49 protein-coding genes and 1 riboswitch (2 of these 50 only partly in view) are annotated in these 57,671 nt (G+C 60.1%); of the genes, 32 read left to right on the forward strand and 17 right to left on the reverse strand.

Features of this window, described 5'->3' with window-relative positions:
• Together pncB and L1075_RS02885 are read right to left on the reverse strand one after the other, a co-directional pair.
• Positions 1-1,022 carry the 5' portion of a nicotinate phosphoribosyltransferase gene (pncB, locus tag L1075_RS02880; RefSeq protein WP_040244435.1) on the reverse strand. It extends 151 nt beyond the left edge of the window, so only the first 1,022 of its 1,173 coding nucleotides appear in the window; the start codon lies at positions 1,020-1,022; its stop codon lies beyond the left edge, outside the window.
• 102 nt (positions 1,023-1,124) lie between these two features.
• Entirely contained in the window at positions 1,125-1,421 is a 297-nt protein-coding gene (locus tag L1075_RS02885) for a DUF4190 domain-containing protein (RefSeq protein WP_040244432.1), read from the reverse strand.
• Positions 1,422-1,498: 77 nt separating this feature from the next.
• Between L1075_RS02885 and L1075_RS02890 the strand changes: the two genes are divergently transcribed.
• From L1075_RS02890 to L1075_RS02900, 3 genes are all read left to right on the forward strand, one after another.
• Positions 1,499-2,641 carry a GNAT family N-acetyltransferase gene (locus tag L1075_RS02890; RefSeq protein ID WP_246939937.1) on the forward strand — a complete coding sequence of 381 codons (1,143 nt, stop codon included), beginning with the start codon at positions 1,499-1,501 and terminating at the stop codon, positions 2,639-2,641.
• 68 nt (positions 2,642-2,709) lie between these two features.
• Positions 2,710-4,539 carry a monovalent cation:proton antiporter-2 (CPA2) family protein gene (locus L1075_RS02895; RefSeq protein ID WP_246939728.1) on the forward strand — a complete coding sequence of 610 codons (1,830 nt, stop codon included), beginning with the start codon at positions 2,710-2,712 and terminating at the stop codon, positions 4,537-4,539.
• 79 nt (positions 4,540-4,618) lie between these two features.
• Positions 4,619-5,452 carry a fructosamine kinase family protein gene (locus tag L1075_RS02900; protein ID WP_246939731.1) on the forward strand — a complete coding sequence of 278 codons (834 nt, stop codon included), beginning with the start codon at positions 4,619-4,621 and terminating at the stop codon, positions 5,450-5,452.
• Here the strand turns inward: L1075_RS02900 and L1075_RS02905 are convergent.
• Both L1075_RS02905 and L1075_RS02910 read right to left on the reverse strand, forming a co-directional pair.
• A complete protein-coding gene (locus L1075_RS02905) occupies positions 5,449-6,351 on the reverse strand; it encodes an alpha/beta fold hydrolase (RefSeq protein WP_246894300.1) in 903 nt (300 codons plus the stop codon). The genes L1075_RS02900 and L1075_RS02905 overlap by 4 nt on opposite strands.
• Before the next feature lie 62 nt (positions 6,352-6,413).
• Entirely contained in the window at positions 6,414-7,031 is a 618-nt protein-coding gene (locus L1075_RS02910) for a TetR family transcriptional regulator (RefSeq protein ID WP_040244422.1), read from the reverse strand.
• Positions 7,032-7,191: 160 nt separating this feature from the next.
• Between L1075_RS02910 and L1075_RS02915 the strand changes: the two genes are divergently transcribed.
• The 10 genes from L1075_RS02915 to cyoE all read left to right on the forward strand — a co-directional run bounded on the left by L1075_RS02915 (position 7,192) and on the right by cyoE (position 20,926).
• The gene (locus tag L1075_RS02915) at positions 7,192-8,442 is read left to right on the forward strand and encodes an efflux RND transporter periplasmic adaptor subunit (protein WP_075370175.1); all 1,251 of its coding nucleotides are present in this window, start codon (positions 7,192-7,194) and stop codon (positions 8,440-8,442) included.
• A 3-nt stretch (positions 8,443-8,445) separates the two neighbouring features.
• Positions 8,446-11,649 carry an efflux RND transporter permease subunit gene (locus L1075_RS02920; RefSeq protein WP_246939734.1) on the forward strand — a complete coding sequence of 1,068 codons (3,204 nt, stop codon included), beginning with the start codon at positions 8,446-8,448 and terminating at the stop codon, positions 11,647-11,649.
• Between the two features lie 114 nt (positions 11,650-11,763).
• Positions 11,764-14,058: a mechanosensitive ion channel family protein gene (locus L1075_RS02925; RefSeq protein ID WP_246939736.1), complete on the forward strand. Its 2,295-nt coding sequence runs from the start codon at positions 11,764-11,766 to the stop codon at positions 14,056-14,058.
• Between the two features lie 155 nt (positions 14,059-14,213).
• Positions 14,214-15,224, forward strand: coding sequence for a J domain-containing protein (locus tag L1075_RS15700; RefSeq protein WP_281504059.1), 1,011 nt, complete (start codon positions 14,214-14,216; stop codon positions 15,222-15,224).
• 25 nt (positions 15,225-15,249) lie between these two features.
• Entirely contained in the window at positions 15,250-15,639 is a 390-nt protein-coding gene (locus L1075_RS02935; RefSeq protein WP_246939738.1) for a hypothetical protein, read from the forward strand.
• 538 nt (positions 15,640-16,177) lie between these two features.
• On the forward strand, positions 16,178-17,086 hold the full coding sequence (cyoA, locus tag L1075_RS02940) for a ubiquinol oxidase subunit II (protein ID WP_246939740.1): 909 nt from the start codon (positions 16,178-16,180) through the stop codon (positions 17,084-17,086).
• A 4-nt stretch (positions 17,087-17,090) separates the two neighbouring features.
• A complete protein-coding gene (cyoB, locus tag L1075_RS02945) occupies positions 17,091-19,070 on the forward strand; it encodes a cytochrome o ubiquinol oxidase subunit I (protein WP_246939742.1) in 1,980 nt (659 codons plus the stop codon).
• Positions 19,071-19,072: 2 nt separating this feature from the next.
• Positions 19,073-19,690, forward strand: a complete 618-nt coding sequence (locus L1075_RS02950; protein ID WP_040244407.1) for a cytochrome o ubiquinol oxidase subunit III — start codon at positions 19,073-19,075, stop codon at positions 19,688-19,690.
• Positions 19,690-20,025 (forward strand): cytochrome o ubiquinol oxidase subunit IV, encoded by a 336-nt coding sequence (gene cyoD / locus L1075_RS02955; RefSeq protein WP_040244404.1) that lies wholly within the window; start codon positions 19,690-19,692, stop codon positions 20,023-20,025. The genes L1075_RS02950 and cyoD overlap by 1 nt, the downstream gene beginning before the upstream one ends.
• Positions 20,026-20,038: 13 nt before the next feature.
• Positions 20,039-20,926: a heme o synthase gene (gene cyoE, locus L1075_RS02960; protein ID WP_040244926.1), complete on the forward strand. Its 888-nt coding sequence runs from the start codon at positions 20,039-20,041 to the stop codon at positions 20,924-20,926.
• A 70-nt stretch (positions 20,927-20,996) separates the two neighbouring features.
• Here cyoE and thiC read toward each other — a convergent pair whose 3' ends face one another.
• Positions 20,997-22,913, reverse strand: a complete 1,917-nt coding sequence (thiC, locus tag L1075_RS02965; RefSeq protein WP_246939744.1) for a phosphomethylpyrimidine synthase ThiC — start codon at positions 22,911-22,913, stop codon at positions 20,997-20,999.
• A 79-nt stretch (positions 22,914-22,992) separates the two neighbouring features.
• Positions 22,993-23,122: riboswitch (TPP riboswitch) on the reverse strand.
• A 123-nt stretch (positions 23,123-23,245) separates the two neighbouring features.
• On the opposite strand from thiC, the gene L1075_RS02970 reads away from it, so the two are divergent.
• A complete protein-coding gene (locus L1075_RS02970) occupies positions 23,246-24,127 on the forward strand; it encodes an NAD(P)-dependent oxidoreductase (protein WP_040244400.1) in 882 nt (293 codons plus the stop codon).
• 7 nt (positions 24,128-24,134) lie between these two features.
• On the opposite strand, the gene L1075_RS02975 is transcribed toward L1075_RS02970, so the two are convergent.
• The 3 genes from L1075_RS02975 to L1075_RS02985 form a co-directional block, all read right to left on the reverse strand.
• Positions 24,135-25,313, reverse strand: a complete 1,179-nt coding sequence (locus L1075_RS02975; RefSeq protein WP_246939746.1) for a PQQ-dependent sugar dehydrogenase — start codon at positions 25,311-25,313, stop codon at positions 24,135-24,137.
• 62 nt (positions 25,314-25,375) lie between these two features.
• The gene (locus L1075_RS02980) at positions 25,376-26,302 is read right to left on the reverse strand and encodes a lysophospholipid acyltransferase family protein (protein WP_246939748.1); all 927 of its coding nucleotides are present in this window, start codon (positions 26,300-26,302) and stop codon (positions 25,376-25,378) included.
• 95 nt (positions 26,303-26,397) lie between these two features.
• Entirely contained in the window at positions 26,398-26,766 is a 369-nt protein-coding gene (locus L1075_RS02985; RefSeq protein ID WP_040244392.1) for a VOC family protein, read from the reverse strand.
• 165 nt (positions 26,767-26,931) lie between these two features.
• Here L1075_RS02985 and L1075_RS02990 point away from each other — a divergent pair, with 165 nt between their 5' ends.
• The gene (locus tag L1075_RS02990; RefSeq protein ID WP_246939751.1) at positions 26,932-27,636 is read left to right on the forward strand and encodes a class I SAM-dependent methyltransferase; all 705 of its coding nucleotides are present in this window, start codon (positions 26,932-26,934) and stop codon (positions 27,634-27,636) included.
• Between the two features lie 219 nt (positions 27,637-27,855).
• Positions 27,856-28,143 carry a hypothetical protein gene (locus L1075_RS02995; protein ID WP_040244390.1) on the forward strand — a complete coding sequence of 96 codons (288 nt, stop codon included), beginning with the start codon at positions 27,856-27,858 and terminating at the stop codon, positions 28,141-28,143.
• Between the two features lie 102 nt (positions 28,144-28,245).
• On the opposite strand, the gene L1075_RS03000 is transcribed toward L1075_RS02995, so the two are convergent.
• From L1075_RS03000 to folB, 4 genes are all read right to left on the reverse strand, one after another.
• On the reverse strand, positions 28,246-28,929 hold the full coding sequence (locus L1075_RS03000; RefSeq protein WP_246939754.1) for a response regulator: 684 nt from the start codon (positions 28,927-28,929) through the stop codon (positions 28,246-28,248).
• Complete coding sequence (locus L1075_RS03005; RefSeq protein WP_246939757.1) at positions 28,926-30,413, reverse strand: ATP-binding protein; 1,488 nt, start codon at positions 30,411-30,413, stop codon at positions 28,926-28,928. The genes L1075_RS03000 and L1075_RS03005 overlap by 4 nt, the downstream gene beginning before the upstream one ends.
• Before the next feature lie 137 nt (positions 30,414-30,550).
• Positions 30,551-31,069 carry a 2-amino-4-hydroxy-6-hydroxymethyldihydropteridine diphosphokinase gene (folK, locus tag L1075_RS03010; RefSeq protein WP_246939760.1) on the reverse strand — a complete coding sequence of 173 codons (519 nt, stop codon included), beginning with the start codon at positions 31,067-31,069 and terminating at the stop codon, positions 30,551-30,553.
• Positions 31,066-31,419: a dihydroneopterin aldolase gene (gene folB / locus L1075_RS03015; protein ID WP_040244380.1), complete on the reverse strand. Its 354-nt coding sequence runs from the start codon at positions 31,417-31,419 to the stop codon at positions 31,066-31,068. The genes folK and folB overlap by 4 nt, the downstream gene beginning before the upstream one ends.
• Before the next feature lie 150 nt (positions 31,420-31,569).
• Here folB and L1075_RS03020 point away from each other — a divergent pair, with 150 nt between their 5' ends.
• Positions 31,570-32,199 (forward strand): glycerol-3-phosphate acyltransferase, encoded by a 630-nt coding sequence (locus tag L1075_RS03020; RefSeq protein ID WP_040244378.1) that lies wholly within the window; start codon positions 31,570-31,572, stop codon positions 32,197-32,199.
• Here the strand turns inward: L1075_RS03020 and tsaD are convergent.
• Entirely contained in the window at positions 32,180-33,211 is a 1,032-nt protein-coding gene (gene tsaD / locus L1075_RS03025) for a tRNA (adenosine(37)-N6)-threonylcarbamoyltransferase complex transferase subunit TsaD (protein WP_040244376.1), read from the reverse strand. The genes L1075_RS03020 and tsaD overlap by 20 nt on opposite strands.
• A gap of 261 nt (positions 33,212-33,472) precedes the next feature.
• On the opposite strand from tsaD, the gene rpsU reads away from it, so the two are divergent.
• From rpsU to rpoD, 3 genes are all read left to right on the forward strand, one after another.
• Complete coding sequence (gene rpsU, locus L1075_RS03030) at positions 33,473-33,688, forward strand: 30S ribosomal protein S21 (RefSeq protein ID WP_040244373.1); 216 nt, start codon at positions 33,473-33,475, stop codon at positions 33,686-33,688.
• Positions 33,689-33,840: 152 nt separating this feature from the next.
• Entirely contained in the window at positions 33,841-35,685 is a 1,845-nt protein-coding gene (gene dnaG, locus L1075_RS03035; RefSeq protein WP_246939763.1) for a DNA primase, read from the forward strand.
• 219 nt (positions 35,686-35,904) lie between these two features.
• Complete coding sequence (gene rpoD / locus L1075_RS03040) at positions 35,905-37,749, forward strand: RNA polymerase sigma factor RpoD (protein ID WP_246939766.1); 1,845 nt, start codon at positions 35,905-35,907, stop codon at positions 37,747-37,749.
• Between the two features lie 72 nt (positions 37,750-37,821).
• Here the strand turns inward: rpoD and L1075_RS03045 are convergent, their stop codons facing one another.
• Positions 37,822-38,466 (reverse strand): hypothetical protein, encoded by a 645-nt coding sequence (locus L1075_RS03045; RefSeq protein ID WP_246939769.1) that lies wholly within the window; start codon positions 38,464-38,466, stop codon positions 37,822-37,824.
• Positions 38,467-38,643: 177 nt separating this feature from the next.
• Between L1075_RS03045 and L1075_RS03050 the strand changes: the two genes are divergently transcribed.
• Both L1075_RS03050 and L1075_RS03055 read left to right on the forward strand, forming a co-directional pair.
• Positions 38,644-40,551, forward strand: coding sequence for a DUF294 nucleotidyltransferase-like domain-containing protein (locus L1075_RS03050; RefSeq protein WP_246939772.1), 1,908 nt, complete (start codon positions 38,644-38,646; stop codon positions 40,549-40,551).
• A 7-nt stretch (positions 40,552-40,558) separates the two neighbouring features.
• Positions 40,559-41,284: a 3'-5' exonuclease gene (locus L1075_RS03055; protein WP_281504061.1), complete on the forward strand. Its 726-nt coding sequence runs from the start codon at positions 40,559-40,561 to the stop codon at positions 41,282-41,284.
• 80 nt (positions 41,285-41,364) lie between these two features.
• Here the strand turns inward: L1075_RS03055 and L1075_RS03060 are convergent, their stop codons facing one another.
• Both L1075_RS03060 and L1075_RS03065 read right to left on the reverse strand, forming a co-directional pair.
• A complete protein-coding gene (locus tag L1075_RS03060; protein WP_246939774.1) occupies positions 41,365-43,011 on the reverse strand; it encodes a BCCT family transporter in 1,647 nt (548 codons plus the stop codon).
• Positions 43,012-43,205: 194 nt separating this feature from the next.
• On the reverse strand, positions 43,206-44,129 hold the full coding sequence (locus L1075_RS03065; protein WP_246921655.1) for a LysR substrate-binding domain-containing protein: 924 nt from the start codon (positions 44,127-44,129) through the stop codon (positions 43,206-43,208).
• 138 nt (positions 44,130-44,267) lie between these two features.
• Between L1075_RS03065 and L1075_RS03070 the strand changes: the two genes are divergently transcribed.
• Complete coding sequence (locus L1075_RS03070; RefSeq protein WP_246939777.1) at positions 44,268-45,647, forward strand: L-serine ammonia-lyase; 1,380 nt, start codon at positions 44,268-44,270, stop codon at positions 45,645-45,647.
• Between the two features lie 178 nt (positions 45,648-45,825).
• Positions 45,826-46,563: a Crp/Fnr family transcriptional regulator gene (locus L1075_RS03075; RefSeq protein WP_246939780.1), complete on the forward strand. Its 738-nt coding sequence runs from the start codon at positions 45,826-45,828 to the stop codon at positions 46,561-46,563.
• A 27-nt stretch (positions 46,564-46,590) separates the two neighbouring features.
• On the opposite strand, the gene L1075_RS03080 is transcribed toward L1075_RS03075, so the two are convergent.
• Positions 46,591-47,475: a LysR substrate-binding domain-containing protein gene (locus tag L1075_RS03080; RefSeq protein ID WP_246939783.1), complete on the reverse strand. Its 885-nt coding sequence runs from the start codon at positions 47,473-47,475 to the stop codon at positions 46,591-46,593.
• Between the two features lie 146 nt (positions 47,476-47,621).
• Between L1075_RS03080 and L1075_RS03085 the strand changes: the two genes are divergently transcribed.
• From L1075_RS03085 to etfA, 8 genes are all read left to right on the forward strand, one after another.
• Positions 47,622-48,731, forward strand: coding sequence for an S-(hydroxymethyl)glutathione dehydrogenase/class III alcohol dehydrogenase (locus L1075_RS03085; RefSeq protein WP_246894284.1), 1,110 nt, complete (start codon positions 47,622-47,624; stop codon positions 48,729-48,731).
• A gap of 161 nt (positions 48,732-48,892) precedes the next feature.
• Positions 48,893-49,750, forward strand: coding sequence for an S-formylglutathione hydrolase (gene fghA / locus L1075_RS03090; RefSeq protein ID WP_075370144.1), 858 nt, complete (start codon positions 48,893-48,895; stop codon positions 49,748-49,750).
• A gap of 251 nt (positions 49,751-50,001) precedes the next feature.
• Positions 50,002-51,135: a choline metabolism transcriptional regulator GbdR gene (gene gbdR / locus L1075_RS03095; RefSeq protein ID WP_378111950.1), complete on the forward strand. Its 1,134-nt coding sequence runs from the start codon at positions 50,002-50,004 to the stop codon at positions 51,133-51,135.
• A 192-nt stretch (positions 51,136-51,327) separates the two neighbouring features.
• Complete coding sequence (locus tag L1075_RS03100; RefSeq protein ID WP_246921663.1) at positions 51,328-52,305, forward strand: dipeptidase; 978 nt, start codon at positions 51,328-51,330, stop codon at positions 52,303-52,305.
• Positions 52,306-52,477: 172 nt separating this feature from the next.
• Positions 52,478-53,023, forward strand: coding sequence for a DUF5943 domain-containing protein (locus L1075_RS03105; protein WP_246939787.1), 546 nt, complete (start codon positions 52,478-52,480; stop codon positions 53,021-53,023).
• Positions 53,024-53,033: 10 nt separating this feature from the next.
• Complete coding sequence (gene dgcA / locus L1075_RS03110) at positions 53,034-55,118, forward strand: dimethylglycine demethylation protein DgcA (protein ID WP_246939790.1); 2,085 nt, start codon at positions 53,034-53,036, stop codon at positions 55,116-55,118.
• A 109-nt stretch (positions 55,119-55,227) separates the two neighbouring features.
• Positions 55,228-57,270: a (Fe-S)-binding protein gene (locus L1075_RS03115; protein WP_246939792.1), complete on the forward strand. Its 2,043-nt coding sequence runs from the start codon at positions 55,228-55,230 to the stop codon at positions 57,268-57,270.
• A protein-coding gene (gene etfA / locus L1075_RS03120; protein ID WP_246939794.1) for an electron transfer flavoprotein subunit alpha crosses the window boundary here: on the forward strand, positions 57,267-57,671 show its 5' end (the start). The gene runs 864 nt beyond the window's last position; the window shows 405 of its 1,269 coding nt (coding positions 1-405); it begins with the start codon at positions 57,267-57,269; its stop codon lies off the right edge, out of view. The genes L1075_RS03115 and etfA overlap by 4 nt, the downstream gene beginning before the upstream one ends.

Consider the following 57,671-nt stretch of genomic DNA (forward strand, 5'->3'; position numbering starts at 1 on the left):
ATGGGCGTAACGCCGACATCGTTGGTGAAGTTGGTACCGATACCGAACGCGGTGGTAATGCGCCCACGACAGAAATTGTCGATACGCTCCACGCGCTCGGGGGTCAAGGCATCGGAGAAGATGATGGTCTTAGTGCGTGGGTCGATGCCCATGCGCTCGTAATGCGCGATGGTGGCGGCCGCGAAGTCAAGTGGGTCGCCGCTATCGTGACGCACGCCATCGAAGAGCTTGGCGAACTTCTTGTCGAAGCTGTCGAAGAAGGTGGCTGAGGTGAAGGTGTCGGTAAGCGCGATGCCCAGGTCACCGCGATAGACATCTACCCAATGCTCCAAGGCCAGGCTATTGGCCATCTTGAAGCCGAAGCGCGCACCGTGAAACATGAACCATTCGTGGGCATGCGTACCGATCGGTTTGACGCCATGTCGCATGGCTAGATGAACGTTGCTCGAACCGGAAAAGGTACCGCTCCCGTGATGGCATAGCGAAGCCACGACACGGTCGTGGACGTCATAAGAGTAGCGCCGACGGGTGCCGAACTCGGCGATCTTCAGGCCCATGCGCTTGTAGTGCTCGATCTTGTCGCGGGTGCGAGTATCGATGAGCGCATCCGAGTCGCGCTGACCGTCGCCCATCTGATACCAGATTTCGCTGATCAGCGCCATCAGCGGTACTTCCCAGAGGATGGTGCGATACCAGAGCCCCTCGATGCGCAACGTGAAGTGTCCGCCCTGTTGTACGATTTCGACTTCCTCGGGGTTGTAATGAAACCCCGACAGGAAGTCGAGATACGTCGGGTCGAGATAAGGGCAGGTGCGTTCCAGGTAACGCTTTTCCTCGAGGGTCAGCGACAGATTCGCCATGGCGTCCACTGCCTCGCGTAGTCGCTCGGCGAAGCCAGGGGGAAAGGTATGGTCACCCCGGTTGATAAAGGCATAGCGAGCTCGCGCATAAGGAAAGCGCTTGATGACCGCGCTTTGCATGGTGAACTTGTAAAAGTCGTTGTCGAGGAGCGAATCCAGCATCGTGCATCCTATACGGCGAGGTTCCGAAACGGGGACGCCAGCTTAGCGCAGCTATACGATAGGCACCACTGCCACCGGGCTTTGCGTCGGCTGGTGAAGTGCTTACATGAAGGCCATGACACCGAACATGGTGATCATGAAGCCGCCGAACAATAACAAGCCCGCGATCGATAGCAGGAGTAGTAGGTAACCGAGGATGAGTGCCGCCAGTGCCCAAGCATCGCCTTGTTCATTCGTACGACGGATCTGTCGGCGTGCCAGATGGCCGCAGACGACGCCACCCAGCGCGCTAGGCAACACGAAGATGCCCAGCACACTCAGCGCAAAAGCGACGATGGCCATGGTGTTGAGCTGCGGCGTTGGTGGTGGTGTGGATGGCGCGGGCGTGACGCGGGGCATCGCTTGCTCCAGAAATGGGTTGGCCTCACCCTAGCATGAGCCGTGATATTCGGGAATCCGCTTCGGGAGGCGTGGCGATGGGCGTGAAGATACGGGAACTGACGCGCGTAGCCGATGTCCCGCTCGAAACATGGAATGCGTTGGTAGGCAGGAGTTACCCCTTCCTGCGGCACGAATTTCTGGATGCCCTGGAAAGCACCGGCTGTGTAGACGCCGAGAGTGGCTGGGTGCCGCGCCACCTCTCGCTGTGGCAGGGCGAGCGCCTGGTGGGCGTGCTGCCGCACTATCTCAAGACGCATTCCTTTGGCGAGTACGTCTTCGACTGGAGCTGGGCCGAGGCCTGGGAGCGTGCCGGTGGGCGCTATTATCCCAAGCAGTTGAGCGCCATTCCCTTCACTCCTGCCGTCGGGCCGCGCCTGGCCGTGGCGTCCGACATCTCGTCCGCCCAGGCCATACAGACGGTAGCGGCTTTTCTTGAGGCGCGGGGCGACGACTTGTCGAGTTGGCATTTGTTGTTCGCCGATGAGCAAGAGATTACGCAGTGGCAAGCGCAGTGGCCCGCCCTGTTGAGACGTGAGGCGGTGCGTTTCGAGTGGCGCGATGCCGGTTACGGCGATTTCAAGGGCTTCCTGGCGTCAATGGTGGGAAGACGGCGCAAGGAGATTCGCCGTGAACGTCGCAAGGTCGCCGAACAAGGGGTGAGTCTGCATCGCCTGAGTGGGGACGACATCGATGCAGCCGCATTGGCCCATTTCTATCGCTGCTACCGCATCACCTATCTCGAGCGCGGGCAGATGCCTTATCTCAGCGAAGCATTCTTCAAGCGGCTGCGCGCGACGATGGGCGAGGCGCTCATGCTTGTGCAGGTGCGTCAGGGCGATACGCCGGTCGCTGCGGCGCTCTATCTACGCGGCGGTGATACGTTGTATGGACGCTATTGGGGCAGTGAAGTCGTTGCCGACTGCCTGCACTTCGAAGCATGTTATTACCAAGGTATCGAATACTGCCTGGAACAGGGCCTGCAACGCTTCGATCCCGGTACTCAGGGCGAACACAAGTTGATGCGTGGCTTTTCGCCCGAACTAAGTGTTTCGCTGCATTACTTGCCGCATGCGGGTTTTCGCGAGGCGGTAGAGCGGTTCTGTGCCGAGGAGCGCCAGGCCGTGGGAGACTATCGCCTGGCATGCCGCGAACGCTTACCGTTTCGTCACGTACAATGAGCAGTCACCATCGCTGGGAAGCGTGCCGTGGCGCGGTCATGGAAGGATCATATGAGGAAGGCTAGCGCATGAATTTTTTCTATGAGGCAACGGTACTGCTAGGCGCTGCCATCATCGCCGTGCCGCTGTTTCAACGCCTGGGGTTGGGCTCGATACTGGGCTATCTCGCGGTGGGGCTGCTGCTGGGGCCTTCCGTGCTAGGTTTTATCGCCGAGCCTGAAGAGGTGCTGCATTTCTCCGAGTTCGGCGTAGTGATGCTGTTGTTCCTCATCGGCCTCGAGATGGAGCCTTCGCGTTTGTGGGGCATGCGCAAGCAGCTGTTCGGACTGGGGCTTCTGCAATTGCTGGGGAGTGGTGTGCTGTTGACGCCCATCGGGCTGGCATTGGGGCTGACGTGGGAGCTTGCGGTGCTGCTGGGACTGATCCTGGCGCTATCTTCCACGGCGTTCGCTCTGCAGCTTCTCAATGAACAGCATCGCCTGGCGACACCCCACGGTCAGACGGCGTTCTCCATCCTGCTTTTCCAGGACCTGGCGGTGATCCCATTACTCGCCTTGCTGCCGTTATTCGCGGGCGATCTTAGTAGCCAAGGTAGCGCGTTGTGGCTGGATATCGGCAAAGCCGTGGGCATGGTGCTGGCGGCGATCGTCTTCGGGCGTCTGGTCTTTCCGCGCGTCCTGGCGCTCATCGCGCGTAGCGGTGTACACGAGGTGTTCACCGCTGCGGCGTTGTTCCTGGTACTGGCCCTGGCCTTGGTCATGGAATGGGCGGGGCTTTCCATGGCGCTGGGGGCCTTCTTGGGGGGCGTCATGCTGGCGGATACGGTTTATCGTCATGAGCTGGAAGCCAACATCGAGCCCTTCAAGGGCATACTGTTGGGGCTGTTCTTCATCGCCGTGGGTATGTCGGTCGACCTGGCGCTGGTCTTCGACAACGTAGGGTGGGTGCTGGGCATCACCCTGGGGTTATTGGTGGCCAAACTGGTCGTCATTACGCTGGTGGGCATGGTGGCGCGCCTGCCACGTCAGGAGATCCCGCGCCTGGCGACAGTGATTGCTCAGGGCGGCGAGTTCGACTTCGTATTGCTCAGCGCGGCGGTCAGTGCGGGGGTATTCGATCAGCGCATCGCCAGTCTGTGCATCGCGGCGGTGACCCTGAGCATGGCGCTCACGCCGTTTCTCTATCGTGGCGGTAATCGGCTCGCTGCTCGGATGGGGGAGAACCGCCCCTACGACAAGGACTTCGGCGAAGAAACACCGCCGGTACTGATCGCGGGGCTAGGGCGCTTCGGGCAGATGGTGGCGCGTGTACTCAAGTTGCAGGGCATCAGCTTTACCGCGCTCGACCCCAATATCACCCAGGTAGAGTTCATTCGACGCTTCGGCTCGCGCATCTATTATGCCGACGCCGCGCGCCTCGATGTCTTGCGCTCGGCGGGGCTTGCCCAGGCCAAGTTGCTGGTGATCGCGGTCGACGACGAAGAGGCGGCGCTGACCATCGCGCGGATGGTGCGCAATCATTACCCCCAGCTCAAGGTCTTCGCCCGTGCGCGTAACCGCCATCATGCCTGGCAACTGATGGAAATCGGCGTCGATTCCGTCGTACGCGAGACATTTGCCTCGAGCATGGAAATGAGCGTGGAAGTGCTCAAGGGGCTGGGCTACCCGGGCTCCAATGCGTTGGATGCCGTCCGCACTTTCCGCGACTTCGACAACCAATTGCTGGCGTCGTCTTACACCCATCGCCATGACTCGGAAGCCTTGATGAAGTCCGAGCGCGAGGCCATGGCCGAATTCCAGACGCTGTTTCAGCAAGACTTGAAGCAGCGCGGAGGCAAGGAAGCGAGCGCGGAGGCGGCTCCGGACACGGCGAGTACGCCCACATCGGAAGAACGTTGAGTATGTGTCGCTATCTGTAGCGTTACGGGGCAAGGTGCCCACGGCTCAGGAAAGAGACACCGGTTAACGGGAGGTCAATATGCAGGAATCGCTGCGTGCCGTGCTGGCATCGCAACATCTTGTCGCCCGGGGCGAGCCTCGAGCCTTGGCGGGGGGCGATATCGCCGAGGTCGTCTGGCTGGAAACCGATCAGGGCGCGGTGGTGGTCAAGCGCGACGACCCTGAGGCCCTGGCCGCCGAAGCGGAGGGGTTGCGCGTTCTGCGACGTGCGAACACCGAGCTGAAAGTGCCGACGGTGATCGTCCAGGAAGGAGAATGGTTGATCATGGAAGCATTGGCAGCGGGCGGCAAACGTGACGCAGCGAGGCTGGGCGCGGGCCTGCGCGGATTGCACAGCGTTCATGGCGAGCGTCATGGATGGCCGAGTGATAACCGCTGCGGGCCCACGGCGCAGCGCAACACGCCCTGTGATGATGGGCGCGTGTTTCAACGCGAGCACCGGCTAATGCCGTTGGGCACGGCCTGTGTCGAACGCGGCTTGCTGCCCACAACGCTGCTGGACGCTTTGAGCGATGTCGCCGAACGGCTCGAGACGTGGTTGCCGGACGTCCCACCAAGCCTCGTGCATGGCGACCTGTGGTCTGGCAATGTGCTTACCACGCCCGAAGGGCCGGCCATCATCGACCCTGCTGTCTACTATCATTATCCCGAGGTCGATCTGGCGATGCTGACGCTGTTCGGCGCGCCGGGCGAGGCGTTCTTCGAGGCTTACTGGGATGGCGCTCGCCCCGAGGACTGGGAGCATCGCGAGACGTTGTTCCAGTTATACCCGCTACTGAATCATTTGCTGCTATTCGGTGGTGCCTACCGGACGGGTGTCGAGCAGGCCATCGCGCGCTTGCAATCGACTTAATGTCGCCGGGACGTGCGCCACAGGCGTTGCCACCATGCCTTGCCAAGCGTAGGAGGGGCTACCCGACGAGTGTCGAGAAACGCGGCGATCGGGGCGCTCTGTGAAGCCTTGTCGAGCATGGGGGCATGGCCGCACCCGGGCACTTCGAGGATACGGGTGCTGGGTTGGTGGTAACGCATGGCCGATAGTGTTTGGTGCGACAGGATGTCGGATTGCATGCCGCGTATCGTCATCAAGGGGCAGCGCAGAGCTTTCCAGGCTGCCCACAGGTCGCGTGGCGTGTCATGGACGAATTGCTCGGCGATACGCGGATCGAAATGGTGGCTCCAGCTCCCATCGGGTAAACGCCGAGCACTGCCCAAGAGCAGGCGTTGCCATACCGCCTCGCTATCGATACCGAAGCTCTGGTAGTGATCGCGGATTTCCGATTCCAGTGCCCGCAAGGTCGTGAACCGCTGCGTCGAGATGAAGTGATTCGCCAGGCGTTGCAGGCCTTTCGCTTCGATGGTCGGGCCGACGTCATTGAGGATAAGAGCCGCTACACGGTGGCCGTGTGACGCGTCGGCGGCCAAGAGTAGCCCCAGCAGCCCGCCCATCGACGTACCCAGCCACGGAACGCTCGTGAGTTCGAAGTGATCGAGGACCGCGATGGCAATACGCATGTAATGTGCGTAGAGATAATCGTAGGCGGGAAAGAGCGACCAACTGGAAAGGCCGCGTCCTGGTGTATCGGGGGCGATCAGCCGCCAGCGGGGGCCAAGCAGCCGAGCCAGGAACTCGAAGTCGCCGCCATGCCTCGATAGGCCGTGCCAGGCGATCAATGTCCGTGGGGCATCGGGATGCCAGACGCGCACGGCGATCTCGAGCTCACGGTGCTGGAGCAGAACAAGCTCATCCACGGCGCGGTCCTGAATATCGGCACGTCTTCAGTATAGACGTGATGCTGCAATGCAGTAGAACCTTAGACGCGCCGCGTGATGAGGTAAAACAGACTGTCGATCGCCTCGCCGCCGCTTTCGCGCAGCGAGAAACTATCGGGAGCTCGGAGCCAATCGTGTACCAAGCCGCCGATCATTGAATGCAGCATCAGGGTGGCGGCATCCGGTGCGATCTCGTCGATGAGCAGGCCTTCATCATGAGCCTGTTGAAAACAGCGCCGTACGACTTCGCGGCAATCCGAGGCCAAGCGGTTTTGAAGCTCCACAGGGTTGATGTCGCTGATGAATTCGCAGCGATGCATCAAGATGGTGTGGACACGACATGAACGTGGGCGCTCGAGCATCTCGAAGGCGTGTAGCGTGGCGAGTCGCAGCGTATCCAGCGGTCCTGTGACCTGGCACTCGACGGTGATGTCGTCGATGATCTGCTGGAGCGGCATCTTGACCCGGTCGAGCATGGCATGGAACAGGTCGGCTTTGTTCTTGAAGTGCCAATACACGGCACCGCGCGTCATGCCGGCATGACGTGCGATATGTTCGAGCGAGGTACGTGAGACGCCTTTTTCGAGGAAGACGTCTTCGGCGGCATCGAGCAAGGCTTCTCGCGTGGCCTCGGCTTCGGCTTTGGTTCTGCGGGGCATGGCGTGATCTCGTTGATGAATCCAGCCAGACGGTAGGGATGAGCACCGAGTGGCGAGACTTTTTTAGCCATCATACCCCAAGTGAATGGCATTTACATTCATGTATGTATGCGTGTAGTCTTAGCCATCATTGATCTCGATCAAACAAGGTAAAACACCGATGGTATCCACGACAGGGAATGAGCGCCGGGGTCTTTGGGCCGTGGCGTTGGCGGGCGTTCTGTTGATGGGCTGCGGCAGCGATGAAGATGCCCAGCAGCAGTCAAGCGACGCTTCTTCTCCGCCGCCCAAAAAGGCTCAGGTCATGGAAATGGCCAAGCGCGACATATCGCTCGACAAATCTTATCCTGCCATGCTGCGTAGCGATAATGAAGTGACTGTCGTGGCTCGTGTCAGCGGTACGCTCGAAGAACGGCATTTCGACCCCGGCCAACAGGTCGAGAAGGGCGATAGCCTCTACACGATCGAGCCTGAGGTCTATGAAGCCACCGTGCGCCAGCGCGAGGCGGATCTGCAGAGTGCCCAGGCCGATGCGGAACTGGCGCAGACGAATGCTGCTCGCTACGAGCGCCTGCTCAAGCAGAATTCCGTCAGCGTTCAGCAGCGCGACCAGGCACAGGCCGACCTCAAGGTGGCGCGTGCCAGCGTTGCCCAGGCGCAAGCGGCACTGGATAGCGCGCGTATCGATCTTGATTATACCGATGTCGAGGCGCCGGTGTCGGGCATGATCAGCCTGAGCGAGGTGAATCTCGGCAACCTCGTCAACGATGGCGCCGAGTTGGCGACGATTACGCCGCTCAATCCTCTCGAGGTGCGTTTCCAACTGCCTCAGGAAGAAGCCTTCGAACTACGCCGTCAGCGCGAGCAACAGGGTAAGGAGGCGATTACCGCCGAACTGCAGATTCCGGCATTGCCGGGACAGACCCTCAAAGGGAATGTGGAATTCTTGGGCTCGCGTGTCAGCGAAAGCACCAGCACCGTGCAAGCCAACGCCTTCTTCGACAATCCCGATGGCATGTTCATGCCGGGACAATTCGTGCGTGTCGAGCTGGATGGCGTGAAGCGTTTTGATGTATTTGCCGTGCCCGAGATTGCTGTGACGCAAGGGCTGATGGGCCCTCAAGTCTATGTGCTGAATGAAGAAGGCAAGGTGCGCACGCAGACCGTGCAGCTCGGCGATACAGCGGGACCGTGGATGATCATTACGGACGGAATCAAGGCGGGAGACCGCGTCGTGGTCAGCGACCCAGGCAACATCAGCGCCGGTGCGAGCATCGATCCTCAGCCGTTCGACGGCGATGCCGAAGCGCTCTCGGGTGCCGAAAAAGGCGAGGCTGCATCAGGAAGTCAGACCGAGAAGAAAGGGGCATCCAATGGCGATGGCCATGCCAACGAGGAAGGTGGAGCCTGACGGATGAATATTTCCAACTTCTTCATAAAACGGCCGGTCTTCGCCACCGTTATTTCGATCATCGTGGCGGTGATCGGGATAATGGCGATGCGCGTCTTGCCCATCGAGCAATATCCCAGCGTCGTACCCCCAACGGTTTCCGTGCAGGCAACCTATCCCGGTGCCGATGCCGAGACGGTCTCTAAGACCGTGGCGGCTCCGATCGCCGAGGCGATCAACGGGGTCGAGGACATGATCTACATGACCTCGACCAGTGCCGATAATGGCTCGATGCGAATGAACGTCTCGTTCGGTATCGGTACTGACGGTGATATCAACACGATCAACGTCAATAACCGTGTTCAGCAGGCGTTGTCGCAGTTGCCTGAATCGGTGCAATCGCAAGGGGTCACGGTTGAGCTGAGTTCAAGCAGTATCTTGATGTTGGTGGCGTTGACGTCGCCGACGGATGAATACAACAACATCTACATGCAGAACTACGCCACGCTCAATATCCTCAATGAACTCCGCCAGGTCCCTGGCGTGGGGACGGCCGAGGTGCTGGGAGGCGGCGAGTTCGCTATGCGTATCTGGCTCAATCCGGATAAATTAGCGCAGTACGACATGACGTCGGCCGAGGTGGCCAGTGCCATCCAGTCGCAGAACACTGAAATTCCGGCGGGGGCTTTGGCGCAGGCACCGCAAGACGATCCGCGTGCGTATACGTATACCATTACGGCGCCGGGGCGTTTGGCCGATGCGGATCAGTTCCGCGATATCATCCTACGCACCAACAATGATGGTTCGGCGCTGCACTTGAGCGATGTGGCGCGTGTCGAACTGGGAGCGTCGTCCTATTCGGTCAACGCCAACATGAACGGCGCCACCATGACGCCGATCATGATCAATCAGCAGCCCGGCGCCAATGCCCTGGAAACTGCCGAGGCCGTCAAGAGCAAGATGGACGAGCTATCCGAGCGTTTCCCGCCGGGGCTCGAGTATGACGTGCCTTACGACACTACCTTGTTCATCGATGCCTCGGTGGAGTCGGTCTTCCATACGTTCATCGAGGCGTTGCTGATCGTTGCGGTGATCGTGTTCATCTTTCTGCAGAACTGGCGCACCACGATCATTGCCATGTCGGTGGTGCCGGTATCGGTGGTGGGTACCTTCGCCGGGCTTTACATGTTCGGCTTCTCGATCAACTTGTTGTCGCTGTTTGCCATGGTGCTGGCGATCGGCATCGTGGTCGATGACGCGATACTGGTGGTGGAAAACGTCGAGCGATTACTGGAGGAAGATCCCGAGATCCCCATACGCAAGGCGGCCATTACCGCCATGAAAGAAGTGAGCGGCCCCGTTATCGCGACTTCGTTCATCATGGCGGCGGTGTTTATACCGGTGGCCTTCTTGGGTGGTTTTACCGGCCAGATCTACCAGCAGTTCGCGTTGACCATCGCGATCTCCGTGGCCATCTCGGCGGTCGTGGCCTTGACCTTTACGCCGGCGATGAGCGCGCTTTTCGTCAAGCACAAGTCAGAAATAGGCGATTCCAAGATCGCGCGTGCCGCTTCGACGCCATTCCGTCTGTTCGATCGCTTCTTCGATTGGCTGACACGGGGTTACATGGCAATCGTACGTTTACTGGTCAAGGCTTGGGTGCTGACGCTGGTATTGGCGGCGCTCATCATCGGTACTTCCTACTGGCTGTACCAGAGCAATCCCTCGACATTGATTCCCGAAACCGACCAGGGGATCGCTATCGCGAGTATCACCTTGCCGCAAGGCGCATCCGTGGCGCGCACCACGGAGTACATGGACAAGCTGAGCGACAAGATCGAGCAGGACCCGGCGGTGGCGTATTCTACGGCGGTGGCGGGCTACGACATGCTGTCCAGCGCGGTCAATACGGCCAAGGGCGTGATGTTCATCACCATGAAGCCGTGGGGTGATCGTGAGGAGTCCGTCGAGGACATGATCGCCAAGATCAATCGCATTGGGGCTGGTCTGGAGGGCGGTACGACCATGGCCTTCAACATGCCGCCGATCATCGGGCTTTCCACCACGGGGGGCTTCACCGGTTATCTGCAGTCCTATGGCGGGGCTGACTCTCAGGAGTTGATGCAGGCTTCCGGTAAAATAATGCAAGCCGCCAACAAGCGTCCGGAGCTGGCCCAGGTGTTCACCACCTTCGATGCCTCGGTGCCATCGTATCGGGCGCGTATAGACCAGGAAAAAGCCCTGAGTTACGGGGTGTCGATCGATGATCTCAATACGACGCTTTCGAATACGCTAGGCAGCGGTTTCGTGAACTATTTCACGTATCAGAACCGCAATTTCCAGGTCTACATGCAGAACGAGGACACGTTCCGGCAAACACCCGATGACTTGAACAAGATCTTCGTGCGTGGCGGCGATGGCGAGCGGATCCCGATTTCCGAGTTCGTGAAGCTCGAACGTCAGTCGGCACCCTCTGTGGTATCGCGCTTCGGGGTCTATCCGTCGGCGCAGTTCCAGGGTGGCCCTGCGCCGGGCTATAGCTCGGGCCAGGCGATCGCCGCGATGCAAGAGGTGGTTCAGCAAGAACTCGGCAACGAGTGGGGCATGGGCTGGACAGGCACGTCCTTCCAAGAGGCCAATGCCGGCAATGCCGCAATTATTGCCATTACCTTCGGCATTCTGATGGTCTTCTTGATCCTGGCGGCGCAGTACGAAAGCTGGGCGTTGCCGCTGGCGGTTATCACGGCGGTACCCTTTGCCTTTATCGGGTCCATCGGCGGGATCGTGCTGCGTGGATTGGATACCAGTGTCTATGTCCAGGTGGGCATGCTGGTGGTGGTCGGGTTGGCGGCCAAAAATGCCATCCTGATCGTCGAGTTCGCCGAGTTGCAACGGCGCGAACTCGGCAAGTCGATCCGTGAGGCCGCATTGACCGCTTCTGAGCTGCGTTTCCGGCCGATCGTGATGACCTCGCTGGCGTTCATCTTCGGGACCTTGCCGCTGGCCATCGCGAGTGGTGCCAATGACACCAACAGCCATCATATCGGCACCACGGTGGCGATGGGGATGGTCTCGGTGGCCGTGTTGGCAAGCTTCTTCGTGCCAGCCTTCTACGCCATGATCGCCAACGCGCAGGTATGGCTGCAGAAGAAACGTGGCGTATCCTCTCATCACGAAGATGACGACGAGTCGTCGGCAACGTCCGGGCCGCCGGCAAACAGCCACTGATTTTCGATTGAATCGACTATGGCCAGGGCCTCGCGCCCTGGCTTTTTTATGTGTGCGTGCATGGTGCAGACGTGCCGGCCGGTTGGTTGCGACGCTCGGCTAGGGCACTCTGTCATGATGGGAAGACGAGGTGAGGTGAGCATGATCAAGGGCGTGGCGCATTGGTACCGAGGAATCCTCCTCTTGTGTGCATTACTAGTTTTTTCCGGCAGTGCGTGGGGCCAGAGTGCATCCCCGCTGGCGGCTCTGTCCGGGGGCAGTAACGGGCAGGCATCACAAGATGAGGTGCCATCGAACGAGCAGGCGCGTGCCTCGTTAGATAGCGTCATCTCGATGCTCGAGGATCAGGAGCGTCGAGACGCCTTGCTCACACAGTTGCGCGAGTTGCGAGCCTCGCTGGAGGGCGCCGATGCTGACGCCGAGCCAGAGTCGCCGCGAGGGCTATTGGGGGCCATTGCGGACTCGCTGACCTCATTGAGCGATTCCGGCGAGGTCGTGACCCCGTTCGAGTATTGGCAACGCCTGGGCGAACGGGCGGGGAGCACTCTGACGCAGCGCGTCGCGTCGCTGGAGTCGTTGCTGCATCTCGTCGGCGATTTCGTCTGGGTGCTGGGATTGTGGGGCGGTAGCGCGGCGCTGATGGTGTTCGGGGGGCGCAGCTTGGCCAAACGTATGGATATGCAGCTCACGCTCAGCGCCGAGCCGAGCACCTGGATGCTGATACGCCATATGCTGCGGCGCTTGCTACCCTGGGGCCTCGCCTTCGGCCTTACTCTGGGTGTCGTGCACGGCATGACGTCCACACTGGGGATGACGCTGGCGATGGTGATCGCTTACATTACCTTGTGCGGGATTCTGTTCACCGCCGTGTGTGAAGTCGTCTTCTCGCTATTCGCTAACGGCCATCGTCGTGTTGCTTTGCGTATTCTGCATCGTCGGGCCGCTCGCTGGCTTTTCATAATTGGCGCGCTGGTCGCCTTGGGCGATGCCTCGAATGCCTCGGAACTGCGCTCGGACTTGGGAGCGTCGTTAGCGGAAATGGTCTCGATGCTCTCCAATGTCACCGCCGCCTTGTTGACGGGGGCGTTTACGATCCGCTTCAAGCGCCCGATCAAGCATCTGATCCGTAATCGGCCCTATCGCTACAGGCGCGATAAGCGTGCCAGCAGTGAATTGATCCAGGTGATCGGGTCATTGTGGCATGTGCCGATTCTGCTCATGGTCGTGGTTTCGCTGGTTGCGATCCTGACATCGGAGGGCGATTCGCGCAGCGCCTTCGCCAAGGCCATCGTGACCGCCGGATTACTGGTAGTGACCCTCATCATCAATGGCCTGATTCATCGCCATGCCGAGCAGCCTTCCAAACTGCGTCGTCAGTCACAGTATCGGCGGCGTCTGCTGCGCTTCGGTTATACTCTGGCGCACTTGGTCAGCTGGTTGGTCTTCGCCGAGTTAGCGATGCGTGTCTGGGGCTTGTCGTTGTTGGCCTTTGGTGGAGACGAGGGCATCAGCCAGCGTATTGGACAATCGCTGATCAGTATCGGCATGACACTGTTGCTGGCATGGCTGGTCTGGATTCTTGCCGATACCGCGATCGAGCGGGCGTTGCTCTCCTCCAAACGCGCTCGCAGCGGGCGCGCGCAGAGCACGCGGGCGCAAACCATCACGCCGTTGATTCGCAATGTGGTCTTCGCCACCATCGTGATTATCGCGGTCATCGTGGCGCTGGCCAATCTGGGGGTCAACGTCACGCCGCTGCTGGCCGGTGCCGGGGTCATCGGTCTGGCAGTGGGCTTCGGCGCTCAGACGCTGGTCCAGGACTTGATCACGGGGCTTTTCATCCTGATCGAGGATTCGCTGGCCATCGACGATTTCGTCGACCTGAGCGGACACATGGGAACGGTCGAGGGATTGAGTCTGCGCACCGTGCGTTTGCGTGACCTGGATGGCATCGTGCATACAATTCCCTTTAGCCAGATCAAGGGAATCCAGAATTTTTCACGGGAATTCGGCATCGCCCTGATGCGTGTCCGCGTGGCGCATCATATGAAGATCGACGAAGCGATCGCTATCGTGCGTGAAGTGGCCGAAGAGTTGCGCCGCGATCCGATGATGCGGCATTACATCTGGTCGCCCCTGGAGCTCCAGGGGGTGGAAAGTTTCGATGCCGGCGCGGCGATTTTGCGTATGCGCATGCGCACGGCGCCGATCATGCAGTGGGACGTGGCGCGGGCTTTCAATCTGCGGCTCAAGCGACGTTTCGATGAACTGGGCATGGAACTCGCCATGCCGCGTATGAGCGTGAGTCTCGAGCAGTCATCGGTCGAGGCTGAGAACCTGCCGACTGCGACTGAGCATGCCACGACGGCCAGTGGCGATGTCAGCGATGCGCCATCCGACACCAGTTGATCGCGACTGCGAAGGTGGTTATCTAGAAAAAAGGGGATGACGCATGTCATGGCGCCGCCGCTAAAGGTATGCAGCAAGCGGCCGATGCTCATAGGATGCTCGCACGCCACGCGGCGATCACCTATAACGAACAATCCAAAAAGCCAGGAGCTGGCATGGCATCATCGCGTTTTACGCCTTTCGAGCGCTTATTGCTCAGCAGCCGTAACGAGGCCGATACGGCTGCGTTGTTGTTATTGGCGTGGCTGGCGATGAGCGATGGACAGGGTACCTTGAGCGACCGCAAACGTACCTTGCTCGACGAGCTCACCGGGGACTTTCGCCACGATCATGGCTATCAATTGATCGTCGACCTGGCGAGTGCGCCGGATTTCGTGGCCTTGCAGCTCGCGGCGGAAGTGTTGCAGCGCTATTATCGGGGGCCGCGCCGGGAAACCTTTCTCCGCCAGGCGATTCATGTGGCAACTCACGAAGGGGCATTGGCGGCCGGCCAGCATCATGTGCTGCGTTTTCTGGCCGACCTGTTGGGCGTAGCACCTGAGACGTTCGAGATCTTGTTCCGAGATGTTGCCGGTTACCCGCTGGCGGTGCCCGAGGACCCTAGTGCCGCGCATTACTGGCGGTCACGCGAGAGTTCCGACCATCGGTATTCCTCTCAGCAAGGCCACCACGGTGCGCATGGTGAAAGTTCTCGGGAGCGTACGGGTGGGGAGCAAGACAACGCGCAAGGTCCGCGAGAGCGTCATCGGCGGGAGCGGCGCGATCGCCAGCGAGAGCATGCCAAGGACAGGCATGACGAAACCTGGCGGCGTGGCTGGCGTTGGCGGCGCGAGGAAGCCGGGCAGCGTGAGCAGGCTCATGGCGGCCAGCATTCGGACGAGGGCAAGCGGCATCGCGAGGGTTTCTCCAACGAAGGTTTTTCCCACGGCGGTGCGTACGCCAATGGACCTGATACGGGTAATGAAAAGGCCCGGCGGGCATTGGCCGTGTTGGGTTTGATGGAAAACGCACAGAAGAGCGAGATTAAGCGCGCCTATCGACGTCTGGCCCAAAAATACCATCCCGATCGCTATCATGCGCAAAGTCAGGAGGCGATGGTTACGGCGTCGCTGCGCTTTCAACGAATTAAGAATGCCTATGATTATTTGATGCGCCAACATGCGTGATCTTTATCGACGATTGGACATACACGTGTCGGCAAGCGACGCGGACATCGTACGGGCCATTGCGCGTTGCGAGAACCAGGCCGTCAAGGTGGCCGCGGAAAACGTCCTGCGCGTCGAATCGCGCAAGCGTGAATATGACCAACTCTATGGCACCTTGACGGGCATCGGGCTGCTGCGTGCGCGCATGGGACTGAGTCATGCACCGTATTGGAAAGGCAGCGTGGCCAACGACTTCTCGATCAGCGCCGATGGCGAGTATGCCCGCTACGCGGAGCTAAAGGCCAAGGTGGGCCGTGCCGTACGCGTCCACGACACTTGGCAGCAAGTGCGCAGGGTGGTGCTATGGGGCGGCGGTGTTTCGCTGGCCACGGGCGCCGGCGTGGCGTTGCTGGTGTTTGCGCCGGATCTTTTCTGATCCCATGCCATGGCGTCGTTGAGGGACCTTGCGCTACCCCCTACAATCGTATGAGCGCTTGCTCAGTCAAGAGACTCAGGGTGCGACACGGGTGCGGCAATTGGTCGCTTCTGTTTCGCCTGATTTTGCTGCAGAATGCCGCCCCGTAGGCTCTTCCTGCTTGTTGCCTGCATTCGAGCGAATAGCGATGCTTTAGCAGGCAGGCGAGGAGTGAGATGGCGTAAGCGATGCGTGCTCGTTTATGGCGGAGACATTCACCATTGTCTAGCATGCGCGGTACGCCCAACCTTCAGAGCGCATCACACTCGTGTCATTGGCAGCCGGGAAACCGGTGGCCGGTCGGGATGTATGCCATGGGGCGTTTCTAAGTGGTCAGCAATGCATGAGCCGACCATTTGGAAACGCTCCAAGTCGCTGACGTTCCGTTGGTGAATGTGCTACGGCATTTTGACCGCCGGGCCTAACGGGTCGCTAGCGGAGGAAAGCATTCAATGAGCAAGCGCTGCAACGTCTTCCCATGCTTGAGTGAGGCCATGCAATGAGAATGAAGAAGAACCTGGGATGGCTCGGTATCCTGCCCTTGATCGCAGTGCTGCTTAGTGGCTGCGACTGGGCGCTCGTGGATCCCAAAGGTCAGATCGGGATAGAACAGAAATCACTGATTATTACCGCCTTCTGGCTGATGATGATCGTGGTGATCCCCGTTATCGTCATGACGGTGGTTTTTGCTTGGAAATATCGGCATAGCAACCATGCCGCCAAGTACATGCCGGACTGGGCGCACTCCAACAAGATCGAAGCCGTCGTGTGGCTCATCCCCTGCATCATCATCCTGTTTCTGGGGATCATTACCTGGAAAACGTCGCACTCGCTGGATCCGCACAAGCCGATCGAATCCGACGTCGAGACCATGGAAGTACAGGTCGTCGCTTTGGACTGGAAGTGGCTGTTCATCTATCCCGAGCAAGGCATCGCAACGGTCAACGAAGTAGCCATGCCCGTCGATGTTCCGGTTCACTTCAGCGTGACATCGGCCTCGGTGATGAACTCGTTCTTCATCCCCACCTTGGGTAGCCAGATCTACGCTATGGCCGGCATGGATAACGACGTGTACCTGGTGGCGAACGAGGCGGGCGTCTACGACGGCAAGTCCTCCAACTACAGTGGCAAGGGTTTCTCGGAGATGACCTTCGATGCGCATGCCATGTCGCAGGATGATTTCGATGCCTGGGTCGACAAGGTGGGTCAGTCGTCCGAAACGCTCTCGTATGAAGGGAGCTACCAAGAGTTGGCGGAACCGTCCACGGACCATCCTGTGGAGTATTTCTCCGACGTAACGTCAGACCTGTACCGCGACATCGTCGAGGGTTTCCATGGTGGCAACGGTGAAAGTGGACACGATGGCGGCCATGGCGAGACGTCCATGAGCGCAGAGGCAGCGGAGTAACATTATGTTCGGAAAACTTGGACTTGACGATATTCCCTATCATGAGCCAATTCTGGTCGTGACGGCTATTGTCATGATGCTGGGTGGCTTAGCCATCGTCGGCTTGCTGACGTACTTCAAGAAGTGGAAATGGCTGTGGACGGAGTGGATCACCTCCATCGACCACAAGAAGCTGGGTATCATGTATTTCCTCGTGGCGCTGGTCATGCTGTTGCGCGGTTTCTCCGACGCCATCATGATGCGTACCCAGCAAGCCATGGCCGCCGGGGGCGCCGAGGGCTATCTACCGCCCGAGCATTACGATCAGATCTTCACCGCGCATGGTGTGATCATGATCTTCTTCGTGGCCATGCCTATGGTCATCGGCTTGATGAATCTGGTTGTTCCGCTGCAGATCGGCGCGCGCGACGTAGCCTTCCCGTTCATGAACAACCTGAGCTTCTGGCTGTTCGTCGCTGGCGTAGCGCTGACCATGATTTCGCTGCTCATCGGCGAGTACGGCAAAACCGGCTGGTTGGCCTACGCACCATTGTCAGGCATACAGTACAGTCCGGGCGTCGGGGTCGATTACTGGATATGGGGTCTGCAGATATCGGGTATCGGGACCACTCTGACGGGGATCAACTTCTTCGTCACCATCCTGAAGATGCGTACCAAGGGCATGACGATGTTCCGCATGCCGATCTTCACCTGGACGTCGCTGTGCGCGAACATCCTCATCATCGCTTCTTTCCCGATTCTGACCGCGACCATCGCGCTGTTGACGCTCGATCGTTACCTGGGGACGCACTTCTTCACGAACGACATGGGCGGCAACATGATGATGTACGTCAACCTCATCTGGGCCTGGGGCCATCCTGAGGTGTACATTCTCATTCTGCCTGCCTTCGGGGTGTTCTCCGAGGTCATTGCGACCTTCGCCAAGAAGCGCTTGTTCGGTTACAACACCATGGTTTGGGCGACGGCTTGTATCACTATTCTGTCGTTCTTGGTGTGGCTGCACCACTTCTTCACCATGGGGGCGGGCGCGAACGTCAACGCCTTCTTCGGAATCGCGACGATGATCATCGCCATTCCGACCGGGGTGAAGATCTTCAACTGGCTGTTCACCATGTATCGCGGTCGGCTGCAGTTCACCTCGCCGGTACTCTGGACGCTGGGTTTCATCATCACTTTCACCATCGGTGGCATGACCGGAGTGATGCTGGCCGTGCCCGGCGCGAACTTCGTGCTGCATAACAGCCTGTTCGTCATCGCTCACTTCCACAATGTCATCATTGGCGGCGTGGTGTTCGGCATGCTCGCGGGTCTGACCTACTGGTTCCCGAAGGCCTTCGGCTTCACGCTCGACGAGAAGTGGGGCAAGCGTTCCTTCTGGTTCTGGATCACCGGTTTCTATCTGGCCTTCATGCCGCTCTATATCCTGAGCTTCATGGGTGCTGTACGTCGCATGCAGTCATACGCCAACGCCGATTGGCAGCCGCTGATGATCGTGGCGTGGGTCGGTGCCGTGCTCATTCTATGCGGTATCGCCTGCACCGTGATCCAGTTCATCGTGAGTATTCGCAATCGCGAGAAGTATGCCGACATCACGGGCGACCCATGGGACGCGCGTACACTTGAGTGGTCGACGTCTTCTCCCGCACCGTTCTACAACTTCGCGCATCTCCCCAACGTCGGCTCCGTCGATGCCTTCTGGGAAGCGAAGAAAGAGAAGGGCATGGCAGCGGACAAACCGACCCAGTACGAAGACATTCACATGCCGAAGAACACCGCGGCAGGACCGATCATCGGTCTGATCAGCATCGTGTTCGGTTTCGCGTTGGTCTGGCATATCTGGTGGCTGGCCGGTGTAGGCGCGGTCGGCATGTTCGTAGCCTTCATGTTCCGTGTCTTCAACGACGACATCGACTACTACGTCCCGGCGGCGGAAGTCGAGCGTATTGAGCGCGAGCACCATAAACGGCTGGAGATGCAGGCGTAATCATGACGACGCAAACTGTTAATCAACATGACGCTCATGCCCATGACGAGCATGAGCACCACGATGCTGGTGCCATGAAGGTATTTGGCTTCTGGGTCTACCTGATGAGTGACCTGGTCATCTTCGGGAGCCTTTTCGCGACCTATGCCGTGCTCATGCAGGGCACGGCGGGCGGCCCCTCTGGGGCCGATATCTTCGAGCTCCCGTTGATTTTGGTCAGTACCTTCCTGCTGCTATTCAGTAGTTTCACCTATGGCATGGCCGTGCTTGCCATGCATGCCGATCGAGTGGCGCAGGTGAAAGGATGGCTGGTCATCACGTTCTTGCTGGGTGCCGGCTTTATCGGGTTGGAAATCTATGAATTCCATCATCTGATTGCTGAAGGCTTCGGACCGGATCGTAGTGCTTTCCTATCCTCCTTCTTCACGTTGGTCGGGACGCACGGCCTACACGTGACCTTCGGCCTGATCTGGATGCTGGTGATGATCGTCCAACTGTTCACGAAGGGTCTTAACGACAAGACGCGCCCGCGCATCATGTGCCTGAGTCTGTTCTGGCACTTCCTCGATATCGTGTGGATCTGTGTCTTTACCTTCGTCTATTTGATGGGAGTTCTGTAATGAGCGATGCACATGCTTCCCACGATGGTGGCAACCACGGCAGCGTCAAGTCCTATGTGATTGGCTTGATCCTCTCTCTCGTGTTGACGATCATCCCGTTCTGGATGGTCATGAGCGGTGGCTTTAGCAATATGGCCGTCGTCGTGACGATCTCGATCATGGCCATCTGTCAGGTGCTGGTGCAGTTGATCATGTTCATGCACCTGGACTTCAAGACCGAAGAAGGATGGAACGCAGGGTCTTTCATCTTCACGGCGTTGATCCTGGTCATCCTGGTAGGTGGGTCGCTGTGGATCATGCAGAACCTGCACGCCAACATGATGCTTGGTGGGTGAGTCGCTCGGCGTGATGCTCAAACCCTACGTCTCCATTACCAAGCCGGGCATCATCTTCGGCAATCTGATCTCCGTGGCCGGGGGCTTCTTCCTCGCTTCTCAAGGAAGCGTGGATGGTGTGCTCTTTCTGGCCACGGTTATCGGGATTGCGTTGGTGATCGCGTCCGGGTGCGTGTTCAATAATTACATCGATCGCGATATCGATCGTCTGATGGAGCGTACCCAAGGGCGTGTCACGGTCCAGGGGCTGATTTCACCCGGTATCACGCTTGCGTATGGCAGTGTGTTGGGCATTGCAGGCTTCTTGATCCTGTGGTTCGGCACCAATGCCTTGGCGACGCTTTTCGCCTTGCTTGGGTTCTTCGTCTATGTCGGACTGTATAGCCTTTATCTCAAACGACACTCGGTCTATGGCACCCTGGTGGGCAGCTTGTCGGGCGCGGCGCCACCGGTGGTAGGCTATTGTGCGGTCAGCGGTCAGTTCGATCTTGGCGCGCTGACGCTGCTTTTGATCTTCTGCCTGTGGCAGATGCCGCATTCGTATGCCATTGCCATCTTTCGCTATCAGGACTATCGCGCAGCGTCGATCCCGGTACTGCCGGTCACGCGTGGCGTGAGGGCGGCGAAGCATCATATCTTCTGGTATATCCTGGCGTTCTTGGGTGCGACCCTGATGCTCACGCTCGGAGGCTATGCCGGATATGGCTATTTCGCGGTGGCGGCAGCGATGGGGCTTTATTGGCTCGTCATGGCGCTTCGTGGTTACCGTACCGGCGACGACCGCGTGTGGGCCAAGAAGGTGTTCATCTTCTCGATCTTCACCATCACGGCGCTCAGCATCATGATGTCGATCGACTTTCAGGTGACCGATACCGAAGTGCTGATGACCTCGCTACGCTGATCTGACGTCCCATGCCTTAAATGAAAAGCCACGCTATATATAGCGTGGCTTTTTCGTCTCAAGCGTGTATTTATACCTCGCGATATAAGTGGCCGCCCTGCGCGCGGAATTTCTCGGCCTGCTCGCGCATGCCGTTGCGGCGTGCGCTTTCAGTCTCGTGCGGATCTTCCTCGCCCTTCATACCTTTGGGCAACCGATCCTTGAATACATGGTCGCGCACTTCATGACTGATCTTCATCGAGCAGAACTTGGGCCCGCACATGGAGCAGAAGTGCGCCACCTTGGCTGAGTCCTTGGGCAGTGTCTCGTCGTGGTATGCCCGCGCGGTGTCTGGGTCGAGTCCCAGATTGAACTGATCCTCCCAGCGGAACTCGAAACGCGCTTTCGAGAGCGCGTTGTCGCGGCGCTGGGCGGCCGGATGACCCTTGGCCAAGTCGGCGGCATGTGCGGCGATCTTGTAGGTAATGATGCCAGTCTTGACGTCGTCCTTGTTGGGCAGGCCGAGATGCTCCTTGGGGGTGACGTAGCAGAGCATGGCGCAGCCGTACCAGCCGATCATCGCCGCGCCGATGCCGGAGGTGATGTGGTCATATCCGGGGGCGATATCGGTCACCAGCGGCCCCAGCGTGTAGAAGGGCGCTTCATCGCAGCATTCGAGCTGCTTGTCCATGTTCTCCTTGATCAGGTGCATCGGCACGTGGCCGGGGCCTTCGATCATCACTTGAACGTCATGCTTCCAGGCGATCTTGGTCAGCTCGCCCAAGGTTTCCAATTCGGCGAACTGCGCGGCATCGTTGGCATCGGCCACCGAACCGGGGCGTAAGCCATCGCCCAGCGAGAACGCCACATCGTAGCGCTTGCAGATCTCGCAGATATCCTCGAAGTGAGTGTAGAGGAAGCTCTCTTCATGGTGATAGAGACACCACTTGGCCATGATCGAGCCGCCTCGGGAAACGATGCCGGTGACACGCTCGGCGGTGAGTGGCACGTAGCGCAGTAAGACGCCGGCATGAATGGTGAAATAATCCACACCCTGTTCGGCCTGCTCTATCAAGGTGTCGCGAAAGATCTCCCAATTCAGGTTTTCGGCGACGCCACCAACTTTCTCTAGAGCTTGGTAGATGGGCACGGTGCCGATGGGGACCGGGGCGTTGCGGATGATCCACTCACGTGTTTCGTGGATATTGGCGCCGGTGGAAAGATCCATGATCGTATCCGAGCCCCAACGGATGCCCCAGGTCATCTTGTCGACCTCATCCTCTATGGACGAACTCACTGCCGAGTTACCCAGGTTACCGTTGATCTTAACCAGGAAGTTGCGGCCGATGATCATTGGCTCGGTTTCGGGATGGTTGATGTTGCAGGGAATGATGGCGCGTCCTGCGGCTACCTCGTCGCGCACGAACTCCGGCGTGATTTCCTCGGGTAAACGCGCACCGAATCCTTCACCCGGATGCTGCTGATCGAGGATGCGTTCAACCTCGCCGCTCCCCAACGCTTGGAGACGCTGGTTTTCGCGGATGGCGATGAATTCCATTTCAGGTGTCACGATGCCCTGGCGGGCGTAATGGAGCTGGGTGACGTTACGATCTTTCTTACCGCGCCGTGGCGCGCGGGTCAGCTCGAAGCGCAACCGAGCGAGCATGGGGTCGTTGGCGCGACGTCGGCCGTATTCGGAGGTGGGGCCGTCGAGGCATTCGGTGTCGTCGCGTGCATCGATCCAATGGCGTCTCAGTTCCGTTAGCCCCTTGCGCAGGTCGATCTTCGTGTTGGGATCTGTGTAGGGGCCGGAGGTATCGTAGACCAGCAGGGATGGGTTCTCCTCATCCTGGCCGGAGGTGCGGATCGGCGACAGCGATATCTCACGGAAGGGGACGCGGATGTCCGCACGTGAGCCTTCTACGTATATTTTGCGCGAGCCGGGTAGCGTCTGAATGGCGTTCTCATCGACGCGGGCAGTGTCGGAAAGAAATTGCGGTGATGTCATATGTGCTCCAGGGCGAGACTTGGGTCAAGCCGGCGCACAGCGCAGGAGGGGGAAACCGGCATGGGCGTGTTTTCGTATCGCGCGGTTTCCGCTTGATCCCTACGCCGGTACTAGCCGGATCAGGTTCGTCGGGATCCGTCGTGGCGCCCGCTTTGATGGCGAACGCAGGACGATCTCAGCCGGTTCCACCGGCACCCCGTCAAGCTGTCGTCTAGAGTCTAGCAAGGTATCGCCCGAATGAAATCCCCCTGTGCGATGCGTGCGACGGACGAGACGTCAAACCCTTGTTTGCATGCTAATGTTCAGGGGAAGCCACCAAAGGAGAGCTGAACATGAAAGTTGGATTTATTGGTCTGGGAGCCATGGGGCGTGGCATGGCGCAGCAGTTACTCGAGGCAGAGCATGATGTGACGGTGTGGAACCGTTCCCCGGAGGCTGCCGAGGCGCTCGCCGAGCAGGGCGCCAAGATCGCCAAGAAACCGGCCGACGCGGCGCGGTGTGAGGTGCTGGTGAGCATGCTGGCGGACGATCAGGCAGCGCATCAGGTGCTGGTCGAAAGCAAGGCCATCGAGGCGATGAAAAAGGGCAGCGTTCACGTCAACATGGCTACGGTGTCGGTGGCTTTCGCGCGCGGTATGGCGGCGCTTCACGAGCGCCTAGGCGTGGGCTATGTTGCCGCGCCGGTGCTCGGGCGGCCGGATGTGGCGGCGTCGGGTAAGCTTAATATCATCGCCGCCGGTGAACCGTCCCAAATCGAGCGGGTCAGACCCGTGCTAGACGCCATGGGGCAAGCCGTATGGCCTTTGGGAGCATCACCCGAGCGTGCCAACGTGGCTAAAATAGCCGCCAATTTCATGCTTGCCAGTGCCATCGAATCGATGGCCGAGGCCTCGACACTGACCCGCGCGTACGGCATCGAGGCCAGCGATTTCCTCGATATCGTCACCAACACGCTGTTTGCCTCGCCGGCCTATCAGGGCTACGGCAAGATGATCGCCGAGGCACGCTTCGAGCCCGCCGGGTTCACGATGAGGCTTGGCCACAAGGATGTCGGGCTGGCCTTGAGTGCGGGTGATGAGCAAAACGTCGCCTTGCCATTGGGCAGTGCGGTGCGCGATCGGCTGCTCGACGCCTTGGCCAACGGCGATGGCGAAAAGGACTGGTCGGGGCTCGCCGAGGTCGCCGCGCGCCAGGCGCATCTAGATAAGCGCTAGACCGTGTTCATGGCGTCAGGCGGTACAGCCCGGTATCACCGTCGTCGGCGGTGAAATATAACGCTCCGTTGTGGTAGGCGACGCCAGCGGGGCGTGCCCAGCGCTCGCCGTTCTCAGCCTGAAAGCCGCTGACCAGGTCGATCACTTCGCCTTGGTGACCGCCGTCCGTGAGTCGAATGCCGACGATCTTGGGCGGTCGGCGAGAGGCACGGCCGCCGGACGCTTGCGTAGCCCAGCTGCTATGGATGGCGGTGACCATATCCACTTGCCAGGGGTTGTCATCAGGCAGGAAGGTCAGGCCGATGGGGGCGCTACGAGCGGCGAAAGTGGTCACCGGTGGTGTAAGCGTGTCACGCCCGGCAGGTGGTGCCGAATCGATGCATTCGTCGCGCTGCCACTCGCCTTCATTCCATTGATACCACGGCATGCCATAAAAGCTCTCGGCCTCGGCGCGCACCAGCAGTTCAGGTGGCGCCTCGTACCCCCAATGGTCGGGGCCATTGTTGTTGAGATATAGCGTTCCCTCGGGGCTCCAGGCCATGCCGATGGGGTTGCGCAGCCCGCTGACGTAGGGTGTCCATTCAGGTGTCTCATGCGTGGGATCGAGGGCCATCACGCCGCCGCGCCGGTCCTCGAACGCAACGTCTTCGGAGATGCGTTGCGCCGAGCAGTTGCCTTGAAGGCCGAGCGCGACATAAAGCCTGCCATCGGGGCCAACAGATAACGAACGCGAGGCGTGGCCGCTGCCGCCGGGCAAGTCGGCGACGCCCTCGAAATCCGTCTCCGTGACGTCCTGTCCCGGCGTATACCTCGTGCGATAGAGTTGGTCAGTGGTCGCTACGTACAAGTAGCCTTCGTGGACCACGGCACTATGCGGGTAACCGGACAGCGGGATTTCCGCATCGACACGATCATAGGGCGGTTGCAGGCGATACAGGCGCCCCGCCTGGGAGCCGATGAACATCTCGTCCTCAGGACCAAAGCTGATCAGTCGGGGCGCGCGTAGCGCGACCTGCTTATCGAGCGTGGCACCGTCGGGGACATTGGCCCGTTCCGCGTTGCCGGCAACCTCCACTGGCGTTAGTGCCTGGGCCTGACCGGAGGCGATCATCATGGCGCCCAACCACAGGCCGGCAAGCGCCGGCGCGCTTCGCCTCAGTGCATGGGTAGTGTGGCGAATGGTCATGCACGACTCCTCGAGAAATTCTCTGGAGAAGTGTAGACAACAATCAGCGATGCGCCCGGGACTCAGTAGATGCGAAAACGTTTGAAGTCGGGATGCTTGGCAGCTTGTTGCGGGGTCTTGCGGAAGCGCTTGTATTCCCACTGGTACTGGGCGGGATCCAGGGCGATGGCGTTTTCCACGCTGGCGTTAACGCCTGTGGCGGAGTGCGCCTCGTCACTGGCATAAACGCGCTCATCAGCGGCCAGAAAGTGGATCGCGAAGCCTTCGCCGCCTGGCAGGCGTCGTGCGATGCCGGTGACCACGCGCGCCTCGGTGCGCGCCACGAGCTTGGGCAGTAAGGTGGCGGTATAGGCGGGGCGCTGAAAGAAATCGGCAAAGACGCCACTACCCCAGCTCGGCTCCTGGTCGGGGAGAATCCCTACCGCCTCGCAGCGCTTGAGTGCCTTGAGCAGCGAGGCGACACCGCGTGGATTGGTGGGGACTAATTGGGCCCCCATGCGTTCGCGGCCATGCCGGATCACCGGATCGAGAGCATCAATCTTGGGAGGCTCGTACATGGCGGTAAATGGGAAGTGGCTGGAAAGCCAGAAGTTGAGCACTTCCCAGTTGCCGTAATGCGGTGCCAGCACGATGACGCCACGCCCCTGGGCGCGGGCGTCATCGAGCAGTTCGCGGCCATGCACGGCGCGGATCGAGGCCTCGACGCGCTCCGGAGCGGCCATCCAGGCAAAGCCCAGCTCGAGCATGGTTGCCGAAGAGTGCGTCAGGCTGTCCCGTGTCAGGCGTCGTTGCTGGCGTGCCGGCATGTCCGGATAGACGTGTCTGAGATTGATGCGTGTCACGTCACGTTCGCGGCGGCTGAAGGTAAGAATCAGCGGGCCGATCAGGCGGGCCAGCTGCCACAGCCGGTGCGGTGTCAAGCGTGCCAGGGTGCGCCACAGCAGGGCGATGGCGCGTGCGCGTAAAGGAGAAGAGACATCTTCGGACATCGAACTCATGGCATCATAGTTTAGGCGGACGATAGGCCTGTATTATACAGATCGCGCGGCGTATGCCCGCCCCGCGGGCATACGATGTCATCTTGTCAGCGGCGCCTTGGTCGGGAAATCTCAATCAGATTGCCATCCGGGTCGCGTACGTGAAGCGTTTCGGCAGCGTGATGTTCACCCGGCCCTTTGTCTAGAGGCACTCCAAGCGCTTCCAGGTGTGCTTTCACTTCTGCCAGGGATAGAGAGCTGCGAAAGCCCATGGTCTGATTGCCTGGCATGGCGGGTTGCGTTTTGTCGGCTGTGGCCTGGACGGCGTATAGGCGCAAGGCGAAATCGTCCAGATAGAGGTCGGTGCGTGTTGCATCATGGTAGCGTGCTTCGAGCCCCAGTACGCGTGTATAGAAATCGATGCTGCGCTCGAGATCGGTGACGTTTACCACCAAATGGTCGATGGCATTGAGCATGGCGGATTGTCCAAAAAGTGACGTTGGCCCCAAGGGGGAAGGACATCATGCACGCTCGAGGCGGTCTGCATCCAGTCGAAAGATGCGCGAGCGTGTGTCACGAGGGTGTTTGCCGGTAAATGCTTGTCGCCGGGCAGATCAATCTACGACGTCATGCGAGGCTCAATGACAGAACGAACAACATCACTGGCTGTTACGCCAGCGTGCCCTCTGTGTGCCGCGTCGCACAGCGTACCCTCGCCGGGCGCGCCGCCACGCACCTACTATCGCTGCCCGGTTTGCGCCTTGATCTTCGTCGCCCCCGAGGAGCACCCCACGGCCAGAGAAGAGCGCGCGGTTTACGATCTCCACGAGAACTCGTCCGACGACCTGGGCTATCGCCGCTTTTTGGCGCGCTTATGGGATCCCTTGCGAGCGCGTCTGCCGCCTGCCTCGCAAGGGCTCGATTTCGGATGTGGGCCGGGACCGACGTTGTCGTTGATGATGGAAGAGGCCGGGCATCGCATGACGGTCTTTGATCCTTTCTATGCGCCGTATCCCGAACGCCTGGCGCGGCGCTACGACGTCATCACCGCCAGTGAAGTAGTGGAGCATCTGCATGCGCCGGGGCAGGTGTTGACCGACTTGATCGCGCTATTACGTCATGGCGGCTGGCTGGGCATCATGACCCAGCGCAGCGATGGCGTCACCGACCTCACCCGCTGGCGTTATATGCATGATTCGACGCATGTCTGCTTCTTCGCCAAGCGCAGTTTTGACTACCTCGCCGAGCAACACGGGCTGACGGTGACGTTCCCGCGTAACGATGTGGTGCTGATGCAGCGGGCGTCGGGCGGTTTCGATTACGAAAAAATAGGAATTCACGTATAAGAGAATATCTTTTTTGTGCTCAGGGGCTCCGCTAGGGGTGTAAGCTTAATGCTGCAAAAAGCACTTTAAAAAGTAAAAACAACTGCATTGTGATTTGTTGTGGCACATAGATTTCGGCTATAGGAGCGATTGGCAAATCTGTTATTGCGTTTATTGTTAGCTTGCTATATACTTTACTCAACGTTCGCAAGCGAACATGAACACGCAAGGAGATCCATCATGCAAGTACGTACCCTTATTGCCGCTATTGCACTCGCCGCTCTGCCGGTTGCCGCTCAAGCTAGCATTGCCTCCGCTGAGGCGCTGCAGGTCAATCATGAAGAGCTACAGGCCAGCCAAGGTGTCGATCAGGCATCCGTGAGCTTCCAGCAGCTCGATACCTCGGGCGCTGACAGCGTGGGCATCGCCAAGGCACGGCACTACATCTCAGTGCACAATACCAAGCAGACCGATATGCCCAACGATACGCAGGATCAGCAGCAGATCGGTCATAGCGCCGACTGGTAAGGTAGCGTTCGACGGCATCGATACGATGCCGTTCGTAAAGATATGAAAAGCCACCCGTCTTTCGAGGCGGGTGGCTTTTTATTGTGCCCAGGGTAGGGAGATTCAAGCGTCGGGTTGATACTTGTACCCGACACCATAGACGGAGCGGATGATGTCGCGCTCGGGGCAGGCGTCAGCGATCTTGCGGCGCAATTTTTTGACGTGGCTGTCTACGGTGCGCTCGGAGACGATGCGATGGTCGCGATACATGTGGTCCATCAGTTGATCGCGGGAGAAGATTCGCCCCGGGGCGTGCATCATGACCTTGAGTAACTGAAATTCGACGGCGGTCAGGCCGAGGTCGTGCCCTTGGGCCAGCGCACGCCAGCCATCTTCATCGAGGTGAAGGGGTGGGGCGCCGGTCGCGTCCTCATGGCGTGGTTGCAGGCGGCGTAGTACGGCCTTGACCCGCGCCACGACCTCGCGCGGACTGAATGGCTTGCAGATGTAGTCGTCGGCTCCCAGTTCCAGGCCGAGTAGTCGGTCGATCTCCTCGACTCGGGCGGTCAACATGATCACGGGCAGCGAGGGATGGTCGTCGTTGATGTGTCGACACAGCGTCAGGCCATCGGTACCGGGGAGCATCAGGTCGAGTAATACCAGCGCGGACGCGTTGCCGTTTAGCCAGGGCATGACCTCGTCGCCGTGGGCGAGATGGTGCGTGGCGTAGCCGCTCTGCTGGAGGTAGTCGGCGACCAGGTGAGCGATCTTGGGTTCGTCTTCGACGATCAGGATAGAATCGGTCATGTGGGACTCCGGCTGGCCTTGGGGGCGTCGTTATCGAGGGCCTCGTCGGCGTGATGCAGGGGAAAAACGAGTGTCCAACGCAAACCGCCGAGCGGCGAGGAAGACGGGGTCAGGGTACCGCCGTGCGCGTCGACGAGCGCGCTGGCGATCGCCAGACCCAGGCCGCTGCCGCCGCTGCGACGGTTGCGCGATCCCTCGACACGGTACAAGCGCTCGGTCAGGCGCGGTAGTGTTTCCTCGGCGACGCCGGGGGCGCTGTCTTCCCAGGTCAGGCGCAGGTGATCGGGATGACGCTCGAGACGTATGCGTAGCTGGCCCGGGGCGTCGGTGTAGGCGCAAGTGTTGCTCAGCAGGTTATTCCACAATTGACGCAGCCGCTGTGGGTCGCCGCGAATCGGCGCTGGGGCGGTGCCGATCTCTGCATCGAGCGTGATTCCACGTGCATTCAACCAGCTGTTTGACTCATCGAGTCGCGCCTGCAGCGTATCTGCCAGGTCGTGCGGGGCCAGGTAGATATCCAGGGCGCCCGCATCACTTTGGGCGAGCAGGCGTAGATCGTCCACCAGACGTTCGAGCTGGGTCACTTCCTGGGCAAGCGAGGCGAGCGTTTCGTCGCCAAGCGGGCGCACGCCATCCTCGATCGCCTCGATTTCGCCGCGTAGGACCGCCATGGGCGTGCGCAATTCATGGGCGATATCGGCGACCCACTGCTGGCGGTTACGACGATTGGCGTCCAGTGTCTCGGCTAGTACGTTGAAGTCGGCGGACAGGCGGGAAAGCTCGTCGTGGCCGCGTTCGGGAAGACGCACGGCGAAATCGCCCTGGGTCATGCGGCGGGTCGCCGCGGTCATGTCGCGGGCACGCCGCCCCAGCCACCAGGCTAGGCCCGCAGCGAGCAGCAGCGAGGCCACCGACAGCGAAGCGACGATGATCGTCATGTTGCGCAACTGGCGCTGCAGGAAAATGCGATCCATGCGCGCCATCAGCTGAGCGGGGGGGAGATAGCCGAGGCGGCCGACGACCTCACCTTGATGCTCGATGTCGATAAAGCGGGGCTGCGGAGGCGGTTCCGCATCGGAAGGTGGTTTGCCGGGTGGCAGTGGGCGGCCGATGATGGCTTCACCCTGGGCATCGAGTACCACGAAATCCCGCGCGTCGCTCAATTCGCGGTCGATACCGCTGGGCGGTTGGCGTTCACCTGGCCAGAGTTGATTGCGTACCAGGCGGTGCCAGGCGCGTGGATCGTCGCGCAGCCAATGCCAGTTGCCATGTTCCTGCCAACGTTCGGCGAGCGCAGTGGCCAGGGTGTCGGCACGATTGGCCTGGGTGCGCTCCAAGTAGTCGATGAAGCCTTGATCAAGACTGCGGGCGATGAGCAAGAAGCTCATGCCGCCGATCAATACGTTGGTCAGCAGGATGGCGGCGAACAGTTTGAGGCTGATGCGCGCGATGCGGGGACGCTTGAAACGCAGCCAGTGTTTCATGGGACGACTCTTGAGGAACGAAACGGCCGTGGCGCGGGCGCATGACCTGATGGTAAGAGCATCATGCTGGACGCCGACGCAAGAAACCGTCACGCAATGTGCAAGTAGTGTGCATCACACGGCCCGGTACCGAGGTGTCAGTCCGGGTGCGAGATCGTGCGGCCACGCCATGTAAAGGCCACGGGCCACAGGTGTTGGTCGCCGTTGGTGAATTGGGTCCACAGCTCGGCATAGGAGTGTCCCGTCTCGGGATGTGGCGTCTGCGGTAGCAACTCGGCGAGTGGCCGTAGCACGAAGGCATGCTTAAGAATCTCGTCACGCGGGAGATCGACGCCTTCGATATGGCCGCACTGATCGCCCACCGTGAGCAGGTCGATATCCAGGGTGCGTGGGCTGAACTTGGGGCTGCCCGGCAGGCGCCCGTTGTCGGCTTCGACCTGTTTGCACCAGGCTTGCAGCTCACCGACCGTGAGGGTGGAGTGGAACGCCGCGACGAGATTGTAAAAATTGCGTCCGTCCTCGAAGCCGACCGGCTCGCTTTCGAAGACACGCGATACCTGCACGTCTTTGAAGGCGTCGGCGAGGGCGTCGAGACAGGCAAGGACGTGGCGCTCGCGGTCGATATTGCTGCCGATGCTGACGGTTACTTGTGTCATTCCTGCCCCCGCGTGATGCGTACGCCTACGCTTGCGGCATTGGCGACTGCGCCGGGCTTGCGAACGGTCAGGCGGAGCCAGGTGATGGCGAATTCCTGGCGCAAGGTATCGGCCAAGCGCTCGGCAAAGGTTTCGACCAGCGCGAATTGATGGGCCTCGGCGAATGCGCCGATACGCTCGCTAATGGCGGCGTAGTCGAGCGTCAGTTGGATATCGTCTCGCTGTGCGGCGGGGCGAATGTCGGTCGCCAGTTCGAGATCCAGCCGCAGCCGCTGGCGAAGGGTGCGCTCCCAGTCGTAAACACCGATGACGGTGTCCACTTCCAGTGCCTCGATCAGCACGTGATCCACGGCGTATCCTCATTAGGTCGGGTGTTCATGCGGCGAAGCTTGGCCAGCGCCTCACGACATTGCAAACCTTAGATTGTACGTCATGGAAGTGGCAGAATCATGGGCGGGGCCTATGCATTGGTGTGCCCGCGCCACGAGGGAGTCCAACCCATGTCTCCAGTCTTGCCTGTCGCTGCCTTGGTGGTGGTCGGCTATTTGAGTGGCTCGCTGCTCGGTGCCGTCTGGGTGTGTCGTGCGCTGGGGCGGCGGGATCCGCGTTACGCAGGATCGCGCAACCCAGGGTTTTCGAATGTCTTGCGCGTGCATGGGGCGGTGCCCGCTGCCTTGACGCTGACGGTTGATGCGATCAAGGCGATGCCGGTGTTGTGGATAGCGCAGCGTGAGGCATTACCGCTATGGATACAGGGTGCAATAGGACTGTCGGTGCTGGTGGGACACAGCTATCCAGCGTGGCATCGTGGGCGCGGCGGTAAGGCCGTGGCCAGTGCTTTCGGCGTGCTGCTGATGATCGCGACGCCGGTGGCTTGGGTGTGCGCTCTATGCTGGGCTCTCTTGGCGTGGCGCTCGCGTACGGCGGCGGTCGCGTCGCTGGCTGCGGCTTTGCTCGCACCCTTGGCTAGCTACTGGCTGGCGCGCGAGGCGACGCTGGTGGTGAGTGCCTTCTCTGCCTTGGTACTGGTCCGCCATGCCTGGAATATTCGCCGTCTGGGGCAGGGCGCTGAATCGGGGCTTGCACGCGCCTCGCGCGAAGAAGGTGACGTCAGGCCACCGGAGGAGTGAGCGTTGCCAGCGGCCAGCGTGGCGTCGCCTGCATGGTCGCGTCGTCGCGCTCACCGGCGAGCAGGCGTTGCGCGCCGACGTAGGCAATCATTGCGCCGTTGTCGGTGCAAAAGCGTCCACGCGGATAAAAAGCCTGTGCCTGACGCTTAGCGGTTGCATGGTCGAGACGCTCGCGCAGGCGATGATTGGCGCTGACCCCGCCAGCCACCACGAGACGTTTGAGTCCCGTGGTATCGAGGGCGCGGCGACACTTGATGACCAGCGTGTCGACGACGGCTTCCTCGAAGGCGCGAGCGATATCGGCGCGGTCTTGATCGCTGAGGGGACCGGCTTCCTGGAGCTTTCGGGCGGTGGTCAAGGTGTGTGTCTTGAGTCCTGAGAAGCTGAAGTCGAGTCCCGGTCGGTCGGTCATGGGGCGCGGAAAACGAAACCGCTTGGGGTCGCCGCGTTCGGCGAGCTTGGCCACCTGTGGGCCACCGGGATAGGGCAGGTCGAGCATCTTGGCGGCTTTATCGAAGGCTTCGCCTGCGGCATCGTCGACCGACTCGCCGAGCAGGCGATAGCGTCCGAGTCCGTGTACTTCGACGAGTTGGGTGTGCCCACCCGATACCAGCAGGGCTACGAAGGGAAAGTCGGGCGGCGTGTCCTCGAGCATCGGCGCCAGTAGATGTCCTTCCATGTGGTGCACGCCGAGTACCGGGATGTTCCAGGCACGCGCCAGGCCGTGCGCGGTCGAGGCACCCACCATCAAGGCGCCGACAAGCCCGGGCCCGGCCGTGTAGGCGATGGCGTCGAGCTGGTCGCCGCGCAGTTCGGCGTCGCCGAGCACCTGGCGAATCAGCGGCAGCAATTTGCGAGTATGATCGCGCGAGGCGAGTTCCGGTACCACGCCGCCGAATTCGGCGTGCATCGCCATCTGGCTATGCAGCGCATCGGCGATGAGGCCACGCTCGGTATCGTAGATGGCGACGCCGGTTTCGTCGCAGGAGGTCTCGATGCCCAGTACCCGCATGTGTCTTGGTTTCCCGCTATCCCGTGAAGCCCGCTATTCTACGCTTTTCGCGGCCTGCGTGGCAGGGGCCGTCAGGTAAAAGCTCGGGTAAGGGCTTTGCAAAACGAGCTTACGGCGACTAGAATACTGTGTTCTGCAAGACTGGGTCGTGCACTCGTCATGCCGTTCGGCATTAGTTAAACGTTGACTGAAGTCGAACCTTGGCTGACTAGGTGTGCGTTCAATCCGAACTCATCTTTCCTAAAGGTAGGTGATTGGTTAATGCCTTCTGTAAAAGTACGTGACAACGAGCCGTTCGACGTCGCCCTGCGGCGTTTCAAGCGTTCTTGCGAAAAAGGCGGCGTTCTCTCCGAAGTCCGTCGTCGTGAGACTTATGAAAAGCCCACCGCAGTGCGCAAGCGTAAGGCTGCTGCGGCGGTCAAGCGTCATGCCAAGAAGCTGCAGCGCGAGCGCAAGCGTTTCGAACGGCTATATTGATCCGTACTAGAAGTGGCCTTGGTCGCTTCTTAGAGGGACGCCAAGCGGCTGCCATCAGGTGGCCGCTTGTTTTTCCCGCCCCGCTGTTTCCGCGATGCCTGGCTCCGTGATTTCCGCGATACAGACAACGTTTCGTCGAGCGCTTCCCCGCCATGGCTGGACAGATACCTCAACGCTTCATCGATGATTTGCTGGCTCGCACCGACGTGGTCGAGATCGTCGGCGAGCGCGTTCAGCTAAAGAAGGCCGGTCGCAACTACTCGGGCCTTTGTCCCTTCCATCAGGAAAAATCGCCATCGTTTACCGTCAGTGCCGAGAAGCAGTTCTATCACTGTTTCGGCTGCGGCGTGCACGGCAATGCGTTGCGCTTCTTGATGGAGTTCGATCATCTGCGCTTTCCCGAGGCGATCGAGCAGTTGGCGTCGCGGTTAGGCCTGGACGTTCCGCGTGAAGGCGATGACGATCCACGTGCCCAACAGCGCGAGCAGCGTCGAGAAGAAGCGGTCAACTTGCTCGAGTTGTCGGCGAGCTTCTTCCGAGAGCGCTTGGTGATGGCCGAGGGGAGTGACGCTCGTGATTATCTCGAGCGGCGCGGGTTGTCCGAAGATATCGTGCGTGAGTTCGGGATCGGCTTCGCTCCAGACAAGTGGGAGGCGCTCAAACGCCATTTGGGTGAGCGTGGCATCAGCGATGCCGTACAGATCGAATACGGGCTGCTGGTGCATCGCGAAGACTCTGGGCGCAGCTATGATCGCTTTCGCAATCGGGTGATGTTTCCGATCCGCGATTGGAAAGGACGCACCATTGCCTTCGGTGGTCGCGTGCTCGGTGACGCCAAGCCCAAGTACCTTAACTCGCCCGAGACGCCGGTGTTCCACAAGGGGCGTGAGCTATATGGCCTCTACGAAGCGCGTCAGGCCAACGCACGGCTGGAACGTATGCTGGTCGTCGAGGGTTACATGGATGTCGTGGCGTTGGCCCAGTTCGGGATTCGCAACGCCTGTGCCACCTTGGGGACCTCGCTTAGCGAAGATCATTTGCAGCGTTTGTTCCGCTTGGTGGGTGAGGTGGTGTTTTGTTTCGATGGCGACCAGGCCGGTCGGCAGGCGGCACGCCGCGCACTGGAGACGGTGCTGCCGTCGATGATCGACGGTCGCCAAGTGCGCTTTCTGTTTCTTCCCGAAGGCGAAGATCCGGACACCCTGATACGGCGAGAAGGCACCGAGGCCTTTGAGAATCGTGTGCTATGTGCCGCACCTCTTTCGGAGTTTCTCTTCGATCAGGCGGCCGAGGGGCGCGACCTCAAGCATATCGAAGAGCGTGAGCGTTTCGTTACCACGGTATTGCGCGCCTTGGAGCGTCTGCCTGAGGGCGTTTTGAAATCGCTGTTGCTGCGCGAACTCTCGCAGCGAACGGGCGTCGAACAAGCAAACTTTCAGGCATTGCTGGCACGTGCCGATAAGACACATGGCCTCCAAGGTTCCGGCATCGCCGAGGCGCAGGAAGAGGCGCTTCCCGAGACGACGAGTCCGCGAGAGGGAGCGTCGGGTGGGCGGCGTAGCGCTCTGAGTCTCGTCGGTCGCTTGCTGCATTTGTTGGTGCATGAACCCGGCTTGGTGGGTCGTTTGCCAGAGTCGCTCGACTGGTGCCCCGACGACGAAGGCGATGGCGCACTGTGTCACGAGGTGGTGCGCTTGATTCGCGCGGGGGGCTATCGCAACGCCCAAGTCTTGCTGGCGCATTTTCATGGCACGCCCGAAGGTGAGCGACTAGCCTGGCTGGCGCGTCGGGAGCTATTGATGCCACGTGACGCACGCGGCGTCGAGGTGGAAGGCCTGGTTGAGGGGTTGCGTCAACGTCATTCGCAGCGTTCGCCGCAGGAAGAGTATGACGCCTTGTTGGCCCGGATGCAGGCTGGGGAGTCTCTGTCTAGAGAGGAGCGCCAGCAGTTGAACGAGCTGCTGATGGAGTTGAAGGGCGGTGCTCGTCCAACATGACGGTCGTGGGGAAGATGCCTGCCGCGACGGGTTGAATTGGCGCAAAACGTCGCCATTTACTAGGCAATATCGAAAAGGGTAGCCGAACACACTAGCACACCTGGATGACAAGACAAATACGACACTGGCAGTAAAATGTCCTTAGCGGCTATACTGGCAGGCTTAGCAGCGTTTCGATCCGTTCGCTTCCAGGTGCTCCATTGTCGAGATAGGGTTTCTATGGCTGGAAATACGCAGCAGTCACGTCTGAAGGAGTTGATCGCTCAGGGTAAGGAGCAAGGTTTCCTGACCTATGCGGAGGTCAACGACCACCTTCCCGAGGATATCGCCGATCCCGATCAGGTGGAAGACATCATCGCGATGATCAACGACATGGGTATCAGCGTCGTCGAGGAAGCACCTGACGAAGATACCCTGATGATGTCCGATCAATCTACCGATGAGTCGGCGGCGGAAGAAGCCGTCGCGGCCTTGGCGGCGGTCGAGAGCGACGTCGGGCGCACCACCGATCCCGTGCGCATGTATATGCGCGAGATGGGCACGGTGGGGTTGTTGACGCGCGAAGGCGAGATTGAGATCGCCAAGCGCATCGAAGAAGGCACCCGTGAGGTGATGTCTTCACTGGCTTATCTGCCGGGGGCCGTGGATTCCGTCCTCGATGCCTATGATGCCACCCAGGACGAAGAAGCGCCGGGGCGTCTTTCCGATTTGTTCTCGGGCTTCATCGATCCCGACGAAGGGATCCCCGGTGTGGCCGAAGCGGAGATTCCTGAGCCCGTTCCCGAGCAAAATGCCGAGGACGGTGACGATTCCGAAGACGCTGAAGATGCCGAGGAAGAAGAAACCGGTGGCGGCCCGGATCCCGAGGAAGCGAAGGCGCGTTTCGAGCAGATTCGCGAACAGAATGAGCGTGCCAAGGCCGCGATCGACAAGCATGGTCTGGGGTCGTCGAACGCGGATCAAGAGCAAGCGCGCCTTGCCGAGCTATTCTCGCCGATCAAGCTGGTGCCCAAGCACTTCGAGCGCCTTGTAGGACAGGTACGCATCAGCATTGAGCAGATCCGTGGCCAGGAAAAGGCCATCATGCAGATCTTCGTGAAGCAGGCGAAAGTGCCGCGCAAGACCTTCATCGGCTCCTTCCCCGGCGCCGAGTCCGACCTCGAATGGCTGGACCGTTTCCAGACCAAGCATTCCAAGTATGCTGAGCGTCTTGAGCCGTTCCGTGCCGATATCCTGCGTGCCCAGCGCAAGATCGGCTTCGAGGAAGAAATGGTGCGCTTGCCGGTCACCAACATCAAAGAGGTCAATCGCCGGTTGTCGATTGGTGAGGCCAAGGCGCGTCGTGCCAAGAAGGAAATGGTCGAGGCCAACCTTCGCTTGGTGATCTCGATCGCCAAGAAGTACACCAACCGCGGCTTGCAGTTCCTGGACCTCATTCAGGAAGGCAACATCGGGTTGATGAAGGCGGTAGATAAGTTCGAATATCGTCGTGGCTACAAGTTCTCGACCTATGCCACTTGGTGGATTCGTCAGGCGATCACGCGCTCCATCGCCGATCAGGCGCGCACCATTCGTATTCCGGTGCATATGATCGAGACCATCAACAAGCTCAACCGCGTCTCGCGCCAGATGTTGCAGGAAATGGGCCGCGAGCCGACGCCGGAAGAGCTGGGCGAACGCCTCGAGATGCCGGAAGACAAGGTTCGCAAGGTGCTCAAGATCGCCAAAGAGCCGATCTCCATGGAAACACCGATTGGCGACGATGACGACTCGCATCTCGGTGACTTCATCGAGGATGGCACGATGCTGTTACCGATCGACTTGGCCACCGGTGAAGGCCTGATCGAGGCGACCCGCAACGTGTTGGGTGGCTTGACAGCGCGCGAAGCCAAGGTGCTACGCATGCGCTTCGGGATCGACATGAATACCGACCACACGCTAGAAGAGGTCGGTAAGCAGTTCGATGTGACCCGTGAGCGCATTCGCCAAATCGAAGCCAAGGCGCTGCGCAAGCTGCGCCATCCGTCACGCTCCGAGCCGTTGCGCACTTTCCTCGACGAGTGAAAGAAGTGAGAGCAAAAAACCCGCGAGTCAACTCGCGGGTTTTTTTATGCACTAAGGATGATGGTGGCCGTTTCAGCCATGATGGTTGAAGCGTCGACGCACCAGTAGCACCAGTTCGATGCAAGCAAAGAAGAGCAGCATGTAACCGGCCAGCTCGGTCACTTCCTCGGCTGCGTCTTTGATGACGCGCCGGTAATGATCGCCGAGCATGGCTTCCCAGAACGCGGAGCGGCCATAAAGGCGCGAGAAAACATACGTCGTAAGGAAGCCGGCGGCAAACATCCCGAAGCCAAGGCTGTTGGAGATCGACTTGAACTCCTCGGCAAAAGCATGTCGATGGCGAATCACCACGTAAAGCGTCGGCAGTACGATCAGGGTCACGATCACTTGCCAGGCACCGTCGAAGACGTAGATGTCCAGCCAGGCGTCATTTTCCCGGACGAAGGACGCGAACAGGAACGCCCCCAGTAACAGGCTGACATGAGGAATGGCGTTGGGATGGCGATATAAGTAGGCCATTAGCAACGAGCTGAGCAGCAACAATGCCGACTGCGTGAGTTCGGTCAGTGACGTCTCGGAAAACTGACCGACGCCCGATTGAGCGTCCAGCATCACCAGCTGCATGATGCCGGCGACGATCAAGATATAGCAAAGTGCGCGAAGAAGGATCGCCTTGAAGCCGAAGGAGACTTCGGGAGGCTGGGGTGAATGCGTCATACGGTGTCTCTGGCGTGCGTCGAAGCGACAGTGATTAGGGTTTCGATTAATGTTTAATATTAGCAGGGAAACGACTCTTAAGAAACACCGTTTCCGATCTTCAAGGTAGCCCTTTACAGAACCTGGGGAGAATCTCAGACTAACGGTATTGTCCTACCATTGTCGGAGAGCGGTCGCATGCAAGTAGAATTGCTGGAGATTCGTCAGCACATGGCGCAGTTTCCGCCCTTCGAGCAGCTGTCTGACGACTTGCTCGATGAGCTTGCCGGTCAGGTCGAGGTTGGGTATTTTCAGGCCGAAACCGACATTTACCGCCATGGAGATGCCGTCGAGTATCTGCACTACATTCGTAGTGGTGCTATCGATCTCTATCGCCGCAACGGCGATCTTTATAACCGCCTCAGCGAAGGCGATATCTTCGGTCAGTTCGACTTGCTCCGGGATCGCCGCGTACGTTTCCCGGCCCGGGCGATCGAAGATACGCTGATCTACTTCATTCCCCTCGCGGCGTTTCAACACTTGTGCGAGGCGGACGACAATTTCGCCGATTTCGTCGAGGTCGAGCGCCCGCGGCTGGAGTCTACCGTCGACCAGCAGCGCAAGGGTCACGAGATGCTGGTGACGCGGGTGCGCAAGCTGGCCTCCCGAGCACCGGTCATGGTGGAAAGCGATGCCACGGTGCAGGAGGCGGCGCAGCGAATGGGCGAGCACAGCGCCTCTTCGGTACTGGTGCTGGCGGCGCCGCAAACACCGGACGATTCGCATGCCTTTACCCATGAAGACGGGCAACTGCGCCGCATGGTTGGCATCCTCACCGACCATGACCTACGCAACCGTGTTCTGGCCGAGGGACGGCCGGCGAGCACCACGGTGGGGGAGCTGATCGACGAGCGTCCGATCACCATTCAGTCCGACGAGTCGGTGTATGAAGCGATGCTGCGCATGCTGCGCAACAATATTCATCACCTGCCTGTCTTGTATCGGCGGCGCCCGGTGGGCGTTTTACATCTATCCGATATCGTGCGCTACGAGACTAATAGTAGCTTGTATCTGGTGGACAATATCTTTCGCCAGCCCAATGTCGAAGGGCTGGCCGCGATGAAAAGTGACGTGCGCGCGGCCTTCGTGCGTATGGTCAACGAAGACGACAATTCGCAGATGGTCAGCAGTTCGCTGTCGAGCATCGGGCGCGCGTTTACACGCCGCTTGCTGGAACTGGCCGAGGAAGAGTTGGGGTCGCCGCCAGTGCCGTATTGCTTTATGGCGTTGGGGTCGATGGCGCGCAATGAGCAATCCATCGTTACCGACCAAGACAATGCTCTGGTACTGGATGATAGCTTCGACCCCGAGCAGCATGACGCGTACTTCCTGACATTGGCACAACGCGTCAGCGATGGGTTGGCGGCATGCGGTTATAGCTATTGCAAGGGCGACGTCATGGCCACCAATTCGCGTTGGCGTCAGCCGTTACACGTGTGGCAGCAATATTTCCGCGACTGGATCGATGACCCCAGCCCCGAGCGCTTGCTGCACAGCTCCATCTTTTTCGATCTCGACAGTGTTTATGGCGACGAGGCGTTCGTCGAAAGCCTTCAAGATCTGGTCGCTGGGCGTGCCTCTCAGCGTCCACGCTTTCTGGCCGCTATGGCGCGCAATGCGTTGAATCGTACGCCTCCGCTCGGTTTTTTCCGCACGTTCGTGATGGAAAAAGACGGCGAGCAGAACAACACGATTAACCTCAAGCGACGTGGCACAGCGCCCTTGATCGATCTGATCCGAGTGCATGCGCTGGCCTGCGGCTCACGAGCACAGAATTCCTTCGACCGTCTCGAGGATATCAACAAAACTCGCTTGCTTGCGGGCCACTCCGGGGAGCGGATTCGCTATGCACTGGAATTTATCGCCATGGTGCGAATTCGCCATCAGGTCATCGATATCCAGGAAGAGCGTGAACCGGACAATAACATTGAGCCCGAAAACGTCTCGGATAACGAGCGCCACAATCTCAAGGACGCCTTTCAGGTACTAAGCAACGCCCAGAAATTCCTGAAGTTTCGTTATCCCATGCCTTCTCAGAAACGCTGATATTTGAATGAAGCCACTGCTTTCACGTCGACACTCGGAGCCGCCGACATGGGCGGATTATTTCATGGCGCGTCGCGAGCAGGCGCGTGACACGGCATTGGAACGCTACTTCGATGTCGGTGTGCCCACGCCGGAGACTCCCATCGGTGATGTGCCGATGTTGGCCATGGACATGGAAACCACGGGCCTCGATGAACAACGTCACGCCATCGTCAGCATCGGCGTAGTGCCGTTCGATCTGAAGCGCATACGGCTTGCCGAGCGTCGTTACTGGGTCGTAAGGCCGCCGCGACCTCTCAATGAGCGCTCGATTACCTTTCACCATATAACCCATAGCGAGATCGAGCAGGCTCCCGACCTTGATGATGTACTCGATGAATTATTGGCCGCGATGGCTGGGCGCATCGTCGTGGTGCATTATCGCCATATCGAGCGGACCTTCCTGAATGCAGCCGTCAAAGCGCGGCGCGGCGAGGGCATCCACTTTCCCGTGATCGATACCATGTCGCTGGAGGCGCGTCTTCACCGTCAGTCGTGGTGGGCACGTCTACGGCGCTGGCTGGGACGTCCGCCGGCGTCGATTCGCCTGCCTGATAGCCGCACGCGCTATGGCTTGCCGCCCTATCAGGCACATCATGCCTTGATCGATGCCCTGGCGACCGCCGAATTGCTGCAAGCCCAGATCGCCCATCGCTACAGTCCCGAGACGCCACTCCGCGAAGTATGGAGCTAGGCTCGGCAGGTTAGAGAGGTCGTGAACGAAGAAGGCGGCCCGTGGGCCGCCTTCTTCATATCGCGAATGAGGACATCGCGTTACACGCTGCGCGGTTCGCTCATCAAACCTTTGATGATGGCGTAGCAAGCCGCCAACAAGACCAGCGTGAAGGGCAGGCCCGTGGTGATGACCGCGGTTTGTAGTGCGGTGAGGCCACCTCCCAACAGCAAGGCGATAGCGATTGCACCTTCGATCAAAGCCCAGAAAACGCGTTGAGGCTTGGGTGCGTCGACCTTGCCACCAGCAGTGATAGAGTCGATGACCAGAGAGCCGGAGTCCGAGGAGGTGATGAAGAATACCATCACCAGCACGATACCCACGAACGACGTGATCGCTGTCAGCGGTAGCTGGCCGAGCATGGTAAACAGTTGCAGCTCCAGTGCGGCATCCTGCACGCCATTGTACCCATCGGAGATGACCTGATCGATGGCGGTGCCCCCGAAGGCGGTCATCCACAGGATCGATACCAGTGTCGGCACCAGTAGCACCGCGATCAGGAATTCACGCACGGTGCGGCCACGGCTGACGCGGGCGATAAACATCCCGACGAACGGAGACCAGGAAATCCACCAAGCCCAGTAGTACGCCGTCCAGCCTTGTGTGAAGCCAGTATCCTCACGGCCGAAGGGGTTGGAGAGAGCGGGGAGATTCTTGACGTAACCGAGTAGGTTCTCGAAGAACCCTGTCGCAATGAGTAGCGTCGGCCCGACGAAGATCACGAAGAGTAGCAGCAGGAAGGCGAGAGCCATATTGAGCTGCGAAAGACGTTGCACGCCCTTGTCGACCCCGGCGAGTACCGAGCCCAGCGCCACCAGCGTAATACCTAGGATCAGTACCACCATGGTGACGTTGGTGTTGGGCGTATCGAACAGGTAGTGCAGTCCTGCAGAGGCCTGTGACGCACCCAGCCCCAGCGAGGTTGCCAGACCGAAGAGTGTGGCAAAAACCGCCAGTATATCGATGATATGGCCGGGCCATCCCCAAACGCGCTCGCCCAGGATCGGGTAGAAGATCGAGCGCATGGTCAGTGGCAGGCCCTTGTTATAGGAAAACAGCGCCAGCGATAGGGCGACGATGGCATAGATCCCCCAGGGATGCAGGCCCCAATGGAAAATCGTTGCCGCCATGCCTAACTGTGCCGCCGCTTGCGCGTTGCCTTCGGCACCGCCCAGAGGGGCACCGCCGTCGCCTGCAAGCGAGGTCCCGAAGTGGGTAAGCGGCTCGGAGACGCCATAGAACATCAAGCCGATGCCCATCCCTGCTGCGAACAGCATGGCGAACCAGCCGGCATAGCTGAAATCCGGTGTGGCGTTGGCACCGCCCAAGCGGACCTTGCTCAGTGGGGTGAAAATCAATACGACAGCGAGTACCACGAAAATATTGGCGGCAAGAATGAAGAACCAGTCCAAGTTGCCCGTCAAGAACGAGAACATGGCATTGAAAATCGGTGCCACCTGGTTCTGAAACGCCAGCGTCACGATGACGAAAAACAAGATCACCAAGGAGGAGATCGTGAACACCTTGCCGTGTAGGTCGAAGTCGATACCGAACTTCGTGGAGGTGATGTTGTCCTGTCCTATTACGTAATCGGTATCGATTAGGTTCGCCGGCCCATCCGGAGCCGGAATACCCTCTGAGCCTTCATTTGGCTCGTTGGCAGTATCGTCCTGCGAACGTTTGTCCATGAGAATTCTCCGTCTCAGGTAAGCGTAGAGTGCGTCATTGACGCGAGAATGCCGTATTGGCAATTAGCGTATTGTGCTTAAAAGCTATTGTACTCAATAAGTTTGCAGAGTTGAGTCGTTTTTGCCATCGAGACCTTAAACGTTTTGTGCTGTGTTTCGCAAAAAATGCATTCTCGGTGGAATCGTTCTGGCATTCAATGGCCATGGCAGCGCGCCGCTTCCTCGACGATCCAATCATGCACGGCACGTACTCGGCGATCGTCCAGCGCCCCGGGGTGATAGACCAGGCCATAGGTCTTGCCGGTGGCCACGGCGCCAGCGAACGGTGCTATCAATGCCCCAGTGTCGAGCTCATCGGTAATCAGTGTGCGCCGAGCGATCGCTACTCCCATGCCGGCGATGGCCGCCTCTACCGTCAAGTGGTTGCGATTGAAGGTGTAACCTCGCCGTACATTCACGGAGCCGGCGTCCAACGCCCCCAGGTAATGCTCCCATTCGGCGTAATCGTGGCTGCCGCGCCATGCGGTCACGTCATGCAATAGCGGGTAGTAGCCTAGATCCTCGGGACGTACCAGTGGCGGGCGTCGGCGCAGCAGTTGCGGCGAACATACCGCGAAGATTTCCTCATCCATCAGCGGCGTGATCTGGAAACCGGCATAGCGACCGTCGTTGAGGTCGATGGCCAGCTCGAACTCACCCTCACGCAGTGACAGGTTGCTGTCTTCGGAGGCGACATGCAGCTCGATGTCGGGAAAGCGGGCCTGCAAGCGCGTCAGTCGTGGCATCAGCCATTTGGCGAGAAACGAGGGCACACAACGCAGGCGTAGCACACCGCTCATGACCCCCGTACGCAGGCGACGCACTTCCATGCCTACCGCATCGTAGGCTTGGTCGACCACGGTGGCCAGGCGCTGGCCTTCATCGGTGAGCTCCAGACGACGTGGCAGGCGACGGAAGAGCTTGAAGCCCAGCCGCGCCTCGAGCTGCTTGATCTGCTGGCTGACTGCGCCCGTGGTGACGTGTAGTTCTTCGGCGGCCCGGGTGAATGAAAGGTGTCGCGCGCTGATCGCGAAGACCTTGAGCCAGGCGTGGGTTTGGGCGTGCAGAGTACGGCTCATGATTTAGCCATTCTAAAGCTTGATCGAATTATTCTCCGTTGCCCGGCATCCAGGCTGGCTTCAAGCTAAAGTTAAATCGAGCTGCTAACAAGTTCGTTTAGTAATTTTGATACATCAAGACTGTTCGAGGTGTCACGCATGGCAATCAGTGTGTTCGATCTATTTAAAGTGGGAATTGGACCGTCCAGTTCGCATACGGTCGGCCCCATGCGTGCGGCCTGCGACTTCATCGATGCGCTGCGCTCGCATGATTGGCTGACACGCGTCACGCGCATCGAAGTGCACTTGCATGGCTCGCTGTGTGCCACTGGCAAAGGGCATGGCACTGATCAGGCGGTGGTTATGGGGCTCATGGGCGAACGTCCCGACACCATCGACCCCGAGATCATGCCCGCCTGTATGGAGGAGCTACGTGAATCGCAGACCTTGCTGCTGGCTGGCCAACATCCTATCTCGTTTCCCTGGGAACGCGACATGCAATGGCATGAAGAGCCGCTTGCCTATCATCCCAATGCGTTGCGCCTCATCGCCCATGCCCACGGCGAAGAGCTGTATCGCAATACCTATTACTCCGTGGGCGGCGGCTTCGTCGTTGACGAGTCGCAGGCCGCCAGCGGCGCGCTGGATACCAATACCACCACGCTGCCGTTTGATTTCGCCACGGCGGAAGAACTGCTCATGTTGTGCCGCAAGCATGGGCTACGCATCAGCGAGTTGATGCTCGAAAACGAGAAGGCCTGGCAAGATGAAGCAAGCGTTCGCGACTCGCTGTGGCGTATCTGGGAAGCGATGCAGGCCTGCGTTGACAGCGGCTTGCGTCATGATGGCGTGCTGCCCGGTGGACTCAATGTCAAACGCCGGGCCAGCGCACTGCATCGGCGCTTGCAGGCGGCCAGCGACAGTACCAGCGTGATCGCCTCGACCTTTTCGGCGATGGACTGGGTCAATGTCTTCGCTCTGGCCGTCAATGAGGAAAACGCTGCCGGTGGACGCATGGTGACCGCGCCGACTAACGGTGCAGCGGGTATCGTCCCGGCGGTATTGCACTATTACATGCAGTTTCAGCCCGATGCCTGCCAACGCGATGTCGTCGACTTTCTGCTGACGGCCGGCGCTATAGGCATCCTATGTAAGAAAAATGCCTCTATTTCCGGCGCCGAGGTCGGTTGCCAAGGCGAGGTCGGGTCGGCCTGTGCGATGGCCGCCGCCGGGCTCGCCGAGGTAATGGGTGGTACACCAGCACAGGTCGAGAACGCCGCCGAGATCGGCCTCGAGCACAACCTGGGATTGACCTGCGATCCCATCGGCGGCCTGGTACAGGTGCCGTGCATCGAGCGCAACGCCATCGCCTCAGTGAAGGCGATCAACGCCGCTCAGATGGCATTGGGCGGCGACGGCGAGCATTTCGTGTCCCTCGACCGCGTCATTCGGACCATGCGCGATACCGGTGCCGACATGCAGGACAAATACAAGGAAACCTCACGTGGTGGCCTGGCGGTGAATGCCATCGAATGCTGACGCCGAACCGTTCGATCAACCCTTTGGGACGCCCTTGTGGTGTCCTTTTTTTGATTCGGGATCGCACCGGGTGGCCTTCTATGGTTTTATTTCGCCGGACAATAGTGCGCTTGGATGGCCGGGATAGGCTCGGTGCCCTGCCCAAGACTCCCGACGAGATCAGACAAGAAGGTCGCTCATGAGCGAAAACGATAGCTGCATCATCCGCCATTTTCGGCATTATGCGGACCTCAGCGACAGTGATGAAGCCCTGTTGGACTCGCTCGAACGCGAGCCGCGCGAGGTCGAACGCGGGGAGGCTCTATGGCAAACCGACGATCCGGCGGGGCGCTTCTGCACGCTTTCGCAGGGCTGGGCGTATTCTTTCCGCGACATGGAAGACGGCTCGCGCCAGATTCTGGAAATCTACTTGCCGGGGGATGTCATCGGCCTGCGTGAATTCGCCTTTCAAGAGCGTCTGGCCGGGGTGATGATGATCGACGACGGCGTCGTCTGCGATTTTCCTCATCGTCGTTTACTCGAGGTGTTTCGAGAATCCTTTACTTTATCGATGATCTTCTTCGCCTTATCCTCGCAACAGCAAGCCCTACTGACCGAACGTCTGGTCAATCTGGCGCGGCGCAGCGCACGTCAAAAAGTGGCGCATCTGATCTACGAGATGTACCTGCGCCTACAGCGTATCATGCCTTATGCCACGCGGCGTTTCCGTCTGCCGCTGTCGCAGCAGCAATTGGGCGACGCGCTGGGCCTCACCTCGGTGCATATCAGCCGGACGTTGAGCGGGTTCCGCGAGGATGGACTGTTGATCCGTGAGCGCCAGTGGGTCGAACTGCTCGATCCCGATGCCGTGGCCAGCGAGGCCGAATTCGCTGGGCGGTATCTGCGTGATGGGCTGGGGCCAATCTCGGGAGAATGAGCCGCGAGGCCGTCGCAAGGGGGCGAGTCAGGCTTGTAGCGTATTCGGCAAACGTGTGACCAGAAAGTCGACGAACTGACGCACCTTGGGTGAGAGGTGTCGGTGGCGCGGATAGATTGCCCACACCGCCGTGTCGGTGAACTGATAGGCATCGAGTACCGACACTAGCCGCCCCTGCGCCAAGTGCGGCGCCACGTAGTAGTCTGGCAGTTGCGCCAGCCCTAGGCCCTTCAATACCGCATCGAGCAGTGCCGGCCCTGAATTGGCACGCCAGCGGCCCTCGATACGTATTTCCCGGCGCTGGCCGTTGACCTCGAACAGCCAACTATCGCGAGAGCCGCGCAGGCAGTTGTGATGAGACAGCTCGGCCAACGAATGTGGCGGTGCGGCGCGCTCGAAGTATTCCCGCGCGCCGACGACGTATTCGCGACGCTCGCACAACCGCCGCGCGATCAGGCTCGAGTCACGCAGAACACCCATACGGATGGCAACGTCGAAGCCTTCCTCTATCAACTCGACCTGGCGGTTGGTGAAGTGCATGTCGACTTCGAGTTGCGGGTGCAAGCACTGGAAGTCGTTGACCAACGGGGCGATGTAGCGCTCGCCGAACGTGGTGGCACAGGTCAGCCGCAATGTGCCCTTGGGCCGAGACTGGAAGTCGACGATGGCCTCCTCGGCCTCGCGAAAGCCATCGAACAAGTGGCGGCAATGCCGATAGTAGAGAGAGCCTGCGTCCGTGAGTCGTGTCTGGCGCGTGGTGCGATACAAAAGCGTCGTGCCGAGTTGACTCTCGAGCTGCCCAATCGAGCGGCTCACGTGCGAGGTGGAAACCTTCAGATGCCGCGCAGCGGCGGAAAACGTGCCCAAGCGGGCGACTTCGATGAAAGCTTCGATGCGATCCCAGCGCTGCATTGTTGCTCCACGGCAATAATGTTGTGACGTCGTAAGCATTTATCCAAGCGTGCCAACTGCCTAGACTGGTGGGGTTAACCACGCGCGCCTAGACTGCCTATATTGGCGCATCGGGCGCCGCCACGATCGACGAAGGAGAATGCCTGATGAAATCACGCGCCGCCATCGCTTGGGAAGCCGGCCAACCGCTGGAGATTGCCGAGATCGACGTCGAAGGGCCCAAGGCCGGCGAGGTCATGGTTCAGATCAAGGCGACCAGCGTCTGCCATACCGACGCCTTTACCCTCTCCGGAGCCGATCCGGAAGGCAACTTTCCGGCGGTACTTGGTCACGAAGGGGCAGGTGTCGTGCAGGAAGTCGGCGAGGGTGTCACTAGCCTAAAGCCCGGCGATCACGTCATTCCGCTGTATACCGCCGAGTGCGGCCAGTGCAAGTTCTGCCTCTCCGGCAAGACCAACCTATGCAGCTCGGTCCGCGCCACGCAGGGAAAGGGCGTGATGCCTGACGGTACTTCGCGCTTCTCCAAGGACGGCCAATCGCTGCATCATTACATGGGTTGCTCGACGTTCAGCGAATACACCGTGCTGCCGGAAGTCTCGCTGGCCAAGGTCTCGCCCGAGGCGCCATTGGACAAGATCTGCCTGCTGGGTTGCGGTGTCACCACGGGTATCGGCGCGGTGATGAATACCGCCAAGGTCGAACCGGGTGCCACCGTTGCCGTGTTCGGCCTCGGCGCCATCGGCCTGGCCGTTATCCAGGGCGCGCAGATGGCCAAGGCGAGCCGGATCATCGCCATCGACGTCAATCCCGATAAGTTCGACCTGGCACGTCAGTTCGGGGCGACGGAATTCGTCAATCCCAAGGACTACAGCGATCCGATCCAGCAGGTCATCGTCGACCTGACCGATGGCGGCGTCGATTATTCTTTTGAATGCATCGGCAACGTCAACGTGATGCGCTCGGCGCTGGAGTGCTGCCACAAGGGCTGGGGTGAGTCGATCATCATCGGCGTGGCCGGGGCCGGCGAGGAAATCTCCACACGGCCGTTCCAACTGGTCACCGGGCGCGTCTGGAAGGGCTCCGCCTTCGGTGGCGTCAAGGGCCGCAGCGAACTGCCGGGTTATGTCGATGACTACATGAATGGCAAGCTCAAGATCGATGAGTTCGTCACCCAGGATATGGCGTTCGAGGAGATCAATGAGGCGTTCGAGTTGCTGCATGCCGGCAAGAGCATCCGCACCGTGCTGCACTATTGACACGCGCCCGAAGCCGCGCGAAGAGCATCTGATTTATCGCGTTCGGTACCGCGCGAAAGGCGCTTGGTACGCGCCTGTGGTGATTCATCGCGGCCGGGCGCGCCCCGACGTCGTTCCATCCGCCGGCGGCTCGATGCCGTCGGTTTCTTAGGGAGAGCACCATGACCATGTCCGAATCGCTGGAGCTGGTCTCCGCCACCAAGTCGTTCGGCGGTTGGCTGAAACGCTATAAGCACCACTCGCGTGCACTCGATTGCGAGATGATCTTTGCCATTTATCTGCCGCCCCAGGCGGAAACCGACAAGGTGCCACTGCTGTGGTGGCTCTCGGGGTTGACCTGTAACGACGAGAACTTCATGCAGAAGGCCGGCGCGCAACGCGTGGCCGCCGAGCTTGGAATGGCCATCATTTGTCCGGATACCAGTCCGCGTGGTACCGACCTCCCTGGTGAACATGACAGTTATGACTTCGGCTCCGGCGCGAGTTTCTACGTCAATGCAAGCCAGGCGCCGTGGTCCAAGCACTATCGCATGTACGACTACGTTACCGAGGAGCTGCCCTCGGTAGCGCGTCAGCATTTTCCCCTCAATGGGCGGGAAGCCATCAGCGGACATTCCATGGGCGGTCATGGCGCGCTGGTGCTGGCTTTGCGCCAACCTGGACGTTACGCCTCGGTCTCGGCGTTCGCGCCGGTGGTCAACCCCATTGTCTCGCCCTGGGGACAGAAGGCCTTTACGGCCTACCTTGGCGAGGATCATGGCAAATGGACGCAATACGACGCCTGCGAGTTGATTGCCAAGGGGGCCTCGCGGCAGCCGTTGTTCATCGATCAGGGCGAGGCGGATAACTTCCTTGACGAACAGCTCATGCCTGAGCGTATCGAGGCCACCTGTGAGAAGCATGACCATCCGCTGACCCTGCGTCGTCAGCCGGGCTACGATCATAGCTACTTCTTCATCGCGACCTTCATCGAAGATCACCTGCGTTATCACGCCGAGCATCTACAGCGAAAGCGTTAGTAGCAGAGCAGTGTCACGAACGGTAATTTGCTAGGTGCCGGACCGCCCCGCCCAGATGTACTGGTGTGGGGCGTTTTCTTAAAAGCGTCATGGGTATGTCGTTTTTGATAGCGTGAGGCGACGCTTTTAGATACGTTGAGGGAACGCCTTCTCGTCACACTCAAGGCGTTGAACCTGACTTTCTACAATGACAATACACCCCTGGTGAAGCACTACCAGTGGCTCCGAACGTGACCCGAGGAGAACCGCTGATGGCCATGACGAGCGATCGTCCCGCGCCGCCTACCGCCCCCGATGCGCCGCTGCGTCTGGGCTTCTTGTTGATGGATAATTTCACGCTGATCTCGTTGGCCTCGGCGGTGGAGCCGTTGCGTATGGCCAATCAGTTGGCGGGGCGCGAACTCTACCAGTGGACCACGCTGAGCACGGATGGCGAGGCGGTGCGTGCCAGCGATGGTCTGTTGATCACGCCTGATAGCAGCATGCACGAGCCACTGGCGCTCGACATGGTGTTCGTGTGCGGCGGTGTCGGCATCCAGCGTCATGTCACGCGTGAACATGTGCTGTGGTTGCAGGCCCAGGCGCGTCAGTCGCGGCGCATCGGTGCGCTATGCACCGGTAGTTGGGCGCTAGCCAAGGCGGGGCTGCTCGATGGCTACGAATGCAGCATTCACTGGGAATTCCAGGCCGCTGCACAGGAAGCCTACCCGCGTGCGACCTTGACTACTCGGCTGTTCTCCATCGACCGTGACCGCGCCACGGCCTCTGGCGGAACTGCGCCGTTGGACATGATGCTGACGTTGATCTCCCGCGATCATAGCCGCGAGCTATCGGCGGCGATTTCCGACATGTTCATTTGCGACCGCATGCGAGGCGAGCAGGATCAACAGCGCGTGCCGCTAAGGCATGTACTGGGCACTAGTCAGCCCAAGCTGCTCGAGATCGTAGCGCTGATGGAGGCCAACCTGGAAGAGCCCATTGCCCTCGATGAACTAGCGAACTACGTAAACGTCTCGCGTCGCCAACTCGAGCGCCTATTCCAGAAATACCTGAGTTGTTCGCCGTCGCGCTATTACCTCAAGTTGCGCCTGACGCGTGCCCGCCAACTGTTGCGCCAGACCTCGATGTCGATCATCGAAATCGCCTCGGTCTGTGGGTTCGTGTCCACGCCGCATTTTTCCAAGTGCTATCGGGAATACTTCGGCACGCCACCGCGTGACGAGCGCGTAACGCGCCTGGCGAGCGCCACCGTAACGCTAACGCCCGCCAACCTTGCTGCGGGCAATGAAGACGATGCCTATGTGGCGCCGCGCGCCTCGAGTGCGATGCAGGCCCTAGCCCAGGCGCAGGGCGAACCCACCTACGCGAGTGTGCATTTGGGATAGCGCGTGCTCGCGCTATTCATGCGGCCAACATGCCGCTTCCAGCGGGGCCGTCCGATCATCGGGCGGCCTCGTTGCGTTAAGGCCGATGACAAGGCGTGACGCATTTGGAATTTTCCTCGTCGCTTCCAAGCGTCGACGGTCTCGGGGACGGGGCTAAGCTGGCCACATGATGCCAACCCCGGAGCGAGACTCATGAACGCGCAATCACTGCACGACGACGCCATCGTCATTGATGGTCTGATTATCGCCAAATGGGGCCGTGAACTCCTCGAGGACATGCGCCGGGGCGGTTTAACCGCCGCTAACTGCACCGTCTCGGTGTGGGAAGGGTTCCAGGCCACCGTCGACAACATCGTCGAGACCAATGCGCTTCTCGCGGCGTGCGACGACCTGGTGCGGCCCGTACATACCACCGCTGATATCACTCGCGCCAAGGAAGAAGGCAAGACCGGAATCATCTACGGTTTTCAGAACGCCCATGCCTTCGAAGACCAGATCGGCTACGTGGAGGTCTTCAAGCGCCTTGGCGTGGGTATCGTGCAGATGTGCTACAACACCCAGAATCTGGTCGGCACCGGCTGCTATGAGCGTGATGGTGGGTTGTCCGGGTTCGGCCGCGAAATCGTCGCCGAGATGAATCGCGTGGGTATGATGTGCGATCTCTCCCACGTTGGGGCCACGACCTCACAAGAAGTGATCCTCGAATCGCAAAAGCCGGTCTGCTACTCCCATTGCCTGCCGTCCGGCCTCAAGGAACACCCCCGTAACAAGTCCGACGAGGAGTTGCGCTTCATCGCCGAACATGGCGGTTTCGTCGGCGTGACCATGTTCACCCCCTTCTTGCGTGCCGGGGTCGATGCCACCGTCGACGATTACGTCGAAGCCATCGAATACGTGATGAACATCGTCGGCGAAGACGCCATCGGCATCGGTACCGACTTCACTCAGGGGCAGGATCAGGCCTTCTTCGAATGGCTCACTCACGACAAGGGCTATGCTCGGCGCCTGACCAACTTCGGCACCATCATCAATCCCGAGGGCATTCGCACCATTGGCGAGTTCGGCAACCTCACCGAGGCACTCTTGCGACGCGGCATGAGCGAGCGACAGGTGCGCAAGATCATGGGTGAAAACTGGATGCGTGTTTTGAAAGAGGTATGGGGCGCCTGAGAGCAACACGTCTGCATATAAGGGGCGCCGGGGGTAGGCCGAAGAGGAGGTCCGATTCCAGGGATGGAATCGGTAGCGTACAGGGATGTATCCACAGCGCCTCCTCCAGGCCTGCCGCCGTAAAGCCCCAGCCAGCAAAAGCGCCAAGACAACGATCTCGAGGAATACGACCGTGACCAAGATGCCTCCCGAATTGCCCATCGAAGTGGATAGCGAGACCGGCGTGTGGACCACCGATGCGCTTCCCATGCTCTATGTACCGCGCCACTTCTTCATCAACAACCACGTCGCTGTGGAACAGGCGCTAGGCATCGAGACCTACGCCGAGATTCTCTACCAAGCCGGCTACAAGAGCGCCTGGCACTGGTGTGAGAAAGAAGCCGAGCTGCACGGCCTTGAGGGTGAGTCGGTGTTCGAACACTACATGACGCGCCTCTCCCAGCGTGGTTGGGGCTTGTTCATTACCGAGGACATCGACCTCGATACTGGCACCGCCCAGGTGCGTCTCGAGCACAGCGCCTTCGTCTATCAACAGGGCAAGGTCGGGCACAAAGTGGATTACATGTTCACCGGCTGGTTCGCCGGCGCCATGGATCAGATTCTCGGCGCTCGAGGCAGTGCGCTGCGCACCGTCGCCGAGCAGACCCAGAGCGCCGCCGAGCCGGGCTGCGACGTCGGTCGTTTCCAGGTTTCTCCCCGCTTCCAATCCGCCGGCTGAGGTTTCCACGATGGCATTCGACGCGCTTTTCCAACCCATCGAGATCGGCAAGCTGACGATTCGCAACCGCGTGGTCAGCACCGCCCATGCCGAGGTCCATGCCACCGACGGCGGCATGACCACTGAACGCTACGTCAAATACTATGAAGAAAAGGCCAAGGGCGGCGTGGGTCTTTCTATCTGCGGCGGCTCATCGCCGGTGTCGATCGACAGCCCTCAGCCCTGGTGGAGCTCGGTGAATTTGACCACCGATCGCATCATTCCGCATTTCCGCAACCTCTCGGATGCCGTCCATAAGCACGGCGGCAAAATCATGATCCAGATCACCCACATGGGGCGTCGCTCGCGGTGGGACGGGCACGATTGGCCGGTACTGCTGTCGCCCTCGGGGATTCGCGAGCCGGTGCATCGCTCGACCTGCAAGACCATCGAAGAGGAAGATATCTGGCGGATCATCGACGATTTCGCCCAGGGCGCGAGGCGCGCCAAGGAAGGCGGGCTGGACGGCGTCGAGCTTTCCGCCGTGCACCAGCATCTGATCGATCAATTCTGGAGCCCGCGCGTCAACAAGCGTACCGACGAATGGGGTGGCAGCTTCGAAGGCCGCATGCGCTTCGGCATGGAAGTGCTCAAGGCGGTGCGCGCCGAGGTTGGTGACGACTTCGTGGTCGGCATGCGCATCTGTGGCGACGAGTTCCATCCCGATGGCCTGACCCACGACGATATGAAGGACATCGCTGCCTACTACGATGCCACCGGCCAGATCGACTTCTTCGGTGTGGTGGGCTCGGGCTGCGATACTCACGACACCCTGGCCAACGTGATTCCCAACATGGCTTATCCGCCGGAGCCGTTCCTGCACCTGGCGGCGGGCATCAAGGAAGTGGTCGACGCGCCGGTGATCCATGCCCAGAACATCAAGGATCCCACTCAGGCCAACCGCATTCTCGAAGGCGGTCATGTCGACATGGTGGGCATGACCCGTGCGCACATCGCCGACCCGCATCTGATCGCCAAGGTCCAGATGGGGCAGACCGACCGGATCAAGCAGTGCGTGGGCGCCAATTACTGCATCGATCGCCAGTACCAGGGCCTCGACGTATTGTGCATCCAGAATGCGGCAACCTCCCGTGAGTACATGGGCTTGCCGCATGAGATCGAGAAAAGCACCAGTCCCCAGCGGCGTGTGGTCGTCGTGGGCGGCGGGCCGGGCGGTATGGAAGCGGCACGGGTCGCTGCCGAGCGGGGACACTCGGTCACGTTGTTCGAAGGTGCCGAAGCATTGGGCGGACAGATCACGCTGGCTGCCAAGGCGCCGCAGCGTGATCAAATCGCCGGCATTACACGCTGGTTTCAGCTCGAACTGACGCGTCTCAAGGTCGATGTCCGCCTGGGCGTGTACGCCGACGAGGCGACGATCGACGACCTGCGCCCAGACATCGTCGTGCTCGCCACCGGCGGCCAGCCGTTTCTGACTCAGGTGCCGGAATGGGGATATGCGGAAGATCGCGACGAGAGCTTGGTCGTCAGTGCCTGGGATATTCTCAGTGGGGCGGTGGCGCCGGGCAAGAACGTGCTGGTGTTCGATACCATCTGCGAATTCACCGGTGTCTCGGTGGCTGACTACCTGGCCGACAAAGGCGCCCAGGTGGAGATCGTCACTGACGACACCAAGCCCGGCAGCGCGGTCGGCGGCACGACCTTTCCTACCTATTACCGCAGCCTTTACGAGAAAGAGGTCATCATGACCTCGGATCTGGCGCTGCATAAGATCTATCGAGAGGGCGATGCCCTGGTCGCGGTACTCGAGAACGAATACACCGGCGTCCAGGAAGAGCGCGTGGTCGATCAGGTCGTGGTCGAAAATGGCGTGCGCCCGGATGAGTCGCTCTATTACGCGCTCAAGGAACGCCCACGCAATCACGGTCAGCTCGATCTCGAGGCGCTCTATGCCGCCGAGCCACAACCTAGCCTGGCAACGCTGGACGATGATGTACAGGCCGGCTTCCTGCTGTTCCGAGTGGGCGATTGTACGGCGCCGCGCAATACGCATGCGGCGATCTACGATGCCCTGCGGATCTGCAAGGACTTTTAACCCCTAGCTGGAAGCCTGAAGCTTGAAGCTGGAAGGACCCTCTGCGCTTTGCGCCCTTTCTTTCAGCTTCCGGCTTTCAGCTTCCAGCTCGCCGATGAGGTGAGCCATCATGCTCGATACCCTCCTGCCGATCCTGATCTTCGCTGCCCTGGCGCTGGCGGCGGTCGGTGCCGTGCGGCGCATTCGCCTGTGGCGTCAGGGGCGACCATCGCCGGTGCCCGTGCTCCGCGGTCTGGCGACGGTACCGCGCCGGTATCTGGTCGACTTGCACCATGTGGTGGCGCGCGACAAGGTGATGTCCAACACTCACGTGGCCACCGCCGGCGGCTTCGTCGCCGCCATGGGGCTGGCGATCGTCGTCCACGGCCTGGGCCTCGCCGAGGGAGTATTGGGTTGGTTGCTGCTGGCGGTGAGCGCGACCATGTTCGCAGGCAGTCTGTTCGTCGCCCGGCGTCGGCGCGATCCGCCGGCGCGCCTGTCGAAGGGCCCCTGGATGCGCCTGCCCAAGAGTCTGATGGCGTTCTCGCTGGGCATCTTCGTGGTCACTCTGCCGGCGGTGGGCGTGCTGCCCGCTGACGCTGGTGGTTGGCTGGTCGCACTGGTGCTGGCCGGCGTGGTGGCCTGGGGTCTGGCCGAGCTGGTGTTCGGCATGACTTGGGGTGGGCCGATGAAGCATGCCTTTGCCGGCGCCCTGCATCTGGCCTTTCACCGTCGTCCCGAACGCTTTTCCACGAAAAAAGGGAGCGGGGGCAATCGCTCCACCGGTCTCAAGGCCCTCGATCTCGAGGATGACCAGGCCCCGCTGGGTGTGGAAACGCCCAGCGACTTTACCTGGAACCAGTTGCTGGGCTTCGACGCCTGCGTGCAATGTGGACGCTGCGAAGCGGTCTGTCCTGCCTTCGCCGCGGGACAGCCGCTCAATCCCAAGAAGCTCATCCAGGACATGGTGGTAGGCATGGCTGGCGGCAGTGACGCCCATTACGCCGGTTCTCCCTACCCGTCACCCGAACGCGGGGACCAGCCGGTCGGTGAGCACCAAGGCTCACCGCATGGTCCCATCGTCGCGCCGGCTTCGACAAAAGACGGCAAGGCGCTGGTCGACGCTGAGACATTGTGGTCGTGCACCACCTGCCGCGCCTGTGTCGAAGAATGCCCAATGATGATCGAGCACGTCGATGCCATCGTCGACATGCGCCGCCATTTGACGCTCGAAGAAGGCGCGACACCTGGCAAGGGCGCCGAGGTGATCGATAACCTGATTGCCACCGACAACCCGGGCGGTTTCGATCCCGGTGGGCGGCTCAACTGGGCGGCGGATCTCGAACTGCCGTTGATGGCCGACGTCGAACGCGCCGAGGTGTTGCTGTGGTTGGGTGACGGCGTCTTCGATATGCGCAATCAACGCACGCTGCGTGCCCTGGTCAAGGTACTGCGCGCCGCCGGCGTGGATTTCGCGGTGCTCGGCAATGAAGAGCGCGACAGTGGCGACGTGGCGCGCCGTCTCGGGGACGAGGCGACCTTCCAGTCGCTGGCGCGGCGCAATATCGCTACGCTTTCCCAGTATCGCTTCGATTGTATCGTTACCTGCGATCCGCACAGCTTCCACGTACTCAAGAACGAATACGGTGCCTTCTATCCAGAAGGGCAGGAATCTGGCTATCCGGTCTGGCATCACAGCACCTTCATCAATCAGTTGATCGAGGCTGGTCGGTTGCGATTGGCGCCGGGCCAAGCGGCGCGCGTGACCTATCACGACCCTTGCTACCTGGGTCGCTACAACGGTGAGTACGAAGCGCCTCGCGCGGTGCTGCAAGCGCTGGGCGTCGAGCTGGTCGAAATGCAGCGCTCGGGCTATCGCTCGCGTTGCTGCGGCGGCGGTGGCGGGGCGCCGGTCACCGACATTCCCGGCAAGCAACGCATCCCCGACATGCGCATGGGGGACGTGCGCGAGACCCAGGCCGAGCAGGTCGTGGTGGGCTGCCCGCAATGTACGGCCATGTTCGAGGGTGTCGTCCCGTCAGCGGGCGACGAAGAGGTTGCGGTCAAGGACATTGCCGAGATGGTCGCCGCCGCGCTGGATACCACGCCGGAGGCAGCACCTGCGCCGCGTGATGCCTCGACCGCGCAGGCCACCGAGGAGGTCATGTCATGAGCGATCTACCGCGTCGCGATCCCCGCCAAGAGTGGATCGCCCGCAATCGTCTGCATCCGCGCCATGCTGAAGTTCTCCAGGCGATGGGCCAGGGCGCGGCCAGTGAATGGTGGGGCCCCGGCGGTCTCGTACGCAGGAATCCGCACGCAGTGGGATTCGTCGGCCCCAATGGCGTGAAGCGTATCGACCGCAGCGGTACGCAGCAGGGCGCGTGTGGCGGCGGCACGGCGACACCGACTGCCGAGCGCAAACCATTGGTCGAGATCGACGCACCTGCCTTCATGGTGGCAGTGGTACCGGATATGGCCGGCGGTCGCCTGAGCGGGCATGACCGAGATCTGCTCGGCCTGGCCCGCCAGCTCGCCGATGCCGATCCTGCGGCGCGAGGCGCGGTGGTGGCC

The organism is Chromohalobacter beijerinckii, assembly GCF_023061185.1.
Lineage (GTDB): Bacteria > Pseudomonadota > Gammaproteobacteria > Pseudomonadales > Halomonadaceae > Chromohalobacter > Chromohalobacter beijerinckii.

Bases quoted from the DNA above. Each gene is read 5' to 3' on its own strand.
- L1075_RS02885 (WP_040244432.1), bottom strand. From the start codon at position 1,421: ATGCCCCGCGTCACGCCCGCGCCATCCACACCACCACCAACGCCGCAG.
- L1075_RS02890 (WP_246939937.1), top strand. From the start codon at position 1,499: ATGGGCGTGAAGATACGGGAACTGACGCGCGTAGCCGATGTCCCGCTC.
- L1075_RS02895 (WP_246939728.1), top strand. From the start codon at position 2,710: ATGAATTTTTTCTATGAGGCAACGGTACTGCTAGGCGCTGCCATCATC.
- L1075_RS02900 (WP_246939731.1), top strand. From the start codon at position 4,619: ATGCAGGAATCGCTGCGTGCCGTGCTGGCATCGCAACATCTTGTCGCC.
- L1075_RS02910 (WP_040244422.1), bottom strand. From the start codon at position 7,031: ATGCCCCGCAGAACCAAAGCCGAAGCCGAGGCCACGCGAGAAGCCTTG.
- L1075_RS02915 (WP_075370175.1), top strand. From the start codon at position 7,192: ATGGTATCCACGACAGGGAATGAGCGCCGGGGTCTTTGGGCCGTGGCG.
- L1075_RS02920 (WP_246939734.1), top strand. From the start codon at position 8,446: ATGAATATTTCCAACTTCTTCATAAAACGGCCGGTCTTCGCCACCGTT.
- L1075_RS02925 (WP_246939736.1), top strand. From the start codon at position 11,764: ATGATGGGAAGACGAGGTGAGGTGAGCATGATCAAGGGCGTGGCGCAT.
- L1075_RS15700 (WP_281504059.1), top strand. From the start codon at position 14,214: ATGGCATCATCGCGTTTTACGCCTTTCGAGCGCTTATTGCTCAGCAGC.
- cyoA (WP_246939740.1), top strand. From the start codon at position 16,178: ATGAGAATGAAGAAGAACCTGGGATGGCTCGGTATCCTGCCCTTGATC.
- cyoB (WP_246939742.1), top strand. From the start codon at position 17,091: ATGTTCGGAAAACTTGGACTTGACGATATTCCCTATCATGAGCCAATT.
- L1075_RS02950 (WP_040244407.1), top strand. From the start codon at position 19,073: ATGACGACGCAAACTGTTAATCAACATGACGCTCATGCCCATGACGAG.
- cyoD (WP_040244404.1), top strand. From the start codon at position 19,690: ATGAGCGATGCACATGCTTCCCACGATGGTGGCAACCACGGCAGCGTC.
- cyoE (WP_040244926.1), top strand. From the start codon at position 20,039: ATGCTCAAACCCTACGTCTCCATTACCAAGCCGGGCATCATCTTCGGC.
- thiC (WP_246939744.1), bottom strand. From the start codon at position 22,913: ATGACATCACCGCAATTTCTTTCCGACACTGCCCGCGTCGATGAGAAC.
- L1075_RS02970 (WP_040244400.1), top strand. From the start codon at position 23,246: ATGAAAGTTGGATTTATTGGTCTGGGAGCCATGGGGCGTGGCATGGCG.
- L1075_RS02975 (WP_246939746.1), bottom strand. From the start codon at position 25,313: ATGACCATTCGCCACACTACCCATGCACTGAGGCGAAGCGCGCCGGCG.
- L1075_RS02980 (WP_246939748.1), bottom strand. From the start codon at position 26,302: ATGTCCGAAGATGTCTCTTCTCCTTTACGCGCACGCGCCATCGCCCTG.
- L1075_RS02985 (WP_040244392.1), bottom strand. From the start codon at position 26,766: ATGCTCAATGCCATCGACCATTTGGTGGTAAACGTCACCGATCTCGAG.
- L1075_RS02990 (WP_246939751.1), top strand. From the start codon at position 26,932: ATGACAGAACGAACAACATCACTGGCTGTTACGCCAGCGTGCCCTCTG.
- L1075_RS02995 (WP_040244390.1), top strand. From the start codon at position 27,856: ATGCAAGTACGTACCCTTATTGCCGCTATTGCACTCGCCGCTCTGCCG.
- L1075_RS03000 (WP_246939754.1), bottom strand. From the start codon at position 28,929: ATGACCGATTCTATCCTGATCGTCGAAGACGAACCCAAGATCGCTCAC.
- L1075_RS03005 (WP_246939757.1), bottom strand. From the start codon at position 30,413: ATGAAACACTGGCTGCGTTTCAAGCGTCCCCGCATCGCGCGCATCAGC.
- folK (WP_246939760.1), bottom strand. From the start codon at position 31,069: ATGACACAAGTAACCGTCAGCATCGGCAGCAATATCGACCGCGAGCGC.
- L1075_RS03020 (WP_040244378.1), top strand. From the start codon at position 31,570: ATGTCTCCAGTCTTGCCTGTCGCTGCCTTGGTGGTGGTCGGCTATTTG.
- tsaD (WP_040244376.1), bottom strand. From the start codon at position 33,211: ATGCGGGTACTGGGCATCGAGACCTCCTGCGACGAAACCGGCGTCGCC.
- rpsU (WP_040244373.1), top strand. From the start codon at position 33,473: ATGCCTTCTGTAAAAGTACGTGACAACGAGCCGTTCGACGTCGCCCTG.
- dnaG (WP_246939763.1), top strand. From the start codon at position 33,841: ATGGCTGGACAGATACCTCAACGCTTCATCGATGATTTGCTGGCTCGC.
- rpoD (WP_246939766.1), top strand. From the start codon at position 35,905: ATGGCTGGAAATACGCAGCAGTCACGTCTGAAGGAGTTGATCGCTCAG.
- L1075_RS03045 (WP_246939769.1), bottom strand. From the start codon at position 38,466: ATGACGCATTCACCCCAGCCTCCCGAAGTCTCCTTCGGCTTCAAGGCG.
- L1075_RS03050 (WP_246939772.1), top strand. From the start codon at position 38,644: ATGCAAGTAGAATTGCTGGAGATTCGTCAGCACATGGCGCAGTTTCCG.
- L1075_RS03055 (WP_281504061.1), top strand. From the start codon at position 40,559: ATGAAGCCACTGCTTTCACGTCGACACTCGGAGCCGCCGACATGGGCG.
- L1075_RS03060 (WP_246939774.1), bottom strand. From the start codon at position 43,011: ATGGACAAACGTTCGCAGGACGATACTGCCAACGAGCCAAATGAAGGC.
- L1075_RS03065 (WP_246921655.1), bottom strand. From the start codon at position 44,129: ATGAGCCGTACTCTGCACGCCCAAACCCACGCCTGGCTCAAGGTCTTC.
- L1075_RS03070 (WP_246939777.1), top strand. From the start codon at position 44,268: ATGGCAATCAGTGTGTTCGATCTATTTAAAGTGGGAATTGGACCGTCC.
- L1075_RS03075 (WP_246939780.1), top strand. From the start codon at position 45,826: ATGAGCGAAAACGATAGCTGCATCATCCGCCATTTTCGGCATTATGCG.
- L1075_RS03080 (WP_246939783.1), bottom strand. From the start codon at position 47,475: ATGCAGCGCTGGGATCGCATCGAAGCTTTCATCGAAGTCGCCCGCTTG.
- L1075_RS03085 (WP_246894284.1), top strand. From the start codon at position 47,622: ATGAAATCACGCGCCGCCATCGCTTGGGAAGCCGGCCAACCGCTGGAG.
- fghA (WP_075370144.1), top strand. From the start codon at position 48,893: ATGACCATGTCCGAATCGCTGGAGCTGGTCTCCGCCACCAAGTCGTTC.
- gbdR (WP_378111950.1), top strand. From the start codon at position 50,002: ATGGCCATGACGAGCGATCGTCCCGCGCCGCCTACCGCCCCCGATGCG.
- L1075_RS03100 (WP_246921663.1), top strand. From the start codon at position 51,328: ATGAACGCGCAATCACTGCACGACGACGCCATCGTCATTGATGGTCTG.
- dgcA (WP_246939790.1), top strand. From the start codon at position 53,034: ATGGCATTCGACGCGCTTTTCCAACCCATCGAGATCGGCAAGCTGACG.
- L1075_RS03115 (WP_246939792.1), top strand. From the start codon at position 55,228: ATGCTCGATACCCTCCTGCCGATCCTGATCTTCGCTGCCCTGGCGCTG.